Here is a 57,218-nt window from a genome sequence, read left to right as displayed (position 1 = left end):
TCTGACGGAGGCGCGACCATGAAAGCACTGGCAAAGCTCGAACGCGGCCCCGGCCTCACGCTCACGCGCGTGAAGCGCCCCGAAGTCGGCCACAACGACGTGCTGATCAAGATCCGCCGCACGGCGATCTGCGGCACCGACATCCATATCTGGAAGTGGGACGACTGGGCGCAGAAGACGATTCCGGTGCCGATGCACGTCGGCCACGAATATGTCGGCGAGATCGTCGAGATGGGGCAGGAAGTGCGCGGCTTCGCGATCGGCGATCGCGTGTCCGGCGAAGGGCACATCACCTGCGGTTTCTGCCGCAACTGTCGCGCCGGGCGCCGGCATCTGTGCCGCAACACGGTGGGCGTCGGCGTGAACCGCGAAGGCGCGTTCGCCGAATACCTGGCGATTCCGGCGTTCAACGCGTTCAAGATTCCGCCGGAGATCTCCGACGATCTCGCGTCGATCTTCGATCCTTTCGGCAACGCGACGCATACGGCGCTGTCGTTCAACCTCGTCGGCGAAGACGTGCTGATCACCGGCGCGGGCCCGATCGGCATCATGGCCGTCGCGATCGCGAAGCACGTCGGCGCGCGCAACGTCGTCATTACCGACATCAACGACTATCGGCTGGAGCTCGCGCGCAAGATGGGTGCGACGCGCGCGGTCAACGTCGCACGCGAGTCGCTGCGCGACGTGATGGCCGACCTGCACATGACCGAAGGCTTCGACGTCGGTCTCGAGATGTCCGGCGTGCCGAGCGCGTTCACGAGCCTGCTCGAGGCGATGAACCACGGCGGCAAGGTTGCGCTGCTCGGCATCCCGCCCGCGCAGACGGCGATCGACTGGAACCAGGTGATCTTCAAGGGGCTCGAGATCAAGGGCATCTACGGCCGCGAGATGTTCGAGACCTGGTACAAGATGGTCGCGATGCTGCAGAGCGGCCTCGACCTGTCGCCGATCATCACGCATCGCTTTGCGGCCGACGATTACGAGCAAGGCTTCGCCGCGATGCTGTCCGGCGAAAGCGGCAAGGTGATTCTCGACTGGACCGTCTGAGTCGGGGGGCGACAGAGCCGGGGCGGCGCGGCACGTTGGCCGGCTGCCCCGTTTTCGTTTGCACACGCACGCACCGTCGTGCATCGAAACGCGTGATTCAACGCTTGAGGTGAGGTTATTCGGGAGCGGTGTTCGCGCGCCGAATCGTCGCACGATCCCGCATAGGTGACGTGCAATGCCAGATTCGCTTCACCTATCGGCAGCCGCTTCGCTTCTCGCCGTCACGCTATTCGGTGCTCGTTTTTCCTCTTCCATGCACTTCCCCGCTTCGTTTGGCGCGCGAGCGTTCGCCCGCAACCTTAGGCGGCATCGTACCGACCCGGAACATCAACCGTGAGCCGCATGCAGCGCTGCGACTCACTGAGACGAAGCGCGATCGGCCTCGACCGGCGTGCGACCCCCACTTGATCCGTTCACCCTCGAATCCGCGCGGATCGCGCTGAAGGCTCAGCGCGACGAGCCGGCGCTTCGCGCGAGATTCAGCCCTCCCACCGGCAGGGCTTTTTTCATCCGGGTATTGACGACGGAGAACGATCGTTCTACCGTAAACCGATGAACACACCTCTCGACTCCTCCGGCGAACCGGGCGTTCGCGACCGGCTGCTCGACGCGGCCGAAGCGCTGATCTATTCGGGCGGCATCCATGCGACCGGCGTCGATGCGATCGTCAAGCGATCCGGCGCGGCGCGAAAGAGCTTTTATTCGCATTTCGAATCGAAAGAGGCACTGGTCGTCGCCGCGCTCGAACGTCGCGACGCGCGCTGGATGCGCTGGTTCGTCGACGCCACGCTGGCGCGCGGCCACGCGCCGCGCGCGCAACTGCTCGGCATGTTCGACGTGCTGCGCGACTGGTTCGGGCAGCCCGACTTTCACGGCTGCGCGTTCCTGAATGCGTCGGGCGAGATATCCGACGCCGACGATCCGGTGCGCGTCGTCGCCCGCATGCACAAGGCACGCCTGCTGGCATTCGTGCGCGAGCGCTTCGACGCCTACGCCGACGAAACCGGCGTCGCGCGCCGCGGGCTCGCACGCCTCGCACGTCAGTGGCTCGTGCTGATCGACGGCGCGATCGGCGTGGCGCTCGTCAGTGGCGATGCAAACGCCGCGCGCGATGCGCGCGCGACGGCTGAACTGGTGCTCGATACCGTATCGCGGTAGCCGACGCAGCGAATCCGAACCGGCTGCGTGCGTTCGCAGCCAGAACCCTGAACAGGAGCAATCCATGTCCGCTTCCCCCGAAGTTCGTCCGCCCGTTCCGCCCTTCACGCTTGAAACGGCGCGCCAGAAAGTGCGCGCCGCCGAGGACGGGTGGAACACGCGCGATCCGCAACGCGTGTCGCTCGCCTATACGCCGCAAAGCCGCTGGCGCAACCGCGCGGAATTCGTGACGGGCCGCGACGAGATCGTCGCGCTGCTGCAGCGGAAGTGGGCGCGCGAACTCGACTACCGGCTGATCAAGGAGCTGTGGGCGTTCGACGGCAATCGCATTGCGGTGCGCTTTGCGTACGAGTGGCATGACGATGCCGGCAACTGGTTCCGTTCGTACGGTAACGAGAACTGGGAGTTCGACGAAAACGGCCTGATGGCGCATCGTCACGCGAGCATCAACGATCTGCCGATTCGCGAGGCGGACCGTCTTTATCACTGGCCGCTCGGCCGTCGTCCGGACGATCATCCGGGGCTGTCCGACCTCGGGCTGTGATGCTCGCGCCCGTTCGAAGGAGCGGCGAACGCATCAGCGGAGGTTCAATGGTGAGGAAATTCGGGAGCCTTCCGCTGAAGGTGAGATTTTTCGGGACGAGGTGAAATGTCGCGTCGAACTGTGTGCGTTGAACAGGTCGACGCGACATCGCACGGGTAAAGCGGTGCATACGTCGACGTGCAGCGGTGTGCGTCACCGTGCGATGCATTTCACCGATCGTGTCGAAGCGATCGTGCATTGACGATCGGTGTGCGCGAGCGACACGTGCAACTCACCGATCGGATCATCTTTCGGCTTGCGATGAAAAACCGCGCAAGCAGTGCGCGTTGCGATGCGTTGTTGCTCACCGCTCGACTTCACGCCGACGCATCGGCGGAGTCCGCACACGTGCGCGACCGCATCGTGCGTCGCTCGCCGCAGACCGATTCACGAAGCGCCGCCCGGCGCGCGCGCCGGGCACGACCCTCGACCCTCAGCCCGCGATCCGCGCGGCGATCGCCTCGCCCACTTCCTGCGTGCCCGCGTTGCCGCCGAGATCGCGCGTACGCGGCCCCGTGCGCAGCACGTCCTCGATCGCGGCGACGATCGCATCGTGCGCGTCGCGTTCGCGGCCCGTGCCGTTGCCGAGGAAATCGAGCATCATCGCCGCCGACCAGATCATCGCGACCGGATTCGCGATGTATTGCCCCGCGATGTCGGGCGCCGAACCGTGCACCGGTTCGAACAGCGACGGGAACGTGCGATCGGGGTTCAGGTTCGCCGACGGCGCGATGCCGATCGTGCCCGTACAGGCCGGCCCGAGATCCGACAGGATGTCGCCGAACAGGTTCGACGCGACGACGACGTCGAAGCGGTCCGGCTGCAGCACGAAGCGCGCGCACAGGATGTCGATGTGCTGCTTGTCGACCGCGATTTCCGGATAGCGTTCGGCCATCTCGGCCGCGCGCGCATCCCACCACGGCATGCTGATCGCGATGCCGTTGCTTTTGGTCGCGACGGTGACGCGCTTCGCGCGCCGCTGCGCGAGCTCGAACGCGAATTTCAGCACGCGCTCGGTGCCGTGCCGCGTGAAGATCGACTGCTGCATCACGACTTCGCGCTCGGTGCCTTCGAACATCGTGCCGCCGACCGACGAATATTCACCCTCGGTGTTCTCGCGCACGATCATGAAATCGATGTCGCCCGGGCGGCGGCCGGCGAGCGGCGACGGCACGCCGTCGAACAGGCGCGCGGGCCGCAGGTTGATGTACTGGTCGAATTCGCGGCGGAATTTCAGCAGCGAGCCCCACAGCGAAATGTGATCGGGCACCGTCGCCGGCCAGCCGACCGCGCCGAACAGGATCGCGTCCATGTCCGACAGCTGCGCTTTCCAGTCGTCCGGCATCATCGTGCCGTGCTGCGCGTAGTAGTCGCAGCTCGCCCAGTCGATCTCGACGAAGTCGAAGCGGATGCCGAAGCGCGCGGTCACGGCGGCGAGCGCGCGCAGGCCCTCGGGCATCACTTCGCGGCCGATGCCGTCGCCGGGGATCACGGCAATCCTGTAAGTCCTGTCGGTCATGCAAATCTCCTTGTCTGGTTGGCCGGCCGCCGGGAAGGCAACGGCCCGTCACGCCATTCTATTTATTTCCATCTGGATTAAAATCGCTCAAAAGTTAATCGACTTTCCACGAATCGTGAATAAATCGCCGAACCTCGACGACCTGCGCGTGTTCAGCCTGGTGGTCCGCCTCGCGAGCTTCAGCGCGGCCGCCGAGCAGCTCGCGGTGTCGCCCGCGTATGTCAGCAAGCGCGTCGCGATGCTCGAGGCGCAGCTCGGCACGCGCCTGCTGCATCGCTCGACGCGCCGCATGACGGTCACCGAAGCCGGCGAACGCGTGTTCGCGCGCGCCGAAAAGATCCTGGACGACGTCGATCATCTCGTCGAGGACGTGTCGACCACGCGCACGGTGCCGCGCGGCACGTTGCGCATGTCGAGCAGCTTCGGCTTCGGCCGGCACGTCGTCGCGCCGGCGCTGCTCGACTTCAGCGCGCGCTATCCGCAACTGAACGTGCGGCTCGATCTGTTCGACCGGCTCGTCGATGTGGCCGGCGAAGGCTACGACCTCGACGTGCGCATCGGCGACGACATCGCCGATCACCTGATCGCGCGCCGGCTTGCCGCGAACCATCGCGTGCTGTGCGCATCGCCCGACTATCTCGCCCGCCGCGGGACGCCGCGCTCGCTCGCGGATCTGGCGTCGCACGACTGTCTCGCGATCAAGGAGCGCGATCATCCGTTCGGCGTATGGCGGCTGACCGTGCGCGGCGAAACGGCGACGGTGAAGGTCGGCGGCGCGCTGTCGACGAACCACGGCGAGGTGGCCGTGCAATGGGCGCTGGCCGGGCGCGGGATCGTGCTGCGCTCGATCTGGGAAGCCGGGCCGCTGATCGAGCGCGGTGCGTTGTGCCGCGTGCTGCCGGACGCGGTCCAGCCCGCGAACATCTGGGCCGTGTATCCGGAGCGCGTCGCGGCGTCGGCGAAGGTGCGCGTATGCGTGGATTTTCTGGTGGAGACGCTGGCCGGCCTGAATGCCGCCGCGGGTGACGATACGGCCTGAAACCGGCTAAAGGTGAGCTTTTACGGGGGGCATGCGCAGGCACCGTCGACGATGCCTGCGGGCGCGTCACGCCGCGTGTCGCGCACCGAGCATCAAGTCGAGATTCTGCACGGCGGCGCCGGATGCCCCTTTGCCGAGATTGTCGAACACGGCGGACAGCAGCACCTGGCCGCCGTCTGCGTTGACGAACACGCCGAGCCGCAGGTCGTTGGTGCCGTTCAGCGTTTGCGGATCGAGATGCGTGGCCGCGCGTGTGTCCGCGAGTGGCATCACGTCGACGTGACGCGCGTCCGCGTAATGGTGCGCAAGACACGCATGCAGCCGCTCACCGGTCACCTCGGCCGGCAGCAGGCGCAGCTCGATCGGGATGGTGAGCACGATGCCTTGCCGATAGGCACCGTAGGCCGGCACGAAGAACGGACGGTGCGCGAGCCCCGCATGCTGCCGGATCTCGGGCACGTGCTTGTGCTCGAGCGCGAGGCCGTAGACCTGCAGCGGCAACGCGTGTGCGGCGGCGTCGCCCGATTCGAACGCGTCGACGGCGGCCCTTCCGCCGCCCGAGTAACCGGACACCGCGTGGATGCTCACCGGGTAGTCGCGCGGCAGCAGCCCGGCCTGCAGCAGCGGGCGCAGCAGGCCGATCGCGCCCGTCGGGTAGCAGCCCGGATTGGTCACGCGCTTCGCCTGCGCGATGTGTTGCGCTTGTCCGTCGGCCATCTCGGGAAAGCCGTAGACCCAGTCGGGCTGCGTGCGATGGGCCGAACTCGCGTCGATTACGCGTACCGCCGGGTTCCGAATGAAGCCGACCGCTTCGCGTGCGGCCGCATCGGGCAGGCACAGGATCGCGATATCGCACGCGTTGAGTGCGTCGGCGCGGCGGGCCGCGTCCTTGCGTTCGGCGGCGGGAAGCGTGAGCAGCCGCAGGTCGGTGCGCTCGCGCAGACGCGCGTGAATCTGCAACCCGGTCGTGCCCTGGTCGCCGTCGATGAAGACAGTGGGGAAGCTCATGATGGTCGTGTGCGTCGCGTTCGGTCGTCGGGGGAAACCGTATCGTCCACCGAACGCCTAGAATAGGAAAAGTTGAATTTGCTGACCGTCCGATTCAGCTTTTCTGAACGAGAGGTGTGTGATGCGCGAGATCAGTCTGGACCGCCTGCGTACGCTGGTCGCGATCGCTGACCACGGATCCTTCGTGGCGGCGGCGCAATGGCTTCATCTCGCGCCGCCGACCGTCAGCCTGCATGTCGCCGAGCTGGAAAGCCGCATCGGCGCGCCGCTGCTGTCCCGCACGCGCGGCAACGTGCGTCCTTCGGTGATCGGCGAAGTGCTGGTGGAGCGGGCGCGGCGTCTGCTGGCGGAAGTCGAATCCACGCTGGACGACGTGCAGCGACAGGTGCAGGGGTTGACCGGGCGCGTCCGCCTCGGCGCATCGACCGGCGCGATCGCGCACCTGTTGCCGCAGGCGGTGGCCGGATTGCGCGCGCAGCATCCGGATATCGACGTGCAGATCGCGGTGCTCACGTCGCAGGACACGCTGGCGCGCCTTGCGCAAGGCACGCTCGATGTCGGGCTGGTCGCGCTGCCGCAAGCGCCGGTCGCGGGGCTGTCGATCCACCCGTGGCGTCGCGATCCGGTGATGGCCTTCCTGCCCGCGGACTGGCCGCTTCCGGCGCGTGTGACGTCCGCGTATCTGGCCGAGCGGCCGCTGATTCTCAACGATGCGACGACGCGCCTGTCGCGGCTCACGACCGAATGGTTCGCGCTCGGCGGCCACCGGCCCGAGCCGCGGATCGAACTCAACTACAACGACGCGATCAAGAGCCTGGTCGCCGCAGGATACGGCGCGACGCTGCTGCCGCATGAGGCGGGCGCGCCGCTGCCGGATGCGCGCATCGTGATGCGGCCGCTACGCCCGGCGTTGTGGCGTGAATTGGGGATTGCGCATCGAGCCGGCCCGGTCGAACGGGCGACGCAGCACGTGCTCGATGCGCTGCGGGCGCTCCGCGCGCGATAGCGTCCGTCGTGCGGCTGACGCGCGCGAGCCGTGCGGCCCAACGCGCGTTCAGAGCCGGTTGTCCTTCGCGAGCGTGAGCACGCGCGCCCAGCGCTGCGCATCGCGCTTGTCCATCATCGGCAGCTTCCATTCGCCGCGCACGGCGTCGCGCACGCGCACGACGAGATGCCAGCGGCCGTCGATCGGCGCGGCCTCGCAGCCGTCGAGCTGCGACAGCGTATAGCGGCCGTCCGCGCCGTCATGCGACAGCCACAGCAGCCCTTGCGTCGCGGACACGCGCAACTCGCCCCACGCGCGATGCACGATATGCGTCCAGCCTTCTTCTTTCGTGTTCGGTGCGATGTCGCGACGGCGCTTCAGCCACCACGCAATCAGCGCGATCAGGAGCGCGGCGGCCAGCACGGCGGCCGCGATCGCGACCGGCGGGCCGAACTGCGCGGCGATGACGTGAAACAGGTGAACGGCGCCCCAGCCCAGGGCGATGAGCGCGAGCAGCGCAATGAAAATCGGCATGTCGAATCGGAAAGGAGGACGGGCCGGCGCAGGCGGCGCGCCGGCCCGTGGCACACGGCATTACCGGCGGCGGTGAATGTCGTGCGTGACGAAGCCCGCGTCGTTGACGGGCAGCGCGAGGCCGTCCTTCACCGCGAGCGTCTTGCGGATGTCGTCGAGACCCGCGGACCAGTGGTCGCGCATCGTCGACAGACCGAACTGATAGTCCTTGTAGTGATGCTCGTACGCTTTCTGCTGATAGATCAGGTGCTGGATGTTGTACTTCTTGCCGCTCGACATCGCTTCGGCCTCGATGCACCACGGATCGTTCTTGCGCTGTTCTTCCGGCACCTGTTCGAGCACGTGGCGCAGCACGTTGCGGTAGCGCTGTTCGCGCTGCAGCGTGTCGGTGACGAAACGCGTGCGGCTCGAATACTGCACGTCCTTCGTGCGCTCGGCGACGTCGGCCATCGTGCGCGGCAGCGGCCCGCGCGCGCTCCACAGATCGACCTGGAACGCGAGCGTGTCGCTGCGCGGGCGGGCGCGCAGCACTTCCATCAGAGGTGTGTTCGACACGACGCCGCCGTCCCAGTAGTACTCGCCGTCGATCTCGACGGGCGGGAACGCGGGCGGCAACGCACCGGACGCCATGAAATGCTCGGGCTCGAGACGGATGCGCGAATTGTCGAAGTACACGAAGTTGCCGGTACCGACGTTGACCGCGCCGACCGACACGCGCGTCTCGCCCGAATTGATCCGGTCGAAATCGCACAGTTTCAGCAGCGTCGTGCGCAGCGCCGACGTGTCGTACCAGCTGATTTTTTCCGGATGGTCGGACACGCCCGGCAGCGGCGGCGGAAAGCGCGGCACGAAAAAGCCCTGCTGACCCTGCATCATCGCGCTGGCGGCCTGCGACGCGGTGAAGAACGTGCGGATCTGATCGATGCTGTTGAACAGCGCGAATTCGAACGCGGCCGGAATCGTCGGGAAGAACGCCGGCTGGCAGATCGTTTCCCAGAATTCGCGCAGGCGCTCGACGCGATGCTCGGGCGCATTGCCGGCGATCAGCGCGGTGTTGAGCGCGCCGATCGAGATGCCCGCGATCCAGTCGAGCGGAATGCCTGCTTCATGCAGCCCTTCGAATACGCCGGCCTGATACGCGCCGAGCGCGCCGCCGCCCTGCAGGACGAGCGCGATCGTTTCGTACGGCAGCGACCGCGCAGCGGCCGGCGCGCCGGCTTCGTGGCGCAGGTCCGCCGCATCGACGGCCTGCTTTTCTGTACGCGCGTGCGGTTTCATCAGTTGCTCCGAGAAATCCCGCCGTGGACGGCGGTGATGGATGGCGTGACGTCGATCGACGGCACGCCATCTCGAGAAGGGCGGTGGCGCGGAAGTCGCCTACCGTCGGGGAAACGCCGGCGTTACTGCATGAACCAGCCGTGGCTGACGACGAACGACTGGCCGGTGAGCGCGGCGCTCGGGAACGCCGACAGGAACAGCACCGTCTGCGCGACGTCCTGCACCGTCGTGAACACGCCGTCGACCGTGTTGCCGAGCATCACCTTCTTGATCACGTCCTCTTCGCTGATCCCGAGCTCCTTCGCCTGCTCCGGAATCTGCTTGTCGACCAGCGGCGTGCGCACGAAGCCCGGACACACGACGTGCGAGCGCACGTTGTGCTTCGCGCCTTCCTTCGCCAGCACGCGGGCCAGGCCGAGCAGGCCATGCTTGGCCGTCACGTACGCCGACTTCAGCGGCGACGCCTCGTGCGAGTGCACCGAGCCCATGTAGATCACGACGCCGCCGCGATCGTCCTTGTACATGTGCTTGAGCGCGGCCTTCGTCGTCAGGAACGCGCCGTCCACGTGGATCGCCTGCATCTTCTTCCAGTCGGCGAACGAGTAGTTCTCGATCGGGTTGACGATCTGGATGCCGGCGTTCGACACGAGGATGTCGACCGAGCCGAACGCGTCGGCCACCTTGTCGATGCCGCTGTTCACGGCGTCCTCGTTGGTCACGTCCATCGCGACGCCGATCGCCTTGCCGCCTGCCTTGACGATCTCGTCGGCGACCGCGTTCGCGCCGTCCTGGTTCAGGTCGGCGATCGCGACGGCCGCGCCTGCCTTGGCCAGCTCCAGCGCGATTTCCTTGCCGATGCCGCTCGCGGCGCCCGTGACGACTGCGGTCTTGCCATTCAGGTTGCTCATGTTCGAATTCCCGTGGTGAAAGGATTGACAGGGAGAAAGGAGTGCGGACGTGTTACTGGGCCAGATAATCGTAGACGACTTCGCCGAGGCCCAATGTCAAATCTGCGACGATGTGCCGGGCTTCGACGATCTCGAGCACGGGCAGGTCGGCCACCGGCGCGAGCGCGTGCGGCGCCAGCTCGAGCGATGCCGGGCCCGTCCATGCGCCCTTCATCTTGATGTCCTGCATGTAATAGCGCACCAGTTCGCATACGCGCGCGGTGCCGTCGACGTGCGGGATGATCTTCAGCAGGAAATTGGGGCCGGCGAGCCGTTTCGTCTGCTCGTCGATGTCGAGTTCCTTGTGCTTGTAGCCCATCGTGCCGGTCGCGACGCGCACCTTGCCGTAGTCGAGCGTGCCGAGGAGGTGATCGGTGTTCACGTGCAGCGTGGGCGACGCGAGCTTCTTCGGGAAACCCCACAGCTCGCGGCCGCCGGCGATCGGCGGGTGATCGTCGAGATACATCGCGAGCGTATAGCCGCCCGGCTGGCCGTCGTATTCGACGGGGATCACCTGGCCGCTTTCGGTGTAATCGCCGAAGCCGGTCGAATCGGCCATGCGAATGAATTCGTAATGCACGAGCGGCTCGGTGATTTGCAGCGGCTCGGGGACGATTTCACGAAGGCGGTCCGGATCGGTGCGGTACGTGATGATCAGAAACTCACGATCGACGAAACGGTACGGGCCCATCGGGAACGCAGGGCTGGTCAACGGCATCGCAAACGCTTTCGATCGGACATCGCTGGGTTTCATGCGGACTCCTTGTTGTTGATCGCTTCGTGGATGAGTGGTCGTAATCGTATGCCTGTGCGTTGCCGTTGTGCGATGCCGCATATGGAATTAATTGTTGCCGATTTCGAATTATTTGCGGCGTAAATATTGAGATGAACGGTGTAAAACGGCGGTGTCGGCACCCGGCCGCGTCAGCGTCGCACGCGTCGATGACGCCATCATGTGAAAAAGGTGAGTCTTTACGGGAAGCAGGGTGAGCTTTTGCGGGAAGCCCGGCGCGGGAATATGACAATTGTGTGAACTTGTGTTGCAGTGCAGGTTCTAAGTGCGTTCGCCGCGCGGTCCTTGTCCGGGCGGCCGCCGCCTTAAGCACCGCCTAAGCGGTCACGTCCTAGCATCGTTCGTCTCTGGCCGGGCCACTGGCCGATCATTCATGCCTCACGCAACCGGATTCATGCAGAACCTCAATCTCGCCCTCTTTTCCGCCATCAACGCCGGGGGTGCGCCGCACCCGGGCGTTGCCCGCCTCGCGATCTTCGCCGCCGACTGGCTCGTCTATGCGCTGCCCGCGATGCTGCTGCTGACCTGGATCTTCGGTGCGCGCCCCGCGCGGCGCCAGGCGATCGAAGCCGGCGTCGGCGTCTGCGTGGCGCTCGTGCTCGCGCAGGCGCTCGGGCATGTCTGGTTCTCGCCGCGCCCGTTCATGGCCGGCGTCGGCACGCAGTTGATTCCGCATGCGCCGGACAGCTCGTTTCCGAGCGATCACATGACGTTCGCGTGGAGCATGGCGGTCGGCCTGCTGCTCGGCGGCACGACGCGGGTCACCGGTTTCGTGATGGCCGCGATGGCCGTGGCGATCGCATGGGGGCGCGTCTATGCGGGCGTGCACTGGCCGTTCGACATGGCGGGCGGCGTGCTGGTCGGCACGGTCGGCGCGCTGGCCGCACACCTGTACGGGCACCGCGTGACCGCGCTGCTCGAACGGCTCGGCGATTCGGTGCATGCGGTCGTGATGGGGCGCCGGCAGGCGCCGTAGGTGCAAGGAAGCGGCAGGACGCCGTCAGCCGGACGAGCCGGGCGTGCGCGCCGATTCGGCCGACGCGGACGGGCCGCCTCCTGCGTCGCGCAGCTCGGGTGTATCGGCCGGATGCCGCGCGGTATCGCGGTCGAGGGCGCTTTCCGTGAGGATCGCGCACATCGCGACGAACAGCGCGACGACGACCGCGGCGAGGCCGCAATAGCCGGCGATCTTCAGGTGGCGAAGGAAGGGCGAAGCGTGGCTTTCTTTTGTCATGACCGGGCGCTCCTGGGCGGGCTGCGGCGGCTGTCGCCCGACAGCGGCGCGCAGACATAGATATATACCAGCCGCGATGCCGGTGCCAAGCCCGCTGCTGCGCGGGCGCCACGATTGTTGCAACCGCCCGGCAACCGGGCGCCCCCGCTCAGTCTTCCAGCGTTTCGTGCACGGCCGCCGCGCCGCGCTTCCAGTAGGCCGCCGCGCGGATGCGCGACTTGTCGATGCCGCGTTCGCCGGTCAGGTGCTGGCGCACCGCGCGCATCGACAGTGCTTCGCCGGCTGCCCACACGTAGCCGTCGCCGGACGGCGGCAGCGGCAGATCGCGGACGGCGTTCAGCAGCGTGTCGCCGTTCGCCGTGTCGGCTTCGGCGCGGAAGCGCCAGATTTCATGCACGTCGGCGCGCGTCTCGAACGAGATCTGCGCGGTGCGATCCGCGACTTCCAGCACGACCGCCGCGCGCGCACCGGCCGGCAGTTCCTCAAGGCGTCGTGCGATGGCCGGCAGCGCCGTATCGTCGCCGATCAGCAAATGCCAGTCGAAATCGGTCGGGACCACGAACGAACCGCGCGGGCCGCCGATGCCGAGCCATTGGCCGACACGCGCTTGCGCGGCCCACTGCGATGCGGGGCCGGGATGGTTCAGCACGAATTCCAGATCGAGTTCTCCGGCGGCGCGATCGAAGCGGCGCGGCGTGAAGTCGCGCGCGACCGGCTTCGGTTCGCCTTCCGGAAACTCGGGGCCGTTCGCGCCGAGCGTCGGCAGCGCGGGCCGTTCCGCGCCGGGCGGCGGGAAAAAGACCTTCACGTGATCGTCGAACGACGCGGATTCGAAATCCGCGAGATCGGGGCCGCCGAGCGTGACGCGCAGCAGGTGCGGCGTCACGGTATGCACGCGCAGCACCTGCAGCAGGCGGAACTTGAGGGTGTGGCGCACGCGGGTGACGGTGCGTTCGGACGTGTTCTGCATCGATCCGTTCTCCTTGGGTGGTGACGGGGCGGCGCGGATCACGCGCCGGCGCCGCCTTCGATTTCAGCCGTCGCGCGGCGCATGATGGCCGCGATGCGGCGCTGTTCGTCGGCATCGGCGGCGCTCTTGTGCAGCAGCGCGCGCTTGAGCGCGAGACGCGCCTCGACGAATTCCGGCAGCCAGCCGGCCTGCGATTCGTCCTGCGCGTCGGCGCCCGCCGATTCCCCGGCGAACGCGCGGCGCATGAATTCCATCTTGCGAGCGAGGTGCGTGAGGCGCGCGAACAGCGTGTCGACTCTTTCGCGCTGAGCGTCGAGATGCACGCGGCCGGCGTCGGTCAGCGCATAGCGCTTGCGGTTGCCTTCCGCCTGCGACGCGACGAAGCCGACTTCGTCGAGATACGTGAGCGCCGGATACACCATGCCGGGGCTCGGGCTGTAGAAACCGTTCGAGCGCGTGTCGAGCGCCTTGATCAGTTCGTAGCCGTGGCTCGGTTGTTCGGCCACCAGCGCGAGCAGCAGCAGCTGGAGATCGTCGGAGCTGAACTGGCGGCCGCGCGGCATCGCGTCGTCGCCGAAATCGCCAAAGCCGCCGCGCCCGCCCCGGCCGCCGAACGGGTTGCCGCCGCCAAACGGATCGTGGCCGCGGCGATGGCGGCCGATCGCGTGCAAGACGCCGGCAAACCAGTCAGGGCCGGCATGCGCACCATGACCGTCGCATCGGGCATGGCCGCGGGAGGGGTTGTGTCGCATGATCGTGTCCTATATTTCGTAAAACATATCTAAAGATATATATCGAAAGATAGAGTGTCAAGGGCGATTAATTGGGGGCGGGATGGGGGGCCGAGCTGTGGTGGAGGGCTTGCGGGCAGCGGTCCTGCCTGATCGCTGGGGAGTGAGGCGGCGAACTCGAACGTAGCAGATTGGCACCTACATGCGCGTAATGTCGGTTCCGGTCCGCGTGCGGTGGGCTTTGAAAAATGCTCTGCGTCGAGAGACTTGGGGGATAGCCGGCATTCGAGCATTCCCGTCGCTTCAGATAGAGCGACGGAAAGTGTTTTTCGTCAAATAACATGAAAAATTGCTAATCGGCATACCGATTTGTTACCTGTGTGTCACATTTTGGTAAACTCGCGCGCAGCCGCCCGCTATTTAGAACAGCAACATCCGGCGGATCATAATGAATCAAACTGAGAGACGGTCGTGAATATCCGAGAGTCATTCCGCAATTTCGTATCGGGAATCGATGCGAATCGCCGGCCAGTCGTGCTGAATTGGGGTAAGGCGCAGCACGCGCTGGGGTCGAAGATCGCGTTGCAGCACGCGAGCATTCGTGAAAGCATGATGACAGGCATCAGCGGTCATTTGACCTGCATTTCTCAGCAGGGCGATCTGCCTCCGAAGCTTTTCATTGGAGCGCCGGTCTCAATCGGTATCGTCACGGACCGCGGCCAAGTGCATGCCATCAACGCAATTATTAGCGCCGTTCAGGTCGGACGGACCGACGGGGAGTTGACGGTTTACCAGTTCGCCGTGACTGACGCGTTGAACCTGCTGCACAAGCGCACCAACTCTCGCATCTTTCGTAACGTGAGCGTGGTCGATGTACTTGGCGTCGTCCTGAGCGAATGGCGACAGCGTAGTGTGGCCCTTGCGCAGGCGTTCGAGTTCGACCTGTCGCAACTCGATAGATCCCGCTATCCGGTTCGCTCTTTCGTACGTCAGGTCAACGAATCTGATGCCCGTTTCATCTCCCGGATTGCGCGTCGCGACGGCATCACGCTGTTCGTGCGCGCCGGACGGGTAAGCGGGGAGACGAAAGACGGCGATTCTCCCGTGCATGCGCTGGTGTTCTGCGATGACCCTCGGAAACTGGGCGAGTCCGCCGCGGGTATAGTGCGGGTTCATCCACGAGACGCTGGAACGGAACAGCGCGATACCATCACCGCTCTGACGATGCGTCAGCAACTGATTTCGGGGGAATCGGGGCGCCCTTCGTGGGACTATCGATATGCCCGCGTGGACCAGTCCAGTGCATCGACAAGGATCGATCAAGGCGAATCGGGTAACGATCTCGCGAAATTGCTGACGGACATCGTGATCGACGTCCCGCATATGGCGGACTCGTGGGCAGACCACGAACGGATGACGGAAGATCGCATTCTGGCTCATGAAGCGCAGGCGGTGCGATACGACGGCGTGAGCGGAATTCGCGACCTTGCAGTCGGCGCATGGATCACGATCGCCGGAGAGGACGAGTGGGGCGCGCTCCCGTCCGACAAGCAGCAATTCGTGATTACATCATTGCACCACGAGATCTGGAACAATCTGCCCAAAGGGTTGAGCGAGCGCGCGCAGGCACTGTTCGCCGCCAGCCACACGCTTCAGCAACCACAGTCGCTGAGCGATGGAGATCCGTCTGGTCAGGATACGCGCTACGAAAATACGTTCTCGTGCGTGCCGCGTGGCACGCCTCTCACGCCGCCTTACGATCCCAAGACTGACCTTCCGCCGACGCCGTTGATTACCGGGCGCGTGGTCGGGGCCGATGGCGAGGAAGTCAGTTGCGACGAGAATGGCTGCGTGTTCGTGCAGATTCTCGGGCAGGATTCCCGCGATCATGCGCACGCGCAGGGTGCCGGGACAAACAGCAACGAGAGCGACAGCGCACCGATTCGCGTGGCATCCAGTCTGGCCGGGCCGAATTTCGGCGAGACGTTCTTGCCGCGGGTGGGCACCGAAGTTCTGCTCGGGAGCCTCGGCGGAGATCCGGACAGGTTGGTCATCATCGGCGTACTGGCAAACGGCGCGAACATGCCGGCGAGTTTCACTCATACCGGCAGTTTGCCCGGCAATCGCTTTCTTTCCGGTATCAAGACGAAGGAAATCAAGGGGCAGCGCTACAACCAACTTCGTCTCGACGACACACCGCAACAAATCAGCGCGCAGCTTGCATCGGAGCACGCGCATAGTCAGTTGAATCTCGGCTATCTGACGCAACCGCGTGATAACGGACAGGGTGCTGACCGCGGCCAAGGTGCCGAATTGCGCACCGACGCGGCAGCCGCGTTGCGCGCGGCGCAAGGGATGCTTTTGACCACCTACGCGCGTACTCAGGCGAGCGGCGGACAGCTTGATCGCGATGAACTCGTCGAATTGCTCGGCGAGTGCGCGGAGCTGTTCAAGGCGTTGGGTGATTACGCCGGACAGCACGGTGGCACGGCGACCGATGCGACGGGGCAGCAAGCTGTCGTGACCGCCTTCAAGGGTTGGACGCCAGGCGGTCATGCGTCCGGCGGCGATCGTGCGCCGAACGCTGACGCAGGCGATTCTCAGGCGCTGATGGCATTTGGCGCAAAGGCCGGTGCGCTCAATATCACTCCCAAGACTTACGTGACCTACGCTGGCGAGAACATCGATCAGATCGCGCAGCAGAACCTGCAATTCGCCGGGGGGCAGCGCGTGATCACGACGGCTGGCAAGGGAATCCACCTGTTCGGGCGCGGGGAAGGCGTCCGCGCGATTGCCGGCGAAGGCCCCGTTGTCTTGCAGGCGCAACAGGACACGCTCGCGGCGACCGCGCAGAAGGGGATACAGATCATGTCGGTCGGCGACGAAGTGTTGATCTCGGGTAAGTCGATCCGGTTCGTCGCGGAAGACGGAAGCTACGTGAAGGTCGGTGGCGGCGTCGAGGTCGGTTCCGACGGTGCGTTCACCGCACACACGGCGGGACATGATTTCGTCGGTCCGAAGACGGACCACGTTGCGCCGCCGGCGTTCAATCGCGGAGGAGCCGATCAGAAGTTCCGCTTGCGGTACCCGGGCACCGACGGTGACGATGGTACGCATCCCGTGCCGAATCGTCCGTACAAGATCACGCTGCGCAATGGCCAGGTCATTAATGGTGTCTCGGATGCACACGGGTTGACGGAGCTTGCATCGAGCGACGCGATGCACATTGCACACATTCAGGTTTTCGACGCTTAAGGCAGGCGATCATGTCCGATACCACAACCTCTTCGCCCCGGATCGTCGGCGAGCATCAGGCGATTCTCAATTGCAACCGGCCACAGAATGCGTTCGTCAATACCGACGTACAAAATCGTTTCCCGTGCACGACGATCCTGATCCATGGCGTGAACGACCTGGGAACGGATTTCGGCACGGTCGAAGGCGGACTGTGCGAGGGATTGAACGACCGCCTCGGTCGCACCGATTTCAAGGGCGCGGAGTACTCGCACGGCCGCATGGCGAACGACCCGAGCCAAGTGAGCGTTGCCGACATGATGAAGAACATGGACGACGTCATCTATCGTCGGCAGGAAAGCGAAGAGACGAGGAGTCCGTTGATTCCGTTTTATTGGGGATTGCGCGTCGGGAAGGAGGATTTGCCCCGGGACCCCAATAAGGAAACCGTCAACGGCCAGTACGTCGACCGGTTCGGCAATCGCCTCGATGAGCACCGTGCGCGCAACGGCGGATTCTTCGCCAATGCGACCAACAACATTCCCGACATGTTCGACTCGAATTTCAAAGGGGGAATGGCGACGAAAATTCTCGACAGGATGCAGGGTGACCCGACGCATCCGCTTCGCGAGGCGGAAAATCGGCATTACATGGTGCTGGCAGCACGGCGGCTCGCGGCATTGGTGCGGCAAATCCGCCTTATCGACGCGGACGGGACGGTCAATATCATTGCGCACAGTCAGGGCACGCTGATATCGCTGCTCGCCCAGGCCTATCTCGTCGAGGGACTGATTCCGAACCAATGTGGCCCCGCTGACCGCCCTGCCGACACGTTGGTTCTGATCGACTCGCCCTACAGCTTGAGCGAGGAGTTCATGGATCGGCTGCTGCAACGTGGGGATCAGCAGCAGACGACTTATGCGCGTGCAAAGACCCTGGCAAACCTGGTCGGGCATGTGGCGAGCGGCAAATATCCGACGCCACCATTCGATCAATTGAAGTACGAGCCGGGCCGGGACAATTTTGGCGTCGTCGGGCCGACGTGGGATCCCGCGCAGGCGAGGCGCCTGAGCGGGCCGCAAGGCAATGAATGCGTCGTGTTCGCCGAGCGCGACAATCGCGGCAAAGTGTATATGTACTTCAGCCCGGAGGATGCGACCGTCGGGCTGAGCGGCGTCAACGGCATGGGTTGCTCGGGCCTGCCCGACTCAATCGACGTGCGTGCGGCGCAGCAGGGAGGCAAGCCGGAGACTATCAATTTGCTGTCGGCGGCTTTCCGGCAGCGCGTCTTTACCCGGCGTCTGCGACAGGGCAAGCCGGTTCAGGTTGGTACTCCGCCCGGAAACTTTACGATACGGGAAAAGGGCGAAACATCCCATGGCTTGCCCGGTGGCTTTACGACGTGGATCAAATCGGCGCAGATAAGCGTGGGTACCCAGCGCAATATCAATGGCGAAGCATTGACGCCACCATTCGATCCCGAAATGGAAGGCAATGTGCTGCCGGGAACCGCAGCGACGCCGCTCTCGAAAAATAATGACGGCGAGTTTGCGCCCGGCAAGCAAGCCATTGACCAGCTTGAAGCGGAAATTGCATTGAGCACGAACAGTGGCGAAGGTGCGTTGCAGGCATTGCCTGCACAAACCATCGACTGGCCAACGAGTGAGGATGGGACGCTGCCGACCTCTACCGAGGTCGAGGCGTCGCTGAACGCTGGCAAGGGTCCCGACGATCAGTGCAAGGTAAGCCGGGTCGTATCGACGGTACCGCCGTCGCCCGGGCACATCGTCGTCTATCGGCAGGAGACGCTCAATGAAGCCAAGGTTCGGCTGATGAATCAGCATAAGGGAGAAAGCTCATATCACTCGGCGGTCATGAGTGGTCGCAGAAATCACCGCTGTGCGACTGCGTTCGATGTGTCGGTAGGCCAGGCGCGTGCGCTGGACGATCCGGACTGGGCGACGCTGCTGCGTGCTGTCGCCGACTGGCGTACACCAATGAGCAGGATCGACAAATTGACGAAAGCCCATACGAACCTGGACGAGCAGACGCTGCACATCATCAGGGCGAACTGCGAATATTACGACCAAGGGAATTTCCCTGGGGAAGACGTCATTCCCAAGGCCTTTCCTGCAGGCGTAGTCAGCGAAACCATCGAGATGAGAACCGATGAAATCAACAAGCAGGTTCGAGCTCGTTCACCCCACCATATGCACGGTTGACGCTACATGACGACAACATCGGTCCCGCGTCTATCAGGATCGCGAGTATTTATTTTTTTGTTCGCGAGCCTCACTTTGATTTGGCTCGTGGCATTCGAGTTGACTGCGAGATATGGATTTTCGTTTCTGGAAAATATGACGATGATAAGGCGATTGCTATTGTTGATCCTGCCGCCACTGTTACTGGCTGCTGGCGTGAGCCTTACCTATGGCGCATCGCTGCGCAAGGACTCGTCACGTCCAGAGGGAGCCAGTACCGCACAGTCTGCTCTGAGTGTGGCATCGGCCGGAGCGGGATCGCAGGATTCTCAATTCACATTGGAGATTCGGCGTATCGGCGTGACGGTTGACCGCTTCCGGCAACGGGCACTATTGATGCGCCTGGATGAAACTGGGACGAGCGGAACGCTGCTGCTGCAAGATCCCAAGCAATATCCCTGGTCAAGTGATACGCGCGATTCGGAATACGCCAAGCGCCAGAACAACGTGTTCGGCTATGCATTGCGCAACTGGGTGGATTACTGGCCTATTCCCGTTGTCGTGCTGGGACCGCCCCGTAACGTCGCCGATCCGCATGCCGATCGCATGGCGACCCACATCAATAGCGCTGATAACGGCGCGGGCATTGGTAACACGCTATACATCAGACTCGACGAGATTCACGGCGAACATGGCGACACGGCGGTAGCGCGCCTGTTCGATTTCTTCGACCAGCATCCGGATTTGCCAGCTGTCGTGGTGCTTGCCGAAGATGGTCTTGTGACGCGAGGCTACATGCGCACGCCACACGGTGATTATCTGGACAAGTCGAACGCGAACGGCAATTTCGTTCCGCAATATCCGGATAGTTTGGTTGCGATGCTGGTGACGCGCAAGGATCGCGTCGATCGGACGATTCGACCATATGTTGTCGATGCGCCGGAGGCGATCGACAAGACCAAGACACAATTTGATGTCATCAAGCTGTGGAACTACTTCTGGGCACAGCAGAAATCCTATCCCAGGCCAGCGCCCGGTGTTTATGAAATGTCTTGGGACTATTGGCACGCGAAGCTCCCCGAGTTCTGGAAGACCGCAGCGCTGAAGATGCCGGACGGCTTCAAGCCGAACCCGTGGGTGCCGATTCCGTGGACGACGTGGCAATTGAAGGAGTACGACAAATGGCCGGTTCTGGCCAATCTGCATCGGCCGGTGCGAGTCGATCTGAGCAACGGCCACGGGGCGCCGTTGAAGAAGGGCCAGCGAATCGAAAAGATCCGCGCCGGCTGGCAGCAGGCAGTGGGCACGCTTGCGCCCGGCGAGCAGCCGGGACGGATGTTCTACGATACCGGCACCTCGACCGCCAATCTCGCGTTGCTGGTGCAGTCGCTGCACGACAATCCGCAGCATATCGATATTGACGACCCGAAAGACGCATTCGACATGCAGCGTCGTATAGGCGGCGACACCGGAACGAGTTCGATCTGGGTTCAGAGCGCACTGGCGCTGATGATGGGTTATGGTGACGGGAAGACGAGCGCACTGATCAACCTGAGGGACCCGCTGCATGCCACGATCGTCATGCTGACGCCGCCGGACGCCGCGTCGCGGCAGGCGCATCCGCAGACCTTCAACTGGGATTACTGACGGACCGGATCGACACGTCATGGGTCAAAAGCGATACATCATCGAAGGCGATGTGCACAGTCACGGCGGACGCGTTGTGTCCGGGGCACCGAACTCGCGAATCAACGGGCGCGCAATCGCACGCTTGCACGATCCCGCGATCTGCGAGATTCACGGCCTGACCTTCATTGCGACGGTGTCGGGCCACGCCCGATTCGACGGGCAAGTCGCCGCATGCGACGGCGACTTGCTGGCATGCGGAGCACGCCTGATCGCGAGCCAGCACCAGACAGGAGGCTAACGGAAATACGGTGCGCGTGAGCGGTGCGCCTCGAGCCGGCGGGCATCGGCTGATCACGCTGGTCACGCTCAGATCACGAATTCCATCGGCTTCGTGCCGCATTGCGCATCCGGCAACGGCTCGCCACGCTGCGTCGCGGCCAGCAACCGTCCGATCGCAATATGGACCACATCGGCGCGCACGCTCGACGGCGTGAAGCCTGCGGCGTTGTCGAGTCCCTCGCGGTGCGCACGCATGATTCGCACGTCTTGCTGGATCACGGAATGCGTGTAGAGGTGCAGCAGTGGTTTCAGCGCGCGCAGCAGCGCGGCCGGCAACGCAAAGCGATAGGCGATGTAGGTATAGACACGCGATCGACGAGTGTCGAGCGGTGTGATCTGGCTGATGATCAGAAAACTCGAGCGGCTCCCCCAGTGATAGTCGCATCGCGTGACGTTCGGTGCATAAAAATGATCGGTATGCCGAAGCGGTTCCCTGGATGGATTGGTCAGCCAATCCAGCATGCCGATCTTGTCGCCGTCATCGTGATACGTGACCTCGACGCTTTGCTGCTTCAGTTCGACGGTCGCCCGTAGTCGCCGCCCAGTGGATGAACGAAAAATCCGGTCGTGCACGAACACCGTATGCGGGACGTCCATGAAGTTCTCGACCAGTGCACCGAGATCGCCATCGAACGTATTGATCATATAGTACGACTGCCACGGCCGTTCGCCGTGGTGTGGCATGTCGAACGGTCGCTTCAGCGCTGGATCGCCTCGCCCGCGGTAGACCCAGACGAGACCGTGCCGAGTCAACACCGGCAATCTGCGCTGACGATATGGGTAGGTCGTACCGGTCGATTCGGCGCTTGCGCTGTCGATGCTGGGAATTCGGGTGACGCTGCCGTGCTGGTCGTAATGCCAGCCGTGATACGGACAGACGAGGCAGCCGTCGACGACTTTCCCGGCCGACAACCGGGTGCCGCGATGCACACATTGATCGACGAGCGCGACGATCTCGCCGTCGGCCGCCCGGAATAGCACGATGCCGAGGCCCAGTACGCGAGTACCGAACGGTTTGTCCCGCTTGACCTCGGCTTCGGTGCTCGCGACATACCATTGCTCGACGAGTGCGCCGAAGGCTTCGCCATCGGCATCCGGCGCGGATTCGTCGCACGGCGAACACGTTGATGCGATCGATATGTTCAACATGAGCACGCGTCCTCGATAAATGCGCGGAGTGCGTTCGCCACGGCGGGCTTGGCCACCAGAGCGCGGGGTTTGACATCCCCAGCCCGGATGCATGCACGCTCGTGGGCTCGCTGGACGAGATCCGCCAGCTGGGCGGCACCCCCACGTATGCGAACCGCGCGCAACGGGCCAAGCTGGCCGACCGTGCGTGCGTGCCGGTAGTGAAAAGCGCGGGCGAGAGCCTGTTCCAGCGCAACGCCCAAGGTGGCGACGTCCGGCGTATCGCTTGCAAGCAACAGCAGGTAATGGGGTGGATCCGCGTCCGCGCACGGAATCACGCAACCTTCGTCGCCTGGTTGCAGTAACTTGGAAAGCGACGCGGCCAGATAGGCTTCGTCCAGCTTTTCACCGACCAGATCGCTTTGCGTGTCCGCCCGCCCGACGAAGGTCACGCATGGCGTTCGTCCCGCATATCCGGTCACACGGACCCGATCGCCGAGCCGATAGCGGTACAGGCCGCCTCCGGTCGTCACGACGACCTCGACCGTGTCGCCCGGCTTCAGTTCTTCCACGCCTATCGCGGTTCCATCATCGAGCAGGAACTCGAGGAAGTGGCTGCAGACGGCGAGGGGACAGCCGGCCGTATCGCCGAACGGCAGGCTGACCACTGCCTCGGTGGAAAACAAGCCTTTCGGAAACCATGCGGCCTGGGGTAACAAGGTGCGGGCATGTGCGGCGTAGTGTTTGCTTGGACCGTCCATCCAACAACTCACTGCCGCGAGTTGAGGCCACAGCCGGCCGCAGTGACCATCGTCGAGTGCGCGCCGCAGCGCGGCCGTACGATTCGGCGGCAGCGAATCGAACAGGAAGGTGAGTGTGTCGCGGCGTTGCGGTTCGGCGTTGTCGAACAGCGGACGAAGCAGACTGGTCAGGAAGGTTGGGCTCCATACGCTGATGAAGGCCAGATCATGAGCGGCGATCAACGCGCGCAACGTTTCGGTGCGCCACGTGCGAGCATCACCCGATAGCGATGGTACGACGAGCGTCGGCAGCAGATCGACGAGCGGGCTGTCGGCCAGATAATCGAGATCGCTGTCCGACCCGATCATGATGCCGTTGGGAGCGCGGCCGCGCGCTTGCAGCGGAGGCGACATCGACCAGTACGCGCGGCCGGCTGCGACGCCGGGCACGGCGTGATGCAGATCGGAGAGCCAGACGACCAGTGCGAACTGCAATTCTTCGAGAAAGGCCGGCGTATAGGGAATGAGCTTTTGCTGCTCGCTGCCGCCGCTTGTGCGCTCGAAGAAACGTGGCGGTTGCGCGGTCAGGATCGGAGTGGACTCCTGGAGTGCACGATCGATCCATCGGGACACGCCAGCGTAGGGGGCAACCGGCACGCGTTCGCGAAATTGTGCCGGATCCGCGATATCGGCAAACCCGTGGGCGATGCCGAACGCCGTGTTCCGATTGGCGGCGAGCAAGCGTGACAGATAGGTCGCCTGGGCGTCACCCGGCGCGTCGAGCGCCGTGAGCCACACGCGGCGAAAGGGTTCTGCAGCAGCGCCGAACGCGGCCCACGCATCCTGTGCACGCACGTGCGTCCTCTCGTTAGAAATAGGTTTTTTCGAGTTGTGTCGGATCGCTCGGCAAACGCCGGGGCGCTTCGAACACATGCAGCCAACCGTACCACAGCGGCCGCGTCTCCGCCGCGTCGGAGCACGCATGAAGCTCCTGCCAGCGCAGGCTCGGACGCCGGTGATGCGTCAGGTTGTAGTTGAAGTTGAGGAATGCCCAGCGGATCAGTATGGGGGCACGCATATTGTATGTGCCCTCCACAACGTCGAGCGGCGTGTGCATGTGATAAACCCATTGGAGCGACGACCACGAAAACGCGAATGCGAGGTAGGCAAGCGAGATGTCGAGCACGCGCCAGTCCAGCAATGTCCCCAGTGCAATCCATACGGCCGCGCCTGCGAGGGTTTCGTATCGAATTCGTCGGAATTCCGCGTGGCCGAAGTCTCTGAACGCGGCCGCATAGGTGTTGTCGTGTCCGTACTTGGCCCAACCATACGGAATGCGACTCGGAAGCACGGCCAGGACGAAGCTGCCCGCGAAACTCGCGAACCAGATGCCGCCGACGATCGCCGCGTAGTATGCGACTCGCTTGCGCCACAGCGAAGCATCCGGCTCGACGAAGTCCACCCGCTCCGCAGGCGTTCGATTTCGCACGTGGTGACCGAGATGATTCACGTGAATCAGCGTTGCCGCGGCGCCGAACATCGTCGATGCCCACCACATCATCAAGTAGTTGATTTTCCCGCGCCGATGCCCGAAACCGTGGAATGTTTCGTGCATCATCGAAAACACGCCTTGCATGATCAGGCAGAACGGTACGAGCGCCCCCCAGCGCCACGGGCTCGTACCGTGCGACAGCCACGTCAGGATGCCCGCCCATATAACGCTCTGTAGCGCGAGCACGCAGAGATTCAGCCGATCGAACCGTCGCGAACGATTATCTATGGCGCTTGCATTGGCATCGAACATACAATTCGGACATGGATGGTGGCAGCGACGCAGAGCATACCTTCGATCGCCATCGTCGAACAATACGCCCGCCTGCGCTGACCCTGCGCGTTACGCCACGATCGGCCACGACCATGTACGCCAAACGAACCGACGATTCAATGCATGAACGCCGCAACGACGCGGCAGACATCCGTCGGCGCAATCCGCGGTTTCGTTTTGCCGACGACATTCCGCGCTATTGGTATCGTGACAACCGCAGGGTGACGCGCTTTTTCGACGCGTTCTCGATCATGTTTCCGCTTGGCGAGAAGTTCTTTGTCGATAGCGTGAGGCAGTACTGCGACGCGCTGCCGGCCGACGGCACGCTCGCCGCGCAAGTGGATGCATTCCTGTACCAGGAAGCCACTCATATCCGCGAGCACCGCGCGTACAACCGACGCCTGGCTCGCCAAGGCATGCCGGTCGACGCACTCGAGGCGCTGATGAGGAGACGGCAGGAACAATGCCGGCGTGTCGCGTCGCCGCTGCTTCAATTGACCTTCACCGCATGTCTTGAGCACTACACCGCCATTCTGGCCGATCTGCTGTTGCGCGACCCCGCCATTTTCGACGGTGCCGACCCATCGATGGCCGCGATCTGGCGGTGGCATGCGATAGAGGAAACCGAACACAAGTCTGTCGCGTTCGACGTATTTCGCGCTTGCGGCGGCGGCGCGATCAAGCGCTATGTCATTCGGGCGGCGGCGATGCTCGGTGTCACGGCATGCTTCATCGTCGATCTGGGGTATTTCATCGTCCGTCTCGCGCGTGCCGACCGCGACGCCGGCAATTGGCGAAGCTGGGCACAGCTTGGCTGGTGGCTGTTCGGCGCGCGGGGCATCGTTACCCGCGTGCTACCCGCGTGGCTGGCATGGTTCTCGCCGCGTTTTCACCCTGACCGAATCGGGAATCCAGCCACGCTGGCTGCTGCCCGCGCGGCGCTCGCTGCCGATGGCGTGACAACGGAGCCGGCATGAGTGCACGGTATCCGGCATGGTCGCCGTCCGGCTTCGACGAGTGGCGGCAACACTACCCATTGACGCCGTTCGAACCGGCGCCCACAGCACTCGACTGGACCGAGCGCTTCATCGAATGTTGGCACGCGCATGACGCCCATGCATCCTCGAACATCGTCATCGTGCTGATTGCGGGACTCTATTCCGAGTGGATACCCGCCTGCTTCCGGCATGCTGCGCAGGCGTTGCGTGCCGCGCGGTACTCAGTCCTGCGTGTGCCGGTCCGCTCGTCGCGCGCGGTTGCCGAGCAGGGCGCGCATATCGTTCGCAATCTGTATGCGCGCTTACCCGCTGATCGCCGCTTTATCGTCCTTGCCCACAGCAAAGGGGGACTCGATGCATTGGCGGCGCTGCATGCGGATTCAGGGCTTCGTGCTCGCTGCGACGGTATCGCACTCGTTCAGCCGCCCGTCGGTCCGAGTGCGATCATCGATGGCTTGCTCGAGCAACGGGGGGCGCGCATCGATCCCGCATGGTTGGGTCGAGCCGCCGGGAGATTGCTGCGCACACGCTGGTTGTATGCAGGCTCGCGCGATATCGGCAGCGGGCGCGACGCCGACATCGCGAATCTGTTGTCTGCGGTGCCCGGTGGCCTGCACTGTGTGCATGTCGTAAGCTGGTCGATAGAACGCACGTCCCGGTTCGATGCACATCACTCACGCCTCGACCGCTACCGTCCCGGCTGTGCGCATGACGGACAGTTCTACCTCGACCACCAGACGTTTCGCGGCATACCGCGAGTTTGCATGCCACATCTCGACCATGGCCAGCCTGTGCTCGGCGGCGCCGGCTTCGATGCGGGGCGTTTCTGGCTTGCACTCGTTGCGCTCCTGAACGACGCGCGGGCGGCAGCGGTCGCAAGCGGTCAGACGAGATAGATCTCGAACCCGGGGATTGCTTCGGTGGCGCCCGAATCGAGTGCGCTCGTGCCGGGCGCGGATAGCGTGTATAGATCCATCGGTAATGCGGTGTATCGATAACCCTGCAAGGCGGGCCATAGCGGATCGTGATCGTACAGGCAAAGCTGCAGCAAGGCATAGCGGCTCCGCTCTTGTTGCCAGACCGCATCGAGCAACGCCTGTGCAATGTCCGGGTCGCGTCCGCTCACATGCAGATGAGTCAGGTAGATATCCCGGAGCGGCTGGCCGGGAGCTGTGATGGGAGGGCGGCCGAGCAAGGGTGCGATGGCGTTGAAGCTGTGACGCAGCGCACCGAGCGAGCGCGGCAGACGTTCCAGCACGATGCGTTTGATACGCCCTGCATCCCACGGAGCAACGCAGCCCACGATACGCCGCTGCGCGTTACGTGCGACCAGAAAGCGCTCGATTCCGAAGTCGGGCCAGGTGTTCAGGCGGCGCGCGAATTCGTCCGCCGTAAAGACGCAACCGAAGGGTTGGGAACGAGACTCTTGGTCCAGGAATGCGCGGAGTGCGTCGGCATCGGCAGCCGACGCGTTCGTGATCTTGACCAAGCCGGCGCTCCGCGCAGCAATACGCCGCGCATAGATCGATACGTTACTGTAGCCGCGCCAATGTCGAAATCCGAGCCGGGGCCGCTTGCCTGTCCTGAATAGCGATTGCGTCGCGATCCGGTTGTCGCGAATGATGCAGCAGTACGTATGCTGTACGCCTTCGTGTCGGGCGAGATCGGCGAGGCGGTCGACGACATAGTCGACCCAAGTGTGCGCTAGTTCGCGATCGGGTGCGATGCGCAAGTCGCCGAGGTAAGCGATGCGCTGTTTCTCGCCGGCGAGGTAGCCGTCGCGAACGACCATGCTGGCTATTCCCTTGACGCGCCCTGCGCTGTCCTCCGCGAGCCACGTTCGACAGTCGTTCGAATGACACCGATGCAGTGCGAAGTAATCCGGTGAACGATCGAAGCGAAGTGGCATCCCGCTGAGCATCGCGTAACGTGTTTGAAACGCGAGGAGCCGTTCGTTGTCGACCGCTGTGGCTAGCCGGATCCGCGTCATTGGCTCATTCACCGGTGAAGATTCGTCTTGCCATCGGGCGTAGGTTTTCCGGCGTCAGTTCGCACAGGCATACGAGCTCGTTGCCGCACGCGTATTCTGGATTGCGCTTCAGAAAATAGGCGACATCCGGCAGCCGTCGATGCGCGTCCGGCACTTCGGCGAGGGCTGGGGCGAGGCGGCCTTGCGGTACCGGAAACTTGAGCACGCCGGACGCGGCGTCGTATGCGTACCCGAAGCGCTCAATTGCCAGATGATCCAGTAGCGCCTGATTTACGGGTTCAGTCGGTCGGTCGAATCGCGGGGTGAAATCATGTGCGAACGCTCGCAAGTAGCGGTACGTACGATGCCCCTTGCAGATTAGAAACCAGTATAGTGCGACGTCAGGCACGTTGCGTTTGAGTTCACCGGCGAGTCGAATCCAGCAAAACGCGAGTTGCTGACTGCCCCAACAGGCCGGATCCACAATCGTGTCACCGGAAAACAGGATGCGCAGTGTAGTGTCTTGCCACTGCTGTTCATATAGTTTCAACGTGGAGAAGCCGCGTAGCTTGCCGGTGTCGTCACGCATGATGACGCAATGTGTCTTGTCGTCGAGATCGTGTTCGAAGCGTGCCTGTTCCGTATCCCGGTAACAGGTCGAGTAGAGCGCGTACATATGTGCAACATCGACGTCGCGCAGCTGCGCACGTGTCATGGAACTGGCTCGAAGCGGCATAGCGTCGTTATTCATGCGAGCTGAAACGATTTATCATGATACGCGATTGAGCCGCTCCTTTTTTCACATGCGTGCCATACCTCCTGTTTCCGTCTCCTATATACCGTCGGCGTTCGACGCGTGGCGCTGGCTCGCGATCTATGTCGTCGTGTCGGGTGCACTGTACTTCTGGGTCACACACGCGCCGATGGCACCCGTGACGCTGTTGCGTCCGGGACCGTACGATGCGGTCATTCCGCGTGTGTCTGCCAGCGTACCGCTTTATTTGAGCTACGCGCTCGTGATGCCGTCGATTGTCTGGTTCGGCCGCAGCCGAAATTGGCTGCTGCCCGCATTTTTCGCCGGGGCACTTGCCGCAGGCCTGTGTATCGTCTGTCATCTGTTATGGCCGACTGCCGTGAGCCGGTCGCCGGCAGCGGCAGGATGGATCGCGTGGCTGTATCGGATCGACACGCCGCTCGCGGCGAGTCCCTGCGGGCATGTTGCGCTGCCTGTGGCTGTAACCGTGGTGCTGGCTGCGCTACGCGTCCGGGCAGCGCGCTATTACGCTGCGTGGAGCACGATGCTGGCGATCACCGTCTTAACGACCGGACAGCATTTGCTCGCGGACATGCTCGTGGGACTCGCACTCGGCATCGGCGTCGGCTGTGCGACGACCGTACTCATTCGTCTCGACGTCGACCTGCGTACGGCCGCCGCATTACTGCTTGAATGGCTATGTATCGTAGTTGCGCTTCGAGTTGCGTTATCGGTGGGGCATTGGGGGGGCTACCTTGTCGCCGCCGTTGTTGTCGCGACTCGGCAACACGCATTATTCATTCTGTATCACGACGCGACCCACTATCACTTAACCCGCCGCCGTTCCGCGAACGACTTTCTGATCAACTTGGCAATTGGCGTACCGGGGCTCGTGCCCATCGAATTTTATCGCCCGCTGCATCTTGCCCACCATCGACATGTCGGGACGGCGGAAGATCCTGAGCGGAATTATCTGTACCACGCGCAGCCATGGAAATTCGAGCCACTCGACACACTCCCCCTCGTCCGGCAACTGCTCGGTGATTTGCTCCTGGTCAACATGGTGAAAAACATGCGCGCATATCGGCGTGCGAACGGGCGTGGTGCATCCATGTCACTGCCGCTGCTTACGGCGATAGCGACGTGGGGTATCCTGCTTTTGTCGCTCGTGCATGCATGCACAGTACGCGAACTGTTGACGCTTGCGGCGCTTTGGTTCGTCCCTCTCGTGACAATCGGGGCGTTAGTGCAGAAGATCCGTAGTATTGCAGAGCACAGTGGTGGGCCTGGTGCCACGGCTGGCTGGAATGACTGGACTTATTCGTGGCGCGTCGGGTTACTTGGCCGCTTCTTTATCTGGCCGTACAACATTAACTATCACCAACAACATCATCGCGAACCCGGCGTGGCGTGGCATCGCCTGCCCGAATTGCGTGCGTCTGACGAGCCGGTTCTGTCTTCGCGGCAATTGCTTGCGTTGCTATGGTCGGGTGCCTCGCGCAGTGGTAACCCAAGATAGAAAAATCCCTTCGACGGCGCGATGAAGTTTCCCGTCGGTCCTGGTGCGAAAGATCGGCACGACCCGTCGTGCTCCGTCTGACGCGTGCCGCGCAGCCATTGGCCTCTGCGCATGGTCGTGCCGGCCCGTCTGCGTTTGCGATTAATCGCTGGCTATTCCGCCGGCACGTGATTCCTGAATAAGTTAAACAGCATCGTTTTTAAGAACGACGATGAAAATTATTTAAATAATAGAAATTGTTCGATTTTATTTTCGCTCGATCAAACAAAATGTCCGCAGCACCAAAACCCATTGGATCCACCCCGTCGTTCAATGTCGTGATGTTTGTGTGATTTATGACTGGCGCAGATTCTAGCGGAGGCAAGAGGCGTGACCCTTTATTCGCACCCCGAAAATTCATCGAAAATGTAAAGCATTGCAATATAAAACCATGATCCGAGAATTCCGATTGCGACGCGTGATTTTATTTGGCAGGATTTTCATCGAGGGGCACGATTTTAAAACAACAAAGCGGTCGACAATTCAATTTACCGAAATAACGCGCGACGCTTGGCACCCCGTGGCAGGGAAGCTGGCTAGAAAAACAGGTAACGAGACGGCGAACGGGCGGCACCGTTCGCGATCATTGAATCAATCGCTTGTCCGGCAGCGTCGATGCGTCACTCGAACGAGCCGGGCGAATCCGACACGGGGCGGCCATGGCGATACTCAAGAAAGACGCGTCCGGAGAAGCATGCCTGCTCCGCGCGTATCACGTGTTCGGTCGCGACGACGCACGCTGCGACACGGTCATCCGGGACGGCTCGGTGTCCCGCGTCCATGCCCATATCCGCTGGATCGGCGGGTGCTGGGAGCTCCACGATCACAGCAGCAACGGCACATCGGTATCAGGCGTATCGCTGCGCGACGGCGAGCATGCGGTGCTGCAGCGGGGCGACGTGATCCGCTTCGGCAGGGCCGGTGTCGCGCCGTGGCGCGTCGAGTCGCTCGACGATCCGGCCGATACACTGTGGCCGATACGCGGCGCCGCCGCGCCGATCGTGCTCGCGCCGCGCCAGATCCTGCCGCCCCCCGCCGCGCAGCCGGTCACGATCGTCCGTTCGCCGGCCGGCGAATGGCTATGCGACGACACATTGCCGCCGCGCGCGCTCCATGACGGTGACGAAGTGTCGACCGGCGACTTCGCATGGCGCCTCGCCCTCGCGCGCCACGGCTCGACGGTGATGCTCGCCGCCCGCGCCGATCCGGCCGTGCCGGCGCAATTGCTCGAATTCTTCGTCAGCCGGAACGAGGAGCACGTGCGCATGCTGCTGCATGTCCGCGGCGGCGTGGTCGACCTCGGCGAGCGCGCCCATCACTATGGTCTCGTCACGCTTGCCCGCGCCCGCTCGGCCGACATGCAGGCCGGGTACGACGCCGCCACGCAGGGATGGATCGAACTCGACCGGCTCGCGCGCATGCTCGGCATCGACGCGTCCCATGTCAACGTGCAGATTCATCGCGCCCGAAGCCAGTTCGCGGCGCTGCCCGGGCTGGGCGCGAGCCAGCTCGTCGAGCGTCGGCGCGGCAGCGTCCGCTTCGGCGATGTTCCGTTCCGGATCATGCGCGGCGAGCATCTCGAATGCGAGTCGGTGCCGGCCGTCGGGCCGCGTATCGGCCTGCCGCGCGCGGTGCCGGCCCCGGTCGTCCAGTGCTCGTGAACGCGGGAGAACCGGCCGTGCTGACGAGCGCACCCCGCGCCGCCGCGGGACCACTCGCGCGTGAACCGCAGCGGCACGCGGTGCCTTTCGCGACGCTTGCCGGTAAATGGCATTACCGGCTCGGCGCGCTGCTCGGCGAAGGCGGCAACGGTGTGGTGTTTCGCGCGACCTGCGACGAGACGGGGCAAGCCGTCGCGATCAAGCTGATGCGCGACGACGCCGCGCTGATCGCGCCGGAGCGCATGCGCCGGCGCGCGCGCTTCCGGCGCGAGACGAGCCTGTGCGAGGCGCTGCGGCATCCGAACATCGTGGCGCTGCTGGACCAGGGGGAAGCGCCGGACGGGCGGCTGTTCGCCGTATTCGAACTGGTCGAAGGCCGGACGGTGCGCGACCGGCTCGCGGTGGACGGGCCGCTGTCGGCCGTCGATACCGGGCGGCTGATGACGGAGGTGCTCGACGCGCTCGCGGCCGCCCATCGGCGCGGCATCGTGCATCGCGATCTGAAGCCGCAGAACATCGTGATCGCGATGGCCGACGACGGGCCGCACGCGAAGCTGCTCGATTTCGGCATCGGTGCATTGCTGCCCGGTGCCGAAGACATCGCGCGCGAGACGGCGACGCTCGCGACCGAGGTGCTCGGCTCGCCACCTTACTGCGCGCCGGAGCAATTGCGCAACGAGCCGCCGACGCCCGCCAGCGATCTGTATGCGTGGGGCCTGATCGTGATCGAATGCCTGACGGGCGAGGTGGTCATGCAGGGCGCCAGTGTGGCCGAGATCGTCTATCGACAACTGAGCCCGGTGGATGTCGCGCTTCCGCCGTCGATCGCGTCGCTTCCGCTCGGCGCGGTATTGCGGGATGCGCTGAACAAGAATCCGCGCCAGCGCGCCGCGTCGGCCGAGGCGCTCGCGGCGCGGTTTCGTGCGCTCAACTTCGCCGCGCTCGTCGGCCAGTTCGACACCGCTCGCGCCGGCCGGCAGACGCGCTCGCGCCCGCTCGCGCCGCGCGGCGAAACGATCGTCGAGGCGGGCGAGTATCGGCAGATCACCACGCTGTGCTGCTGCGTGACGATTGCCGGAGAGGGCCGCGAACGCCATGCCGGAACCGAGCACGGCATCGCGCTCGACGGCTACGAGGAGCAGTGGCTGACGAAGTGCGCCGATATCGCGGTCGGGTATGGCGCGCATGCGGGCGGACAGCTCGGCGACACGCTGCTGTTTCATTTCGGTCTGCAGGGCGACATTGACCGGCCCGCCCGCCGTGCGGCGCGGGCGGCGCTCGACATGGTGCGCGTGGCCGAGCGCGCGCGGTTGCCGGCGCTGACGGCTGCCGGCGGGCATGCGGCCGGCGCGGCAGAAGGTTGGCGGGTCGAAGTGGCGGCCGCGATCCATGTCGGGCGGGTGCTCGCGCATGCGTCGCACATGTCGGGCGTATCGACGGCCGCCGCGGCGTCGCGGCTGCTCCGGCTGGCAGGCCCCGGACAGATCCTGATCAGCGACGATGCGCGGCTCGTGCTCGAACGGCATGCCGATGCCCGGCCGACCGCGTTGCGGCTGGCGCGGGCGGGCCTCGTGTCGCAGCCGGTTCATGAATTGCTCGGCGAGCGGCATGCCGATACGCCGTTCGATTCGCTCGATGCCGACAAGCGGACGCCCATGGTCGGCCGCGCACGCGAGCTCGACGCACTGCTGCGCGCGTGGCAGGACACGCATGGGCGGCATCGCCGCGCGGCGCGTGGCGAGCCGGTACCGCTCGGTGTGCCGAGGCTCGTCGTCGGCGACGCGGGCTTCGGCAAGTCGCGGCTCGTGCACGAGCTGTGCGAGGCCGTGCGGACACGCGGCCACGCGTTCGCGCAGTGCGGGTGCCTGCCCGAACGCGAGAATCATGCGTTGTTCCCGATCCTGCGGTTCATTGCCGCGCACTGGCATGTCGATGCCGAGCGCGCGCCCGGCATGGCGCTCGCGGCGATCGACGCGATGATCGCGCCGCTCGATTGCGATCATGCGGCGGCGCGTGTCGCGCTCGCGACCTGGCTCGGGCTGCCCTGCGATGCGAATGGGCTGCTGTGGTCGAGCGCGCGCGAGCAGCACGCACTGTTCGACGTCCTCGAACAACTGATCGTGTCGCTCGGCAACGGCGCGCCGGTGCTGCTCGTGATCGAGGACGTTCAGTGGCTCGATCGCTCGACCGAGGATTTTCTCGCGTATCTGCACCGCTCGCCGCGCGCAGCGGCACTGTGCATCGTGCTCACGTCGCGCCCCGACAAGCTCGCGCGCTGGCGCGGCGCGACCGACCGCGTGGTGCTGCGCCGCCTGCCGCGCGACGACGCGCAGCGCCTGATGTCGGCGCATCTGGGCCCGGGCGCGGCCGATCCGGCGTGGCTCGACCGGCTCGCCGATCGCACGGCGGGCATCCCGCTGTTCATCGAGGCCGTCGCGCGCGAACTGGCGGTGAGCGGCGCGGATGGTCTGCTCATCGAGCCATCGGCAACGGACCCGTATCCGTTGCCGCTCAGTCTCGGCGGCATGCTCGGTCTGGCGTTCGACCGGCTCGACGATGCGCGCGGTACCGCGCAGCTCGCCGCGACCATCGGGCTCGAAGTGGATGCGCAACTGCTCGCCGATGCGTCGCCGCACGACCGGGCCACACTCGACGCCCATCTGCGGCTCCTGCTCGAAGAACGGATCGTGTATGCGCAACATCGGCGCGATCGCGTGTTCTATGCGTTTCGCCATGCGCTGATTCGCGACGCCGCATACGAATCGATGCCGCCTGCCGTGCGGCGCGGCAACCATGCGCGTGTCGGCCGCGCGCTGCTCGCGCACGCCGATCGCGGCGCCGGTGCGCATGCGTTCGGCATCGCCGGGCACTTCGCGCGGGCAGGCGCATGCGCGGACGCGATCGCGCACGGCATCGACGCGGCGCGTCGCGCGCTCGAACGGTCGCGATACGACGACGCGATCCGCTACGGGCAGGCCGTGTTCGACTGGCTCGCCACCGCCGACCACGCGCAGCGCGAGCACGACAGCGCGCGCATCCGCGCCACGTTGACGCACGCGACGATGGCGCGATTCGGCTGGGCCGATCCGCAGGTACGCGAGCATGCGGAGCAGTTGCTGCGGCAGACGCAGACGCTCGACGATCCCGAACTCGAGATCAGCGCGTTGTGGACGCTGTCGACGTGCTACCACGTCGCCGGTGACCGCCCGACCGTGCGCCGGATCGGCAAGCGGCTCGACACGCTCGCGACCGAGCGCGGCGATGCGGGCGTGCAGGTGGCGGCGGACGCGATGCGCGGCATGAGCCTCTGGGTCGATGGCGACTATGCGCGCGCCCGTGTCGCGTTCGACGCGGTGCTGGCCGGCTACGACGTGCGACGCGACGCGGGGCACCGGCGCATCCTCGGGCTCGATACGCGCGCGTGGACGATGGCGTCGCTCGCCAGCGTGCGCTGGTGCATGGACGACGATCCCCAGCCGTCGCTCGCGATGGCGCGCGAAGCCGTGTATTGCGCGACCTGCCTCGATCATCTGCCGACGCTGGGCGTCACGATGATGTACCTCGCACGCACGCATCAGCTCGCGGGCGACCGCGATGCGGCGCGATCCGTGTCGGAAGCGATTCTCCGGCTGGCGGACGCGCACCGGCTGCGCGCGGTCGGGCACTACGCCGCGATCATTCACGCGTGGACGCAACGCGATCGCGCGGGCGTCGTCGCGCATCTCGACGCGCAGCGGCAGTCGGGCGGCCTGCTCGGGCTGACCTACTACGCGTCGCTGCTTGCAGAGCTGGATGCCGAACGCGGCGACTACGACGCGGCGCTCGCGCAGATCGGGACGTGTCTCGCCTGGTGCGATTCGAGCGGGGAACGGTATTACGAAGCCCAGCTGTGGCTGAAGCGGAGCGAGTACTTGCGCCGTGCCGATCCGCGTTGCGGCGGGGTGGCCGCGCTGGACGCGTGCCGGCGCGCAGTCGAAATTGCAAGGACGGCGGGCATGGGCCGGATCGCCAGGCTCGCCGAAGCGATGTTGCAGTCGTTGCCGTAAGCAGTTCAAACCGTCATTCAGGAGAACAGACCGATGAGCAAGGATCTTCGATTGCCGACGTACGAACAGTTTCTCGAATACCGCGCGACCGTCATTCGGGCGATCGCCCTCGCCTGGCATTCACCGGCGTTTCTCGACAAGCTCGAGGCCGATCCGGTCCATGCGTTGCGCGAGCAGTTCGACTATCACTTTCCGTTCAAGCTCGACCTGAAGGTGCAGGTCAAATCGTCGGAATGGACGCCAACCGTCAACGGCGACTGGACGGCCGGCCAGAAAAACACGCTCACGCTGTATCTGCCGCCCGCGCCGGCGGACGACGCGCAGTTCGCGCAGGCGCTGGCCGCGTACAACGCGGACCACATCACCATCATGGAATGACTCCGGAGAAACCGACATGGCAAAGGACAACGCCAATCCGACGCTCGAATCGATGCTGGAGTTTCAGAAGATCTATCTGCGTGCGATCGCGCTTTCATGGCGAGATCCGGCGTTCAAGGCCGAATTGCTCGACCGGCCGCTGGATACGCTCGCGAAATACTTCGGCTATCAGTGTCCGTGGATCATCGACATCGACATCGAGAAGACGGGCGCCGATCATGGCTGGACGAGCGACGGGAAAGGCGGCGGGAGCTGGAACCTGCCACGCAACGTGATGACCGTCGGCATACCGGCGCAGCCGGCACGCCTGGACGAGGAGGCGGTGGCGCTCGCGGCCTACTGCGACGCGGGGCCGTGCTACCTGTTCACCTGCTGCTGACCGGGCGCGGCCGACCCGCGCACCGTCGCGCGGCCCGAGGGCGGTTGCCCAGGCCGCGCGACGTTTGTCCGACCCGTCGCACGGAACCCGACGATGCTCGATGATCTCTCGCGCGTATTGCGCTTCAAGCCGCATTTGCTCGTGCTCGATGCCGGGCCCGAGACCCTGTTCGTCGTCGACGAATTCAAGCGCGCGATGCTGTCCGGCGCAATCTTCGTGCGGATCGCCGCGTGCCTGCGGGCGCGCATGACGACTGCCGAGATCGTGACGTCGCTTGCCCGCACGTTCGGCGAATGGGAGGTGCTTGCGCGGCTCGACCATCTGGTGCGGCGCGGCTACGTGCGCGCCGATCCGCCGCACGGCGACGACGCGGCGCGCGGTTTCTTCGAGCGCGCCGGGCTCGACGGCGACGCCGCGTGCGCGCGCGTGGCGCAACTGCGTGTCGCGGTGGAGACGTTCGGCGCGGACGGCGCGGCGCTCCGGCGCGCACTCGACACGGCCGGCATCGGCGTCGTGAAGGATGCCGAACTGACCGTCGCGATCGTCGATACGCACGACCGTGACGATCTCGCCGCGTGCGCCGCCCGCGTGGCGGCGCGCGGCGGTGCGCTGCTCGTCGTGGCGACCGGCGGCGTGCAGACGCTGATCGGGCCGTTGCTGGCCGGCAGCGGTAACGGCAGTGGCGTCGGCGCGCTCGCCGATGCGCCGTGCATCGAATGCGTGCGCTACTGGATTCGCATCAACAGGCCGGTCGAGGCGCTGCTGGCGCGCCATCATGGCAGCGACGCGACGCATGTGCCGCCGGCCACCTCGCGTGCGGGGGCCGCGGCGGCCGCGGCGCTCCTGGCCGCGACGGTCGAGCAGATCGCCGTCAATCGCGCGATCGCGGAACGTGCGCAAACGCACATCGTCGCGCATCGCCTCGACACGCTGGCCGTCGAACCGCACCGCGTGATCCGGCGACCGCAATGCCCGTGCTGCGGGAATCCCGCGTGGATGCGCGAGCAGGCGGCGCGTGCGCCGCGGCTCGCCGGGTCGGTGCCGTTGGCGCGCGCCGACGGTGGCTACCGGGCCGCCGAGCCGCAGCAGGTGTTCGCGCGCCACGCGCATCTGATTTCGCCGGTCAGCGGCGCAATCGCGTATCTGCATCCGATGCCGAAGCGGCACGCGGGCCTGCGCAAGGTCTATGCATCGGGTTTTCTCGTGTGCCCGGCTGCCGTACCGGACGGCAACCGGTTCGACAGGCTCTGCTCCGGCAAGGGCCGCACCGACGAGCAGGCTCGCACGAGTGCGCTGTGCGAAGCGCTCGAACGGTTCAGCAGCGTGTACCAGGGCGACGAGGCGACGGTGACCGGCAGCATCGACAGTCTGCGTGCCGATCCGGCTTGCGACGCCGAGCCGATCCATGTGAACGATCTTCAGCAATTCAGCGAACGGCAATTCGACACGCGCGACGCGATCAACGCATTGACACGCGATGTCCGCAAGCAGGTGCCGCCGCGCTTCACGTCGTGCGACGCGATCGACTGGACGCCTGCGTGGTCGCTCGTGACCGGCCGGCGCCGTCTCGTGCCGCTGAGCTACTGCTATGCGGAAACGCCCGACAGTGCGCAGGCCGCGGCTGTGTGCGTGCACAACCCGAACGGCTGCGCGGCGGGCTCGAGCGTCGACGAGGCGATCCTGCAGGGCATGCTCGAATTGATCGAGCGCGATGCAGTCGCGATTTGGTGGTACAACCGGATCGAACGCCCCGGCATCGATCTCGCGAGTTTCGACGATCCGTATTTCGACGCGCTCGTGCACGAATACGCGACGTTCGGATGGCGGGTGTGGGCGCTCGACATCACCACCGATCTCGCGGTGCCGACCGTGGTCGCGCTCGCGGAAAATCTGCAGGACGGGCGTTTCTCGATTGGCTTCGGTTGCCATCCGGACGGCCGGATCGCGGTGCAGCGGGCGCTGACCGAGGTCAACCAGTTGCTCGATATCGCGGCGGATGCGCCCGATCCATGGGATCGCGACAAGCTTTCGTCGACCGGATTTCTGTATCCGGCGGCAGGCACGCCCGCCACGACGCATTCGACGTGGCAACTGGCCGATGCCGCGTCGTTGGCGGCGGCGATCGCGCATTGTGTCGGACGCATCGCGGCGGCCGGGATGGACGTGCTCGTCGTCGACAAGACGCGGCCCGACATCGGCTTGTCCGTGGTGCAGGTAATCGCGCCGGGGCTGTGCCATTTCTGGCCGCGTTTCGGCGCGCGACGGCTGTATTCGGTTCCGGTGGAGCGGGGTTGGCGCACGCAGCCGTGCGACGAAACGGCGCTGAATCCGGCGCTGCTGTTTCTGTGACCTGAGCGCGGAATCGTATTGTCGGCGAACAGCGCGGGCTGCCCAACGCCGACAACCCGCGCCGCATCAGAACCGCGTACTGAAGCCGATGCGCGCGATCGACTGCAACGCGCCGCTCGACGCGCCGTTCGCATCCATCACGCCGTTGATCTGCGCGTTGCTGCCGTGGCTCGCGCGTTGATGCACACCGGCCACATACACCATCGTGCGCTTCGACAGCCAGTACTGGACGGCGGCGAGCACCTGGTGCGCATGCGCGTTGTCGAGCGTGTCGTTGCCCTTCATGTACGTGTAGCTCGCACCGATCACCCATGCCGGCGACGGCCGCCACGCGGCACCGGCTTCCGCCGACCACGCGAGCGCGCCATTCCGCGCGTTGTGCACGGTCGTGAAGAGCGCCTTCCCGGTGACCGTGCTGACCGTGTAGTGCACGCCCGCGCCCCAGTTGCGCACGCTGGTGGGCGGCAGCCCGTCGGCCGCGCCGTATTTCTGGTTCGTATAGGCGGCGCCCGCGCCGAACGGGCCGTGGTCGTAGCTTGCGCCGACGCTGACCGTGTTGTTCGCGCCGATCGACCCCGCGACGTTGCCGAAGCCGTACAGCGCGCCGAAGCTCAGGCCCGACAGCGACGGGCTCGTGTACTTGATCGAATTCGCGACGCGATTGCTGCCCGCGACGCGGTCCCAGTCGAATGCGCCGGTCGGGTTGTTCGGCAGCGCGAGCCGGTCGAACGGCCCGTTGCGAAAACCGTACAGGCCGACGAGATCCTGCGCGATCTCGTTGCCGCTGGCAGCCAGCGAATCGACCATGAACTCGTACTGGTTGCCGAGCGTCAGCGTGCCGTACCGGTCGTTCTGCAACCCGACATAGGCCGTGCGCGCGAACAGCCCGCCGCCGATGATCGCGCCGTTGCCGAGCGAATACTGGTTGACGAGCCGAAAGATCGCCCGCGTGCCCGCGCCGAGATCCTCCTTGCCCTCGAAGCCGAGCAGGTTCGGAAAGAAGATGTTGTCGTCGAATTTCGCGGCGCCGTGGCCGCCTTGGTTGCTGACGTAGCTGATGCCGGTATCCATCAGCCCGAACATCGTCACGCTGCTCTGGGCGAACGCCGCCGCCGGAAGTGCGCAGGCCGCGACCGCCAGAAAGGTCTTTTTCGTCATCTCCAAAGTGCTCCTCACATGATCCGATCGAGCCGGAATATTTTTAGTCGGACTACTGATTGATATGAAGAAACATGAACCGGGCGAACCCGGTTCAGCGACAGTCAAAGCAAGCCGTGGCGCGCAACGGGCATCAGCAGGCCTCGTCGATCCTCCGATGCGCCGCGCGCCATGCGCTAGACCGTCGAATACCCGCCGTCCACCGGCACGACCGCGCCGGTGACGAACGACGCGCCGGACGAGCACAGGAACAGGATCACTTCCGCGACTTCGTCGGCCGTGCCCCAGCGCCCGAGCGGCGTGCGCTCGAGGATGCGACGCGACGCCAGCGTGTCGGCCATCAGCCCGCTGCTGAGCGGCGTGTCGATCCAGCCCGGTGCGACCGCGTTCACGCGGATCGCGTGATCGGCCCACGCCTGCGCGAGCGAACGCGTGAGCTGCGCGATGCCGCCCTTGCTCGCGCTGTACGCGGGCCGGTCCTTGCTGCCGAAGTACGTGTACATCGACGCGATATTGACGATGCTGCCGCCGTGCGCCGCCAGCGCGGGCCGCGCGGCGTCGGATGCCCCCATCACCGACGTCAGGTTCACGTTCAGCACGTGCTCGAACTGATCCATCCGGTATTCGTCCGCGTGGCGGCTGATGCCGACGCCGTTGACGAGCACGTCGAGCCGCGGCAGCGCGGCGATCGTGCGCGTCAGTGCATCGCCGTCGGCCACGTCGAGTTCCACGCAACGGATGCCGGCATGCACGGGCGCATGCGGGCCGGTTGCGTCGAGCCCGAATGCGACGACCGATGCGCCGGCCTGCGCGAACCGCAGCGCGGTGCGCGCGCCGATGCCCGACGTGCCGCCCGTCACGACGACGGACTGCCCTTCAAACGTCCACAGACGACTCATGCTCGACACTCCCGATGGTGGTGGCGCGGCGGGCCGGCCGCTGCGCGGGTGAAACGAGGATCTTGATCTGCGTGCGGTCGGCGAGCAGCGCGTCGAAGCCGTCGGCGACGGCATCTTCGAGCGCGACGGTGCGCGTGACGATCGACGTGAGATCGAGCGCGCCCGACGCGACGATGCGCAGCAGGTCTTCGTACGCATGCCGGTAGCCGACGCTCGCGGTGAAGGTCAGCTCGTCGTTGACCGCGCGGAACGCGTCGAAACCGGCGTGCGGCATCAGGCCGACCATCACGACGCGACCGCCCTTGCGCAATGCGCGCATCGCCGATTCGAACGTGGCCTGCAAGCCGGCCGCTTCGAAGCTCGTATCGACGCCGAGGCCGCCCGTGGCCGCGCGAATCGCGTCCTGCAACGCAGACGCTTCGAGCTCGCGCGCGTCGAACGCATGGGTCGCGCCGAAGCGCGTGGCGGCCGCGAGCCGTTCGGGCGACACGTCGACGGCGACGATCGTCGTCGCGCCCTGCAGCTTCGCGAGCATGATCAGCAGCAGGCCGATCGGCCCGAGCCCGAACACCGCGCAGGTGTCGCCGAGCCGCAGTTCGCCGCGCCGCAGCGCGTGCAGCGCCACGGCGGCCGGCTCCATCACCGCGGCCTGTTCGAGGCTCACGCCGTCCGGCAGGCGATGCAGCATGTAGGCCGGCACGACCGCGAAGTCGGCCATCCCGCCGTCGCCCATCAGCCCGGCGAAGCCCATCGACACGCACAGGTTGTACGACCCGGAGCGGCAGTACGCGCACTGGCTGCAGCGATACTCGGGCTCGACCGCGACGGGGTCGCCCGCGCGCAGCGTCGTCACGCGTTCGCCGACTTCGACGACGGTTCCACAGAACTCGTGGCCGAGCGTCAGCGGCGCGGTGCGGCGCGACAGCGGATGCGGCGCATCGACCGGAATCGCGTGCGGGCCGTCCGCGTATTCGTGCAGGTCGCTGCCGCAGATGCCGCAATACGCGACCGCGATGCGCACGTCGCCGGGGCCGACGCGCGGCGTGTCGATTTCCACGAGACGGACGTCGTGCGGGCCATGCCATTGAAGTGCGCGCATGTCAGCGTCCTCCGAGGTTCTGCGTGTCGAGACGGCCTGCGGCAGCGCCTGCGAGCGCGCGCTTGCGCAGCACGGCCGGTGCGGTTTCGACGAGGCCGAACGACAGCACGCACGCGAGGATCGCGCCGGCAGCCGACGTCCACATCGCGAACTGCAGGCCGTATCGGTCCGCCGCGAAGCCGGCGACGGTCGGCGCGACGAAGCCGCCGATCAGCTCGCCGGCGCCCATGATCAGCCCGAGCGCGCTCGCGATCGCGCGCGGCGGCACCGTTTCGGCCGGAATCGTCGCCATGAACAGCGTGAAGCAGCCGAGCCCCGTGTACGTGGCGAACACGAGTGCGCCGAGCGCCCACACCGAGCCGACGTGGATCAGCACGACCGGGCACGCGGCCGCGACCAGCGCGAACACGATCATCGTCGGCTTGCGGCCGATCCGGTCGGAGATCGCCGGCACCGCGAAGCCCCAGAACACCCACGCGGCGCCGAGGCAGGTCATCACGGCGCCCATGGCGGACGGCGACAGGTGGCGGCTTTCGACGAGGAACACCGGCGCGAACGAGATGATCACGACGAACCACGTGAGGAAGAAGCAGCTGATCAGCACGCACAGCAGGATGTTGCGCTCTTTCAGCAGCGCCCAGCGGCTGACCGCCGCGCCGCTTGCGGCCGGTATTGCAGTGGTATCCGCCTGCGTGTGGCGCACGCCGCCGGGCGGTACTTCGCGCACCCAGCGCCAGATGCAGAACGCGATCAGGAAGCCCGGGATGCATGACACGTAGAACGCCTCGCGCCAGCCGTACGCGGTGGCGATGCCGATCACGACCGGCGGGCCGATCATCGCGCCGAGCAGGCCGGCGGCCGAGCCTTGCAGCAGGCCCATGTTCAGCCCGCGGCGGCTCGGCGTCGAACTCTCGACCATCAGCGATTGCGACAGCGGCAGCACGGGGCCTTCGGCGATGCCCATCAGCGCGCGAAATGCGATCAGGCTCGCGAAGCCGCCGACGAGGCCCGACAGCGCCGAGCACACGGAAAAGCCGAGCACGGCCGCGACCAGCAGCGGCTTGCGGGTGCCGCGCGCGTCGGACCACGCGCCGGTGGCGGCGCCCGACAGCGCCCACGTGAGCGCGAGCGCGGACGACACCATGCCGAGCTGCGTGTTCGTCAGGTGCAACTCGGCCGACATGAACGGGAACAAAAACGACAGCGCGAGGCGGTCGAAGAACACGAAGCCGAACGTCATGAACAGGATCAGCAGCAGCCGGTTCTCGTACGTCCAGGCGGGTCTGCAAAAGGAAGGGGACGTCATCGTGAGCCTCGCCGCGCGTCAGCGGAACAGCTTCTCGATCGCTTGCGCGCCGAGGCCGACCTTCTCGTAATGCGCCTTGCACATCGCGATGTACGAATGCACGTCGAAGTAGCCGTCGGGATTGCCTTCGTCGTCGAGCCAGATCAGCGGGCCCGTGACGATGAAGAACGCGCGCATCGGCTCGGGGTGATCGAACGCGACGAGCGTGTGGCCTTCGCCCGGCGTCTCGTACACGAAATCGCCGCGCGTCGCGGTCCATTCGTGCTCCAGGTAGCCCCATTTCCCCGACAGCGTGTACGCGAACACCTCGTGCGGGTGATAGTGCCGGTTCACGAGCCCCGCTTCCTTTGCCATCAGGATGTCGCACCATTTGTTCTGCGACGGCGAGATCCACAGCGGCCGCGACGAAACCGTTTCGGTGAACGGAACGTAATAGCGCTCGTCGTCGGTGGCCGCGTTCGGGATGTAGGCCTCGGGCAGCGCATCGGGCTTGAACGGATTGGCAATCGCCGGGATGTTTTGCCAGAATTCGGATACGGCTTTGTCGACCACGGTTGTCTCCTTGTATGGGTTGTCGTGGGCTCGACTTTAGCCAGCCGGTGTGCGCCGCTCTTGACTGGGCTGGACGAATTGCTTGACCGCGCCGGACATTGCAGCGCACCAAAAATCCAGACGAACCATCCCCCAATCCGTGCCGCTCCGCACGACAGGCGCCCGCAGGAGGCGATGTGACGAATTCGACCGTTCTTTCATGCACGCGAGGCTCGACGGCCGACGTGCCGGCGCGCGACAGGATGGCGTACTGGGATGCATTCAACGCGGCGACGCTGGTCGGCCTGCGCTGCTCGTCGCTGTCGCCGGCCGGGCTCGAAGCCGAGAAGACCGACATCGCGCTGCCGGGCCTCGGCATCGCCGACATCAGCGGGCAGGACCACGTGATCGAACGCAGCCCCGCGCTGGTGCGCCAGTTGCCGAAGGAGTCGCTGTTCGCGTGCCAGATCGTGAGCGGGCGCGCCTATTTCATCCAGCACGACCGGTGTCTGCTCGCGGAAGCCGGCGATGTGGTCGTCTACGACACGCGCGTGCCCTATCTGTTCGGATTCCTGACGCCGATGCGGCAGCTGCTGATCGATATCCCGATCACCACGTTCGACGATCGCCTCGATGCGGCGCTGGCCGCGCTGCCGCTGCGGATCGCGCCGAAGCCGGGCGCGGGCGCGATGCTCGGCGCGACGTTGCGCGCGAGCGTCGAGCGGTTCATGAAGGCGCCGGTCGAGCGCGACGCCGCGCGGTTCGCCGAGCACACGCGCACGCTGATCGCGGAACTCGTCGACACGGAAGTGAACGGCGCGGGCACATCGCGCGCGTCGCTGTCGTACCTGCTGACCGCGAAGCAGTACATCGCGACGCATCTCGGCGAGCCGGAGCTCGCGCCGCAAGCCGTCGCCGATGCGGTCGGGCTGTCGCTGCGGCATCTGGGCCGCCTGTTCGCGGCGGAAGGCGAATCGATCACGCAGCACATCTGGTCGGAACGGCTGTCGCACGCGCACCGCGAGCTGACCGACGCACGGCTGCGCAAGACGAGCATCGGCGAGATCGCGTTTCGCTGGGGATTTTCGAGCCAGGCACACTTCAGCCGCGCGATCCGCGAGCGCTATGGCGCGTCGCCGATGACGCTGCGCGATGCGGCGCGTGAGGCCGGCAGTTGACGCCGGTTTTCCGGTGGGTTCGGCGGCAGCGGCGCGCGCATGACGCGCCGCTTTCGTTTTCGGGGCGATGTAGCGCGCATCGCGTCACTCCGCCAGCATGAACGCCGCACAGCGCTCCGCGATCATGATCGTCGGCGCGTTCGTGTTGCCGGACACGATGCGCGGCATCACCGACGCATCGCAGATCCGCAATCCGTCGACGCCCTGCACCGCGAGACGCGGCGTGACGACCGCGTGCGCGTCGCTGCCCATGCGGCACGTGCCGGCCGGGTGATAGACGGTTTTCGCGCGACGCCGCACGTAGTCGGCGAGCGTGGCATCGGTCAGCGGCTCGGCTTCGCGGACGATGCGCGCGAGCGACGGTGCGCGCAGGATCCGCCGCGCGAGCGCGACGCCGCGCACGAGGCCGTCGACGTCGGCCGGATCGGACAGCGCGCCGCTGTCGAACCGGATCGGCGCGGCCGGATCGTTGCCGCGCAGTTGCACGCGGCCGCGCGAACGCGGCCGGAGCAGGCACGGATTGATCGACAGGCCGTGGCCGGGCAGCGGTTCGCGATCGACGTCGCCGACCAGCGTCGGCAGCACGTGGAACTGGATGTCCGGGCGGCCGCTGCCCGTCGTGTCGACGAATGCGCCCGATTCGACGACGTTCGACGTCAGCAGGCCCGAGCGGCACAGCATCCATTGCAGCCCGTGCCGCAGGGCCTTCCACCCGCGATCCTCGCCCAGCAGGCTGACGGGCGCATCGCTGCGGCCGTAGATCGACACTTCAAGATGGTCCTGGTAGTTCGCGCCGACTTCCGGGCTGTCGTGCAGCACGTCGATGCCATGTGCGTGCAGATGCGCGCCGGGCCCGATGCCCGACAGCATCAGCAGCTTCGGCGTGCTCAGTGCGCCGGCCGCGAACACGACGTCGGCGCGCGCGGCGGCCGACCCCGTCGCGCCGCTCGCGGTGCGCCATTCGACGCCGGTCGCGCGGCGGCCGTCGAACCGGATGCGCGTCACGCGGCAGCCGGTCAGCACGCGCAGGTTCGGATCGGCGATCACGTCGGCCAGATAGGTGGCCGCGGTGCTGCCGCGCTGCCCGTCGAAGATCGTCGTGTGATAGAAGCCGACGCCATGCTGCGCGGCGCCGTTGAAATCGTCGTTGTACGCGATGCCGGCTTCCTGCGCGGCCTTCACGAACGCGCGGCTCAGCGGATGCCGGAAGCGCGTGTCGCCGACCTTCAACGGCCCGTCGGTGCCGTGGTACGGCTCCGAGAGCCGCAGATGCGATTCGGCGCGCTTGAACACGGGCAGCACGTCGTCCCAACCCCAGCCGGTGCAGCCAAGCGCGGCCCAGTCGTCGTAGTCGTCGCGCGTGCCGCGCACGTACAGCATCGCGTTGACCGAGCTGCCGCCGCCGAGCGTGCGGCCTTGCGGCACGTAGGTCTTGCGTCCCGCCGCGCCCGGCTGCGGCTCGCTCTCGAACGTGACCGTGCGCTGCGTGCCGAGCACGCGGATGAACGTCGCCGGAATCCGGATGAACAGGCTGTCGTCCTTCGGGCCGTCCTCGAGCAGCAGCACGCGCCGGCCGGCCTTCACCAGCCGGTGCGCAACCGCGCAGCCGGCCGACCCGCCGCCGACGACGATGTGGTCGTACGTCTCCATCCCGCTTCTTCTCCTGGCTGTCGGGCGGCGGAACGGATGCCGCCGCGCACGAAGCCAGCTTAGCGAGCAGGTTGGGGCCCTATTTGACCGAGGCGGACGCCGTGCTTGCCTCGGCGGGACATCGCGGGGAGGGGCCGCGGCGTGCAGTCTAGCGCGCGTCGGCCGGCGCGCGCGTGTCGCTCGGCGTCTCGCCGAACCGCGCGCGATAGCTGCGGCTGAAGTGCGCGCTGTTGTTGAAGCCCCAGCGGAACGCGATCTCGCTGACCGTCAGGTGCTTCAGCGATCGGTCGCGCAGGTCGGCGCGGCAGCGTTCGAGCCGCCGCGCGAGAATGTAGCGCGTGAGCGGCATCCCCTCGATCTCGAAGATGCGCGCGAGCTGGCGCGGCGACAGGTTGATCGCACGGCTGACCAATCGGCTGTCGAGGTCGTCGTCGGCGAGATGGCTGTCGATGAAGGCCTTCGCGCGCGACAGCGTGTGGACCGTCGACTTCGTCGGTGACGTGTCACCGTCGTGCAGCCGCAGCATCGATTGCACGAGGTCGAGGATCGCGGCGGCGCGCCGTTCGCGCGCGTCGGGCGTCGGCTCGGGCGGCGCGGCGAGCAGCGCAACCACCTGCCGCACGGCCCACGACGCGACGCCGTCGCCGCGGTCGATCTTGACGAGGCTGCGGTAGCGCCACGGGCCGACGCGCGCCTCGAATACGTCGCGCGGCACGTCGAGCACGGTCATCGCCATGTCGGCGGGAAAGCCGTGACCGTACGGCATCGACGTGTCGTACAGCACGAGGTCGCCGGGCCCGTGCTGCATGCAGTCGACGTCCTGGAACGTATAGCCGTGCCCCTCGTGCATCACGCAGATGAACACGGCGTCGCGCTGGTCCGCGTGGATGTTGTGCGGCGTGCGCACGACCGCGTGCCGGTTCGCGACGATGTCGCACGCTCGGAACAACCCGAGATCGCGTTTGCGCAGCGACGCATCGATCCCTTCGGACGACCTTCCGCTGCATTCGATCCGCACGAGCGTGCGCGCGACATGGTCGACCCAGAAGTCGACGCGCTCGGCGCCGCGTACGGCGCGCGTCGAGATCGTGGCGATCTCCGTGCTGGTGTCCGGCATGACGTTCTCCCGATGACGGCCCGAGCGGGGCAGTCTCGGGCACGCCGAACGCCGCGGTCAATCCGTGAAAGACCCGGGGCACGCGCGTGACGCGCTTGCAGCGGGGCGCGGCGGGCGATTGCGCGGTCGATGTCCGTCCGGGTCAACGAAAGCGGCTGGGCGAGTCAAGACACGTATGCGGCTTTGGGGTAAGCGTGACCGGCCTACTTCGACTTCGATGAAGACGACGGCAGCCCGAGCGACACGTTCTGCTGGTAGCCCATCTTGCCGCCGCGGAACTCGACGCTCACGTGGCCGGCCGGCTGCGTGTCGGCGACATTCGCGTAGATCGACGTCATCACCATGCCCGCGTCGCAGTCGAGCGCGATCGTGCGATCGACGCGGCCCGTCGCAATGTTCACGGCCCGCAGCGACTGCATCGCGATGCCGCACTTGTCGGACAGCGCGTAGACGCCGACCAGCATGTGCGTCTTCGTGCGATACCACATCGGGATATCGACGCTGCCGTCGAGTTGCAGGTGCTGCGTATCGGTGTCGTTCAGCCGGCCGACTTCGTTCAGCGTGATCGGCAGCGTCTTGCGGCCGTCGTCCCACGTGCCGGTTGCCGTTTTCCCGACGACGACGAGCGCGATCGGGCAGGGCTTCGGCCGTGACGGCGCCGCGGCCGGCACGACCGGCGAGTCGGCATTCGATGCGGGCGATGACGCTTCGCACAGCGTCAGGCGGCCGTCGGGCTCGCGGTGGCCGCGCAACGGGATCGGTTTGCGATGCGCGTCGTAGTAGTAGCTGCCGTCGACGCGCCAGCGGCCCGCGTCGTTGTGGTTGATCGCGTCGTAGGTCTGCACGGACACGTGCACCGGCGCGTTGCCGATCGTGCCGATGTAGTTCGCGACTTCGTACCAGCCCGCGAAGGATACGGCCGGTGCGCAGGCGAGCAGCGCGGCGATCGTTGCGACGAGCGGACGGCCATGACGGACGTAACGGGAACGGCGGGCAAGGTGGTTCATCGGCGGTTTTTATGTGTGGTTTTGATTCGGCGCGAAGAAGCCCGGTCGAGCCCCGCGGCCATCGGATGCTCGCCATTGTATCCATCCGCCCTGCATGACTCGCAGGCAAGCCGCGGAACCGCCTGCCCGTGCGATTCCGTCGGCCTGCCGCCGGCGGCTTCAAGGCGCGCTGGCTTCGTCGATCCGGCGGATGTCGTCCCGATCGAGCGTGACGCGGATCGCTTCGCCGAGCAGCGCGAGCTGCTCGAGCGACGTCGCGCTCGCGATCGGCGCGGTGATCGTCGGCCGCGCGATCTGCCATGCGAGCGCGATCGCGGCCGGCTGCGTGCCGTGCTTCGCCGATACGGCGTCGAGCGCGGCGAGGATGCGCAGGCCGCGTTCGTTCAGATAGCCGGCGACGCGATCGCCGCGCACGCTCTTCTTCAGGTCGGCCTCGCTGCGGTACTTGCCCGACAGGAACCCGCTCGCGAGCGCGTAGTAGTTGACGACGCCGAGCTTCAGGTCGCGCACGACCGGCTCGAGATCGCGTTCGTAGTCGGCGCGGTTGAGCAGGTTGTATTCGGGCTGGATGACCTGGTACGCGGGCAATCCGTCGCGCGCGCTGATGGCGGCGGCTTCGCGCAGGCGCGCGCCGCTGTAGTTCGACGCGCCGATGATGCGCACCTTGCCCGCGTCGATCAGCGTTTGATACGCGCCGAGCGTTTCTTCGAGCGGGGCCGTGTCGGCCAGATCGCGGTGCGAGAAATACAGGTCGATGTAGTCGGTCTGCAGGCGGCGCAGCGAATCGTCGGCGGCCTTCAGGATGTTGTCTTTCGACAGCCCCGCGCGCGTGCCGAGCATGCCGACCTTGGTCGCGATCACGACCTGCTCGCGCTTGCCGGAGCGCTTCAGCCACTTGCCGATGATCGTTTCCGATTCGCCGCCTTGGTTGCCGGGCGCCCAGGCCGAATAGACGTCGGCCGTGTCGATGAAGTTGATGCCGGTGTCGGCGAGTGCGTCGAGCAATGCGAACGATGCGTTCTCGTCGACGGTCCAGCCGAAGACGTTGCCGCCGAACGCGAGCGGCGAAACCTGGATGCTGGATGTACCGAGGGTGCGATGTGCCATGTTCCTCTCCGATAACGGCAGGTAACGGGATTGAACTGCGGGATGGGTCGAGACGATCCCGGCGGGACGGCAGGATGCGCGGTGCGGTTCCGCCGTGGTCGCGGGACACCGGACATTCTCGCCGATCGTTTCGATTCGTGCAGGCGCAGTAACGCCGCGATGGTGGACGGCTTGCGGCAGATGGCGGAGACCGCGTCCGCTGCATGCGTATTCCGTGCGGTTGCGTTGGATCGGGAGCGAATTTTGCGGCGACGTGCGCGACGGGAATCACGCAGCTTGCGCTGGTGTGGTGCCCACGCGGAGGGAAAGCCGGGCGGCAGGCCGCCGCCCGTTTGCAGAAGGTTCGGTCAGCGCAACTGCACCGCCGCGAGAAACAGCACCATGCTGCCGATCGCGCCATCCAGCACGCGCCACGCGACCGCCTTGCGGAACCACGGCGCCAGCAATCGCGCGCCATAGCCGAGCCCGAGGAACCACACGACGCTGACCGTCATCGCGCCGATCGCGAACGCGAGCCGCGCGCCTTCCGGCTCGCGCGCGCCGGCCGTGCCGATCAGCAGGAACGTGTCGAGATACACATGCGGGTTGAGCCACGTGAACGCGAGCGTCATCAGCACGATCGCGAGCGCGCCCTGCGGCGGCGGCGCGACCGCGTCGCCGCGCACGTCGAGCGTGTCGTGGCCCGGCTTGAACGCACGGCGCAGCGCGTTGATGCCGAACCACGCGAGATACGCGAGGCCGACGTACAGCACCGCATGGACGAAGGTCGGATAGCGCTCGACGAGCGCCGAAGCGCCGCCGACGCCCGCGCCGATCAGGATCATGTCGGACACCGCGCACAGCAGCACGATCTTGCCGACGTGCGAGCGCATGATGCCCTGGCGCAGCACGAATGCGTTCTGCGCGCCGATGGTGACGATGAGCGACGCGCATAGTGCGACGCCGTGGGAAAAAGCGAGCCAGTTCATGAGGGGACAGCCGTGGAAGCAGTAGACGAATCAATCGGGTAGCGCTAGTCTGCGATCGGCACGAAAATAAGAGAAGCTAAATCACCTAATGTGGATTAAGGAAATCTAATGCTCGACTATGCGTTGCTCGATGCCCTCGCGGCCGTGATCCGGCACGGTTCGTTCGAGCGGGCGGCCAAGGAGCTGAACGTCACGCCGTCGGCCGTGTCGCAGCGCGTGAAGCTGCTGGAGGAGCGGGTCGGCAGCGTGCTCGTCAAGCGCGGGCAGCCGTGTGTCGCGACCACGTCGGGCGCGCTGCTGTGCCGGCATACTGAACGCGTGCAACTGCTGGAAGCCGAACTGGGCGGCCGGATGCCCGCATTGCCGGGCCAGATCGCGAGCGCGTGGCCGACGTTGCGCGTGGCCGTCAACGACGACAGCGTCGCGACGTGGTTCATCGACGCGGTCGGCCCGTTCTGCACCGAGCGCGAGACGCTGCTCGATCTCGTGATCGACGATCAGGATTACACGGCGTCGCGCATCCGCGACGGCAGCGTGCAGGGCGCGGTGACCGCGCAGGCCGAGCCGATCCAGGGGTGCCGGTCGGAGCGGCTCGGGCGGATCCGTTATCGTGCGGTGTGCTCGCCGGCGTTTTACGCGCGCTATTTCGACGCGGGGATCACGCGCGATGCGCTGCGCCGCGCGCCGTGCGTGATGTTCAATCCGAAGGACGGGTTGCAGGCGCGTTTCATCCGGCGCGTGACGCGGGCGGATCTCGATCCGCCGCAGCACTGGATACCGCACGTCGCGGGCTATCTGCGCGCATGCGAAACGGGATTGGGATGGGGGATGTGCCCGGACCGGATGGTCGACCGCCAGCTGGCGGCGGGTGAATTGATCGACATGTCGCGGGGGCGCACCATCGACATCGATCTGTACTGGCAGAGCTGGCGTCTGTCGATCGGCTGGCTCGACGATTTCAGCGCGGCGCTGAAGGCGCGCGCCGCGCTGTTTCTCGATTGACCCGCGACATGATGCAGGCGGCGCGCGCGAGATGCGCGCCGTGCGGCGTCAGACGTGTTGCAGGCCGTCGAAGTCGACGATCTGCACGTGGCGGCCCTGCATTTCGATCAGGCCGCGCTTCTGGAATTTCGACAGCGTGCGGCTGACCGTTTCGAGCGTCATGCCGAGATAGCTGCCGATGTCCTCGCGCGTCATCCGCAGGTTGAATTCCGACGGCGAGTAGCCGCGCTTCAGGTAGCGCGACGACACGTCGAGCAGGAAAGCGGCGACGCGCTCTTCGGCATTCAGCGAACCGAGCAGCATCGTTTGCGACGTTTCGCGCACGATCTGTTCGCTCATCAGCTTGTGCATGCGCAATTGCATCGAGCCGGCTTCCGAGCACAGCGCCTTGAGCGCGCTGTACGGGATCACGCAGACCGAGCTGTCTTCCAGCGCGACCGCGGTGCGCGGGTGCGTATCGTCGCAGATGCCGTCGAGGCCGAGCGCTTCGCCGGCGAGATGCAGGCCCGTGACCTGTTCGCGGCCGTCATGGCGTGTCGCGACGGTTTTCAGCGAACCCGAGCGCACCGCGTACAGGTTGTCGAATGCGTCGCCTTCGCGGAACAGCGCTTCGCCGCGCTTGACCGGGCGCGCCGCGCAGATGACCGACTCGAGGCGGCTGAGCGCTTCGGGCGCCAGGCCCTGCGGCATGCACAGGTGCCGCATCGCGCACGACGAGCAGTGTGCGGCCTGGCGGGGAGCCCAGCTACCGGTATGGGGCGCGGCGGCGGGGCGGGTGGCGACGGGCGTCAGCATGATCGTTTACTCCGGCATTGGATCGACGAAATCATTGTCCCACCGCAAGTTGCCGCTGTCGGGTGACAAAACGTCGCGACCGGCCGCGCGTGCCGAACGCCGCTCAGGCAGCCGGCTCGTCCGCGCTGGCGGCCGTCGGGATCAGCAGCACCGGCAGCGTCGCGTGGCGCACGCATTGTTCGGCGATGCTGCCGAGCACGAGGCGGCGGAAGCCGCGGCGGCCGTGCGTGCCGAGCACGAGCAGATCGGCGCCGAACGCTTTCGCGCCGTCGAGGATCAGCGACGACACGTCGTTGAGCGACGTCGCTTCGTTCAGCCGCGTTTCGCCTTTCACGCCGGCGGCCTGCATCAGCTTCGCGAAATCCTGCGCGAGCGCGTTGCCCTGCGCGACGAGCTGATCGCGCAGCACGGACGGATCGTAGCCGGGCACGTTGTAGTAGATCGCGGCGTTCTCGACGACGTAGAACGGCTGCAGCTCCGCGCCGTGCGATTTCGCGAGCGCCAGCGCGGCATCGAACGCATGGCGGGACGTGTCGCTGCCGTCGACGGCAACCAGAATTCGCTTGTACATAGTGTCTCCGAGTGGCGGGTTGAAACGAAGTCGGCCGGATGGCCGATCGGGGTGGGCAATACGCAACGCTGCGAGGCAGGGTAAACCAACGGTCGCGATCGTGCAGCGAGGCGCCTGCCGGGCCGTGCGACCGCGCTGTCGCTGTCTGTGCCGGCCCTGCGTGGCCATGCGCGCAACGCGTGCTGCATCGCGCGATGGGTGTCGTATGGTTCGGCTGCGTCGTCGGCGAAAACGCATGCGCGCGCATCGACCCGGCCCGGCAACCACGCCGATGCGCCGTACGTCTCGCCATTGAATCGCAATCGCGCCGTGACGCGATGACTTCGGTCAACGCATGCGCGTCGACACGATGCACGGCATGCATGATTGCGAATCCCGATGCCAATACGCGGCATCGTTCACCGCGGCATCGTGCGAGCGAGTAGCGGCCCGCGCTCCGGTCGCGCGCGGATGCACCGCCATCGATCACCGTCATCGACCGATCGCGATTCCCAATCGAACGATCGATTCAAACGCCGCGCCGGCTATCCTGGCACAACGGTCAACTCGATCACGCGCGCCGGCCGGCGGCCGTGGCCGGGCCAATACGCGCTGCCGTACATCCGGTGAACGGGACCGAACGGCGTGTCGCCTGCAGACGGCGCGTCGAAGCCTTTCTCGATCACCCTGTAGCCGGCGCGTAGCGCGAACGCCGGATGGTTGCCGTCGGGGCGACTGTCGAATCCGGCCAAACCGTCGCCGGCTTCCGGCATCGCATTGACGAGCGATGCGTTGCTGCGCGTGATCTGGTCGGGCGAGATCGGCCCGACGCCGGCGAGGCGCGACGCTTCGCGGTGCTTGCCGTCGGTGTCGACCGTGCTGTCGTGCGTGTCGTCGTTGTCGAGTTCGATGCTGCGCGGATGCGCACCCCGTGTTTGAGCGGACGATTCCATCGCGGCTCTCCTGGCGGCGACACGCTCCGGATCGAAGCAAATCCCGTTCCGGGCACGACGGGAAAAGGCGCGCGGGCGATCGCCGCGGTCGCGCGACGCGCACTGATTTGTCATGATTTATTTCAGCTAGAAGACGCGTTTTCTACAGAGTATGATTCTTTTCCTGCGAAGCGGCGACAGGGGATGAAGTCTCGCCGCCTCTGCCCGCGCCGGGGCGCCGCAGCACCCTTAAAGACGGGTAGCGAACAACAAAGCAAGGGACTAGAGGTGGCGGACTCATGCAAGCGACTACTGCCTTCACGCATCGCGGTTATCTGTTGAATTGCGCGCCCGCACGCGCCAGTGACGGTTCGTTCAAGCCCTACGTCGTGATCTCCCGATCGAGCGACGGGGAACTCGTGGCGAACCGGTTTTTTCCGATCGAGCTCCAGTTCAACGACGAAGGCGACGCGATCGCGCACGCGCGCGACTGGGCCGTGCGCTGGATCGACGCGAGCAGCATCGCGATGTGACGCCGTCGCCCGCGAGCAGCGTCGGCCGTCCGGCCGATCCCCGGGGGCGCCGCTCCCGGACAAAAAACGCGGTAATCTTGCGGAACCCGTCACTTTATTAGCGGCCGCGCAACCGCGCTCGGCTGTCTGCATTGGCCTATGTCGACATCACCCGCCCGTCAGTGGGGCCTCGAAGAAATCGTCGCCGGCTTGCGCGAGTCGCGCGAGGAACTCCATCGCACGCGCCATCCGCGCGGCATCCGCGAGCTGCCGTCGCGCGATGCAATCTGCAAGATTGTGACCGGCCTGCGCGCGTCGATGTTTCCGACGCACTACGGTGCGCCCGACCTGACCGACGAAAGCGTCGACTACTACGTCGGCCACACGCTCGAAAGCACGCTGCGCGTGTTGTCCGAGCAGATTCGCCGCGCGCTGCCGTTCCTGCCCGAGCATGTCGACACGCCGTTCGCCGAGCTCGACGAACGCGCGTTCGAGATCGCGCGCGAGTTCGGCCGGCAGTTGCCGGCGATCCGCGCGCTGCTCGTCAGCGATATCCAGGCCGCGTACGCGGGCGATCCGGCCGCGCAGCACATCACCGAGATCCTGCTGTGCTACCCCGGCGTGTTCGCGATGATGCACCATCGGCTCGCGCACGCGCTGCACCAGCTTGGCGTGCCGTTGCTCGCGCGGTTCATCAATGAAATCGCGCACTCGGCCACCGGCATCGACATTCATCCGGGCGCGCAGATCGGCCCGAGCTTCTTCATCGACCACGGCACCGGTGTCGTGATCGGCGAAACCGCGATCATCGGCGAACGCGTGCGCGTGTACCAGGCCGTCACGCTCGGCGCGAAGAGTTTCCCGGCGGATGGCGAAGGCGCGCTGGTGAAGGGCAATGCGCGGCACCCGATCGTCGAGGATGACGTGGTGATCTACGCGGGCGCGACGATTCTCGGCCGCGTGACGATCGGGCGCGGCTCGGTGATCGGCGGCAACGTGTGGCTCACGCACAGCGTGCCGCCCGGCACGAGCGTCGCGCAGGGCAAGGTTCGCGAGGGCGGGAGCGCGGAGAAGCCGTAACGTGGCGGCGGGCGAATGCGCGGGGGTGGTTCTGCACAACGCGGCGCATGACGCGTAATGGATCGGCGGCCGGCCCGCCGTCGGGCGTTATCGGGCGTGAGCGGCGCGAAGCTTGTTCGACCCGTCGCACGAAGGCGGCGCGCAGCCGCCTTCGTTCATCGAAGCGTCAGTGCTTGCCGTCCGGCGAGCGGTGCTTGTACAGCACGTCCTGATCGACGCGGATCAGGTTCTGGCCCGCATCGACGACGAAATCCACGCCGTTGTATGCATTGCCCGTCAGCAGCAGGATCGCGCTCGCGACGTCGTCGGGGCCCGCGATGCGCGCGAGCGGCGTCGACGCGCGGCTCGCGTGTTCGAAGTCGGCCTGCGTCTGGTCGTCGCTCGGCAGCATCAGCCCCGGGAACACCGCATTCACGCGCAACACCGGCGCGGACGACAGCGCGAGCATCTGCGTGAGGTTGCCGAGCGCGGCCTTCGCGACCGTGTAGCTGAAATGGTCGCGGTGAAAGTTTTCCTTGATCTTCTGGTCGACCACGTTCACGACGACGCCCTGCGTGCCGGCCGCGCGGGCCCGCTCGTAGAACGCGCGCGTGAGCAGGATCGGCGCGCGGCAGTTGACGGCCCACGCGTGGTCGAACGCCGCGAGATCGAAGCTCGGGAAATGGTCCTGCCAGAACACCGACGCGTTGTTGACCAGCACGTCGAGGCGCCCGAAGCGCGCATACACCTGGTCGATCAGCGCGGTGATCTGCGCGGCATCGGACAGGTCGGCCTGCAGCGCGACCGAATCGTGCCCGCGTTCGGCGATCGTTCGAGCAGCGGCCTGCGCGGCATCGGCCGAACGGTCGTAGTGCACCGCGGTGCGATAGCCGTGCGCGGCGAAATACTCGGCGAACGCGCGCCCGGCCCGGCGCGCGGCGCCGGTCACGAGCACGACCGGCGCGTGCGCCGTTTGCTTCGTCTGCTCCATCAGGTATTCGTCAGGTTGACCGAGGAAGGATTCGCGACGATCGACAGGAATTCGCGACGCGTCGACGGATCGGTGCGGAACGTACCGAGCATGCGCGACGTGACCATCTCGACGCCCGGCTTGTGCACGCCGCGCGTCGAGATGCACTGGTGCGCGGCTTCGAGGATCACGCCGACGCCCTTCGGCTGCAGCACGTCGAACAGCGTGTCGGCGATCTGCACGGTCATCTTTTCCTGGATCTGCAGGCGCTTCGCGAATGCGTCGACGAGGCGCGCGAGCTTCGAAATGCCGACGACGCGATGGTTCGGCAGATACGCGACGTGCGCGCGGCCGATGATCGGCA

At 65.8% G+C, this 57,218-nt stretch carries 52 protein-coding genes (2 of these 52 cut by a window edge); 23 read left to right on the top strand and 29 right to left on the bottom strand.

The window, feature by feature from the left end:
* The 4 genes from JYG37_RS25015 to JYG37_RS25000 all read left to right on the top strand — a co-directional run.
* Positions 1-5: the 3' end of a glycine C-acetyltransferase gene (locus tag JYG37_RS25015; RefSeq protein WP_050013482.1), read on the top strand. The gene continues 1,195 nt to the left of window position 1, outside the view; the window shows 5 of its 1,200 coding nt (coding positions 1,196-1,200); its start codon lies beyond the left edge, outside the window; it ends in the stop codon at positions 3-5.
* Between the two features lie 13 nt (positions 6-18).
* A complete protein-coding gene (tdh, locus tag JYG37_RS25010; protein WP_006480187.1) occupies positions 19-1,047 on the top strand; it encodes an L-threonine 3-dehydrogenase in 1,029 nt (342 codons plus the stop codon).
* Positions 1,048-1,599: 552 nt separating this feature from the next.
* Positions 1,600-2,205, top strand: a complete 606-nt coding sequence (locus tag JYG37_RS25005; protein WP_124631985.1) for a TetR/AcrR family transcriptional regulator — start codon at positions 1,600-1,602, stop codon at positions 2,203-2,205.
* 64 nt (positions 2,206-2,269) lie between these two features.
* Positions 2,270-2,749, top strand: a complete 480-nt coding sequence (locus JYG37_RS25000) for a nuclear transport factor 2 family protein (protein WP_050013484.1) — start codon at positions 2,270-2,272, stop codon at positions 2,747-2,749.
* A 472-nt stretch (positions 2,750-3,221) separates the two neighbouring features.
* Here the strand turns inward: JYG37_RS25000 and JYG37_RS24995 are convergent, their stop codons facing one another.
* Positions 3,222-4,307: a tartrate dehydrogenase gene (locus tag JYG37_RS24995; protein WP_050013485.1), complete on the bottom strand. Its 1,086-nt coding sequence runs from the start codon at positions 4,305-4,307 to the stop codon at positions 3,222-3,224.
* Between the two features lie 115 nt (positions 4,308-4,422).
* Between JYG37_RS24995 and JYG37_RS24990 the strand changes: the two genes are divergently transcribed.
* Positions 4,423-5,346, top strand: coding sequence for a LysR substrate-binding domain-containing protein (locus JYG37_RS24990; RefSeq protein ID WP_050013486.1), 924 nt, complete (start codon positions 4,423-4,425; stop codon positions 5,344-5,346).
* 66 nt (positions 5,347-5,412) lie between these two features.
* On the opposite strand, the gene argC is transcribed toward JYG37_RS24990, so the two are convergent.
* On the bottom strand, positions 5,413-6,354 hold the full coding sequence (argC, locus tag JYG37_RS24985; RefSeq protein WP_050013487.1) for an N-acetyl-gamma-glutamyl-phosphate reductase: 942 nt from the start codon (positions 6,352-6,354) through the stop codon (positions 5,413-5,415).
* A gap of 121 nt (positions 6,355-6,475) precedes the next feature.
* Between argC and JYG37_RS24980 the strand changes: the two genes are divergently transcribed.
* Positions 6,476-7,360 carry a LysR family transcriptional regulator gene (locus JYG37_RS24980; RefSeq protein WP_050013488.1) on the top strand — a complete coding sequence of 295 codons (885 nt, stop codon included), beginning with the start codon at positions 6,476-6,478 and terminating at the stop codon, positions 7,358-7,360.
* Between the two features lie 48 nt (positions 7,361-7,408).
* Here JYG37_RS24980 and JYG37_RS24975 read toward each other — a convergent pair whose 3' ends face one another.
* From JYG37_RS24975 to JYG37_RS24960, 4 genes are all read right to left on the bottom strand, one after another.
* Positions 7,409-7,873 carry a hypothetical protein gene (locus JYG37_RS24975; protein WP_050013489.1) on the bottom strand — a complete coding sequence of 155 codons (465 nt, stop codon included), beginning with the start codon at positions 7,871-7,873 and terminating at the stop codon, positions 7,409-7,411.
* A gap of 60 nt (positions 7,874-7,933) precedes the next feature.
* Entirely contained in the window at positions 7,934-9,151 is a 1,218-nt protein-coding gene (locus JYG37_RS24970) for a patatin-like phospholipase family protein (protein WP_050013490.1), read from the bottom strand.
* Between the two features lie 122 nt (positions 9,152-9,273).
* The gene (locus JYG37_RS24965) at positions 9,274-10,059 is read right to left on the bottom strand and encodes a 3-hydroxybutyrate dehydrogenase (protein ID WP_050017225.1); all 786 of its coding nucleotides are present in this window, start codon (positions 10,057-10,059) and stop codon (positions 9,274-9,276) included.
* 52 nt (positions 10,060-10,111) lie between these two features.
* Positions 10,112-10,852: an acetoacetate decarboxylase gene (locus JYG37_RS24960; protein ID WP_050017224.1), complete on the bottom strand. Its 741-nt coding sequence runs from the start codon at positions 10,850-10,852 to the stop codon at positions 10,112-10,114.
* 433 nt (positions 10,853-11,285) lie between these two features.
* Here JYG37_RS24960 and JYG37_RS24955 point away from each other — a divergent pair, with 433 nt between their 5' ends.
* Positions 11,286-11,867: a phosphatase PAP2 family protein gene (locus JYG37_RS24955; protein WP_209939699.1), complete on the top strand. Its 582-nt coding sequence runs from the start codon at positions 11,286-11,288 to the stop codon at positions 11,865-11,867.
* 24 nt (positions 11,868-11,891) lie between these two features.
* On the opposite strand, the gene JYG37_RS24950 is transcribed toward JYG37_RS24955, so the two are convergent.
* From JYG37_RS24950 to JYG37_RS24940, 3 genes are all read right to left on the bottom strand, one after another.
* Positions 11,892-12,125: a hypothetical protein gene (locus JYG37_RS24950; RefSeq protein WP_050017222.1), complete on the bottom strand. Its 234-nt coding sequence runs from the start codon at positions 12,123-12,125 to the stop codon at positions 11,892-11,894.
* Positions 12,126-12,273: 148 nt separating this feature from the next.
* The gene (locus JYG37_RS24945) at positions 12,274-13,095 is read right to left on the bottom strand and encodes a siderophore-interacting protein (RefSeq protein WP_124557156.1); all 822 of its coding nucleotides are present in this window, start codon (positions 13,093-13,095) and stop codon (positions 12,274-12,276) included.
* Between the two features lie 38 nt (positions 13,096-13,133).
* Entirely contained in the window at positions 13,134-13,847 is a 714-nt protein-coding gene (locus tag JYG37_RS24940; protein ID WP_089489940.1) for a PadR family transcriptional regulator, read from the bottom strand.
* 450 nt (positions 13,848-14,297) lie between these two features.
* On the opposite strand from JYG37_RS24940, the gene JYG37_RS24935 reads away from it, so the two are divergent.
* The 4 genes from JYG37_RS24935 to JYG37_RS24920 all read left to right on the top strand — a co-directional run bounded on the left by JYG37_RS24935 (position 14,298) and on the right by JYG37_RS24920 (position 21,188).
* Positions 14,298-17,081 (top strand): type VI secretion system Vgr family protein, encoded by a 2,784-nt coding sequence (locus JYG37_RS24935; RefSeq protein WP_124557157.1) that lies wholly within the window; start codon positions 14,298-14,300, stop codon positions 17,079-17,081.
* Positions 17,082-17,092: 11 nt separating this feature from the next.
* Complete coding sequence (locus tag JYG37_RS24930) at positions 17,093-19,282, top strand: T6SS effector phospholipase Tle3 domain-containing protein (protein WP_089489942.1); 2,190 nt, start codon at positions 17,093-17,095, stop codon at positions 19,280-19,282.
* Between the two features lie 87 nt (positions 19,283-19,369).
* A complete protein-coding gene (locus JYG37_RS24925) occupies positions 19,370-20,908 on the top strand; it encodes a type VI lipase adapter Tla3 domain-containing protein (RefSeq protein WP_244138034.1) in 1,539 nt (512 codons plus the stop codon).
* A 19-nt stretch (positions 20,909-20,927) separates the two neighbouring features.
* Positions 20,928-21,188 carry a PAAR domain-containing protein gene (locus JYG37_RS24920; RefSeq protein ID WP_012339060.1) on the top strand — a complete coding sequence of 87 codons (261 nt, stop codon included), beginning with the start codon at positions 20,928-20,930 and terminating at the stop codon, positions 21,186-21,188.
* A 68-nt stretch (positions 21,189-21,256) separates the two neighbouring features.
* Here the strand turns inward: JYG37_RS24920 and JYG37_RS24915 are convergent, their stop codons facing one another.
* Genes JYG37_RS24915 through JYG37_RS24905 form a run of 3 tightly spaced genes read right to left on the bottom strand, consistent with a single transcriptional unit; the run spans position 21,257 to position 24,901 of the window.
* Complete coding sequence (locus JYG37_RS24915; protein ID WP_089489944.1) at positions 21,257-22,378, bottom strand: Rieske 2Fe-2S domain-containing protein; 1,122 nt, start codon at positions 22,376-22,378, stop codon at positions 21,257-21,259.
* On the bottom strand, positions 22,372-23,952 hold the full coding sequence (locus JYG37_RS24910) for a GH3 family acyl-acid amido synthetase (RefSeq protein ID WP_050017215.1): 1,581 nt from the start codon (positions 23,950-23,952) through the stop codon (positions 22,372-22,374). Before JYG37_RS24910 ends, JYG37_RS24915 begins: the two co-directional genes overlap by 7 nt.
* 13 nt (positions 23,953-23,965) lie before the next feature.
* Positions 23,966-24,901, bottom strand: coding sequence for a fatty acid desaturase family protein (locus JYG37_RS24905; RefSeq protein WP_050017214.1), 936 nt, complete (start codon positions 24,899-24,901; stop codon positions 23,966-23,968).
* A 113-nt stretch (positions 24,902-25,014) separates the two neighbouring features.
* Between JYG37_RS24905 and JYG37_RS24900 the strand changes: the two genes are divergently transcribed.
* Both JYG37_RS24900 and JYG37_RS24895 read left to right on the top strand, forming a co-directional pair.
* The gene (locus tag JYG37_RS24900) at positions 25,015-25,899 is read left to right on the top strand and encodes a metal-dependent hydrolase (RefSeq protein WP_245170273.1); all 885 of its coding nucleotides are present in this window, start codon (positions 25,015-25,017) and stop codon (positions 25,897-25,899) included.
* A complete protein-coding gene (locus JYG37_RS24895) occupies positions 25,896-26,816 on the top strand; it encodes a lipase family protein (RefSeq protein WP_213346134.1) in 921 nt (306 codons plus the stop codon). The genes JYG37_RS24900 and JYG37_RS24895 overlap by 4 nt, the downstream gene beginning before the upstream one ends.
* Here the strand turns inward: JYG37_RS24895 and JYG37_RS24890 are convergent.
* Complete coding sequence (locus JYG37_RS24890) at positions 26,804-27,922, bottom strand: hypothetical protein (RefSeq protein WP_235356293.1); 1,119 nt, start codon at positions 27,920-27,922, stop codon at positions 26,804-26,806. The two genes, JYG37_RS24895 and JYG37_RS24890, sit on opposite strands and share 13 nt — an antisense overlap.
* The gene (locus JYG37_RS24885; RefSeq protein ID WP_235356292.1) at positions 27,915-28,604 is read right to left on the bottom strand and encodes a hypothetical protein; all 690 of its coding nucleotides are present in this window, start codon (positions 28,602-28,604) and stop codon (positions 27,915-27,917) included. The genes JYG37_RS24890 and JYG37_RS24885 overlap by 8 nt, the downstream gene beginning before the upstream one ends.
* Between JYG37_RS24885 and JYG37_RS24880 the strand changes: the two genes are divergently transcribed.
* From JYG37_RS24880 to JYG37_RS24855, 6 genes are all read left to right on the top strand, one after another.
* Positions 28,603-30,162, top strand: coding sequence for a fatty acid desaturase family protein (locus tag JYG37_RS24880; RefSeq protein WP_235356291.1), 1,560 nt, complete (start codon positions 28,603-28,605; stop codon positions 30,160-30,162). The genes JYG37_RS24885 and JYG37_RS24880 overlap by 2 nt on opposite strands.
* A gap of 698 nt (positions 30,163-30,860) precedes the next feature.
* Positions 30,861-31,862, top strand: coding sequence for an FHA domain-containing protein (locus JYG37_RS24875; protein WP_050017208.1), 1,002 nt, complete (start codon positions 30,861-30,863; stop codon positions 31,860-31,862).
* Complete coding sequence (locus JYG37_RS24870; RefSeq protein ID WP_213346133.1) at positions 31,859-35,908, top strand: TOMM system kinase/cyclase fusion protein; 4,050 nt, start codon at positions 31,859-31,861, stop codon at positions 35,906-35,908. The genes JYG37_RS24875 and JYG37_RS24870 overlap by 4 nt, the downstream gene beginning before the upstream one ends.
* A gap of 33 nt (positions 35,909-35,941) precedes the next feature.
* On the top strand, positions 35,942-36,286 hold the full coding sequence (locus tag JYG37_RS24865; RefSeq protein ID WP_213346132.1) for a BMA_0021/BMA_0022 family TOMM bacteriocin: 345 nt from the start codon (positions 35,942-35,944) through the stop codon (positions 36,284-36,286).
* A 16-nt stretch (positions 36,287-36,302) separates the two neighbouring features.
* Complete coding sequence (locus JYG37_RS24860) at positions 36,303-36,665, top strand: BMA_0021/BMA_0022 family TOMM bacteriocin (protein WP_050017206.1); 363 nt, start codon at positions 36,303-36,305, stop codon at positions 36,663-36,665.
* 93 nt (positions 36,666-36,758) lie between these two features.
* Positions 36,759-39,014 carry a TOMM precursor leader peptide-binding protein gene (locus JYG37_RS24855; RefSeq protein ID WP_213346131.1) on the top strand — a complete coding sequence of 752 codons (2,256 nt, stop codon included), beginning with the start codon at positions 36,759-36,761 and terminating at the stop codon, positions 39,012-39,014.
* 66 nt (positions 39,015-39,080) lie between these two features.
* Here the strand turns inward: JYG37_RS24855 and JYG37_RS24850 are convergent, their stop codons facing one another.
* The 5 genes from JYG37_RS24850 to JYG37_RS24830 form a co-directional block, all read right to left on the bottom strand.
* Complete coding sequence (locus JYG37_RS24850) at positions 39,081-40,172, bottom strand: porin (RefSeq protein WP_213346130.1); 1,092 nt, start codon at positions 40,170-40,172, stop codon at positions 39,081-39,083.
* Between the two features lie 176 nt (positions 40,173-40,348).
* Positions 40,349-41,071: an SDR family NAD(P)-dependent oxidoreductase gene (locus JYG37_RS24845; RefSeq protein WP_213346129.1), complete on the bottom strand. Its 723-nt coding sequence runs from the start codon at positions 41,069-41,071 to the stop codon at positions 40,349-40,351.
* Positions 41,049-42,170, bottom strand: coding sequence for a 2,3-butanediol dehydrogenase (locus JYG37_RS24840; RefSeq protein WP_213346128.1), 1,122 nt, complete (start codon positions 42,168-42,170; stop codon positions 41,049-41,051). The genes JYG37_RS24845 and JYG37_RS24840 overlap by 23 nt, the downstream gene beginning before the upstream one ends.
* A 1-nt stretch (position 42,171) precedes the next feature.
* Positions 42,172-43,476 carry an MFS transporter gene (locus tag JYG37_RS24835; RefSeq protein ID WP_213346127.1) on the bottom strand — a complete coding sequence of 435 codons (1,305 nt, stop codon included), beginning with the start codon at positions 43,474-43,476 and terminating at the stop codon, positions 42,172-42,174.
* A gap of 18 nt (positions 43,477-43,494) precedes the next feature.
* Positions 43,495-44,028 carry a 2,4'-dihydroxyacetophenone dioxygenase family protein gene (locus tag JYG37_RS24830; protein WP_050017200.1) on the bottom strand — a complete coding sequence of 178 codons (534 nt, stop codon included), beginning with the start codon at positions 44,026-44,028 and terminating at the stop codon, positions 43,495-43,497.
* Positions 44,029-44,204: 176 nt separating this feature from the next.
* Here JYG37_RS24830 and JYG37_RS24825 point away from each other — a divergent pair, with 176 nt between their 5' ends.
* A complete protein-coding gene (locus JYG37_RS24825; RefSeq protein WP_050017199.1) occupies positions 44,205-45,185 on the top strand; it encodes a helix-turn-helix domain-containing protein in 981 nt (326 codons plus the stop codon).
* Between the two features lie 84 nt (positions 45,186-45,269).
* On the opposite strand, the gene JYG37_RS24820 is transcribed toward JYG37_RS24825, so the two are convergent.
* The 5 genes from JYG37_RS24820 to JYG37_RS24800 form a co-directional block, all read right to left on the bottom strand.
* The gene (locus JYG37_RS24820) at positions 45,270-46,835 is read right to left on the bottom strand and encodes a GMC family oxidoreductase (protein WP_213346126.1); all 1,566 of its coding nucleotides are present in this window, start codon (positions 46,833-46,835) and stop codon (positions 45,270-45,272) included.
* 148 nt (positions 46,836-46,983) lie between these two features.
* Positions 46,984-47,952: a helix-turn-helix domain-containing protein gene (locus JYG37_RS24815; protein WP_124557173.1), complete on the bottom strand. Its 969-nt coding sequence runs from the start codon at positions 47,950-47,952 to the stop codon at positions 46,984-46,986.
* A 203-nt stretch (positions 47,953-48,155) separates the two neighbouring features.
* Positions 48,156-48,959: a hypothetical protein gene (locus tag JYG37_RS24810; protein WP_050017196.1), complete on the bottom strand. Its 804-nt coding sequence runs from the start codon at positions 48,957-48,959 to the stop codon at positions 48,156-48,158.
* 159 nt (positions 48,960-49,118) lie between these two features.
* Positions 49,119-50,066, bottom strand: a complete 948-nt coding sequence (locus tag JYG37_RS24805; RefSeq protein WP_124680670.1) for an aldo/keto reductase — start codon at positions 50,064-50,066, stop codon at positions 49,119-49,121.
* Positions 50,067-50,413: 347 nt separating this feature from the next.
* Entirely contained in the window at positions 50,414-51,034 is a 621-nt protein-coding gene (locus tag JYG37_RS24800) for a LysE/ArgO family amino acid transporter (protein WP_050017194.1), read from the bottom strand.
* A 108-nt stretch (positions 51,035-51,142) separates the two neighbouring features.
* Here JYG37_RS24800 and JYG37_RS24795 point away from each other — a divergent pair, with 108 nt between their 5' ends.
* A complete protein-coding gene (locus JYG37_RS24795; protein WP_006480142.1) occupies positions 51,143-52,036 on the top strand; it encodes a LysR family transcriptional regulator ArgP in 894 nt (297 codons plus the stop codon).
* A gap of 48 nt (positions 52,037-52,084) precedes the next feature.
* Here the strand turns inward: JYG37_RS24795 and fnr are convergent, their stop codons facing one another.
* The 3 genes from fnr to JYG37_RS24780 all read right to left on the bottom strand — a co-directional run bounded on the left by fnr (position 52,085) and on the right by JYG37_RS24780 (position 54,334).
* Entirely contained in the window at positions 52,085-52,831 is a 747-nt protein-coding gene (gene fnr / locus JYG37_RS24790) for a fumarate/nitrate reduction transcriptional regulator Fnr (protein ID WP_050017192.1), read from the bottom strand.
* Between the two features lie 103 nt (positions 52,832-52,934).
* A complete protein-coding gene (locus JYG37_RS24785; RefSeq protein WP_050017191.1) occupies positions 52,935-53,402 on the bottom strand; it encodes a universal stress protein in 468 nt (155 codons plus the stop codon).
* Positions 53,403-53,926: 524 nt separating this feature from the next.
* Complete coding sequence (locus JYG37_RS24780; protein ID WP_050017189.1) at positions 53,927-54,334, bottom strand: DUF3005 domain-containing protein; 408 nt, start codon at positions 54,332-54,334, stop codon at positions 53,927-53,929.
* 278 nt (positions 54,335-54,612) lie between these two features.
* Between JYG37_RS24780 and JYG37_RS24775 the strand changes: the two genes are divergently transcribed.
* A complete protein-coding gene (locus JYG37_RS24775; protein WP_050017188.1) occupies positions 54,613-54,846 on the top strand; it encodes a hypothetical protein in 234 nt (77 codons plus the stop codon).
* Positions 54,847-54,984: 138 nt separating this feature from the next.
* Positions 54,985-55,905: a serine O-acetyltransferase EpsC gene (gene epsC / locus JYG37_RS24770; protein WP_050017187.1), complete on the top strand. Its 921-nt coding sequence runs from the start codon at positions 54,985-54,987 to the stop codon at positions 55,903-55,905.
* A 166-nt stretch (positions 55,906-56,071) separates the two neighbouring features.
* On the opposite strand, the gene JYG37_RS24765 is transcribed toward epsC, so the two are convergent.
* Both JYG37_RS24765 and folE read right to left on the bottom strand, forming a co-directional pair.
* Positions 56,072-56,875: an SDR family oxidoreductase gene (locus JYG37_RS24765; RefSeq protein ID WP_050017186.1), complete on the bottom strand. Its 804-nt coding sequence runs from the start codon at positions 56,873-56,875 to the stop codon at positions 56,072-56,074.
* A protein-coding gene (gene folE, locus JYG37_RS24760; RefSeq protein WP_050017185.1) for a GTP cyclohydrolase I FolE crosses the window boundary here: on the bottom strand, positions 56,875-57,218 show its 3' portion. It continues 292 nt past the right edge of the window; 344 of the gene's 636 nt are visible here — the last part of the coding sequence; its start codon lies beyond the right edge, outside the window; it ends in the stop codon at positions 56,875-56,877. The genes JYG37_RS24765 and folE overlap by 1 nt, the downstream gene beginning before the upstream one ends.

The sequence above is a fragment of the Burkholderia sp. LAS2 genome (assembly GCF_018417615.1).
Classification (GTDB): domain Bacteria; phylum Pseudomonadota; class Gammaproteobacteria; order Burkholderiales; family Burkholderiaceae; genus Burkholderia; species Burkholderia sola.
The sequence above is the reverse complement of the archived record's forward strand: the minus strand, read 5'-3'. Positions and strand labels throughout refer to the sequence as shown.

Coding starts and splice junctions, on each gene's coding strand:
- JYG37_RS24955 (WP_209939699.1), top strand. CDS start 11,286: ATGCAGAACCTCAATCTCGCCCTCTTTTCCGCCATCAACGCCGGGGGT.
- JYG37_RS24840 (WP_213346128.1), bottom strand. CDS start 42,170: ATGCGCGCACTTCAATGGCATGGCCCGCACGACGTCCGTCTCGTGGAA.
- JYG37_RS24845 (WP_213346129.1), bottom strand. CDS start 41,071: ATGAGTCGTCTGTGGACGTTTGAAGGGCAGTCCGTCGTCGTGACGGGC.
- JYG37_RS24860 (WP_050017206.1), top strand. CDS start 36,303: ATGGCAAAGGACAACGCCAATCCGACGCTCGAATCGATGCTGGAGTTT.
- argC (WP_050013487.1), bottom strand. CDS start 6,354: ATGAGCTTCCCCACTGTCTTCATCGACGGCGACCAGGGCACGACCGGG.
- JYG37_RS24775 (WP_050017188.1), top strand. CDS start 54,613: ATGCAAGCGACTACTGCCTTCACGCATCGCGGTTATCTGTTGAATTGC.
- JYG37_RS24930 (WP_089489942.1), top strand. CDS start 17,093: ATGTCCGATACCACAACCTCTTCGCCCCGGATCGTCGGCGAGCATCAG.
- JYG37_RS24915 (WP_089489944.1), bottom strand. CDS start 22,378: ATGTTGAACATATCGATCGCATCAACGTGTTCGCCGTGCGACGAATCC.
- JYG37_RS24850 (WP_213346130.1), bottom strand. CDS start 40,172: ATGACGAAAAAGACCTTTCTGGCGGTCGCGGCCTGCGCACTTCCGGCG.
- JYG37_RS24895 (WP_213346134.1), top strand. CDS start 25,896: ATGAGTGCACGGTATCCGGCATGGTCGCCGTCCGGCTTCGACGAGTGG.
- JYG37_RS24970 (WP_050013490.1), bottom strand. CDS start 9,151: ATGAAACCGCACGCGCGTACAGAAAAGCAGGCCGTCGATGCGGCGGAC.
- JYG37_RS24795 (WP_006480142.1), top strand. CDS start 51,143: ATGCTCGACTATGCGTTGCTCGATGCCCTCGCGGCCGTGATCCGGCAC.
- JYG37_RS24820 (WP_213346126.1), bottom strand. CDS start 46,835: ATGGAGACGTACGACCACATCGTCGTCGGCGGCGGGTCGGCCGGCTGC.
- JYG37_RS24880 (WP_235356291.1), top strand. CDS start 28,603: ATGGAACTGGCTCGAAGCGGCATAGCGTCGTTATTCATGCGAGCTGAA.
- JYG37_RS24885 (WP_235356292.1), bottom strand. CDS start 28,604: ATGACACGTGCGCAGCTGCGCGACGTCGATGTTGCACATATGTACGCG.
- JYG37_RS24805 (WP_124680670.1), bottom strand. CDS start 50,066: ATGGCACATCGCACCCTCGGTACATCCAGCATCCAGGTTTCGCCGCTC.
- JYG37_RS24945 (WP_124557156.1), bottom strand. CDS start 13,095: ATGCAGAACACGTCCGAACGCACCGTCACCCGCGTGCGCCACACCCTC.
- JYG37_RS24810 (WP_050017196.1), bottom strand. CDS start 48,959: ATGAACCACCTTGCCCGCCGTTCCCGTTACGTCCGTCATGGCCGTCCG.
- JYG37_RS24835 (WP_213346127.1), bottom strand. CDS start 43,476: ATGACGTCCCCTTCCTTTTGCAGACCCGCCTGGACGTACGAGAACCGG.
- JYG37_RS24995 (WP_050013485.1), bottom strand. CDS start 4,307: ATGACCGACAGGACTTACAGGATTGCCGTGATCCCCGGCGACGGCATC.
- fnr (WP_050017192.1), bottom strand. CDS start 52,831: ATGCTGACGCCCGTCGCCACCCGCCCCGCCGCCGCGCCCCATACCGGT.
- JYG37_RS24785 (WP_050017191.1), bottom strand. CDS start 53,402: ATGTACAAGCGAATTCTGGTTGCCGTCGACGGCAGCGACACGTCCCGC.
- JYG37_RS24780 (WP_050017189.1), bottom strand. CDS start 54,334: ATGGAATCGTCCGCTCAAACACGGGGTGCGCATCCGCGCAGCATCGAA.
- JYG37_RS24980 (WP_050013488.1), top strand. CDS start 6,476: ATGCGCGAGATCAGTCTGGACCGCCTGCGTACGCTGGTCGCGATCGCT.
- JYG37_RS25000 (WP_050013484.1), top strand. CDS start 2,270: ATGTCCGCTTCCCCCGAAGTTCGTCCGCCCGTTCCGCCCTTCACGCTT.
- JYG37_RS24800 (WP_050017194.1), bottom strand. CDS start 51,034: ATGAACTGGCTCGCTTTTTCCCACGGCGTCGCACTATGCGCGTCGCTC.
- JYG37_RS24905 (WP_050017214.1), bottom strand. CDS start 24,901: ATGTTCGATGCCAATGCAAGCGCCATAGATAATCGTTCGCGACGGTTC.
- JYG37_RS24855 (WP_213346131.1), top strand. CDS start 36,759: ATGCTCGATGATCTCTCGCGCGTATTGCGCTTCAAGCCGCATTTGCTC.
- JYG37_RS24960 (WP_050017224.1), bottom strand. CDS start 10,852: ATGAAACCCAGCGATGTCCGATCGAAAGCGTTTGCGATGCCGTTGACC.
- epsC (WP_050017187.1), top strand. CDS start 54,985: ATGTCGACATCACCCGCCCGTCAGTGGGGCCTCGAAGAAATCGTCGCC.
- JYG37_RS24920 (WP_012339060.1), top strand. CDS start 20,928: ATGGGTCAAAAGCGATACATCATCGAAGGCGATGTGCACAGTCACGGC.
- JYG37_RS24815 (WP_124557173.1), bottom strand. CDS start 47,952: ATGCCGGACACCAGCACGGAGATCGCCACGATCTCGACGCGCGCCGTA.
- JYG37_RS24965 (WP_050017225.1), bottom strand. CDS start 10,059: ATGAGCAACCTGAATGGCAAGACCGCAGTCGTCACGGGCGCCGCGAGC.
- JYG37_RS24950 (WP_050017222.1), bottom strand. CDS start 12,125: ATGACAAAAGAAAGCCACGCTTCGCCCTTCCTTCGCCACCTGAAGATC.
- JYG37_RS25005 (WP_124631985.1), top strand. CDS start 1,600: ATGAACACACCTCTCGACTCCTCCGGCGAACCGGGCGTTCGCGACCGG.
- JYG37_RS24765 (WP_050017186.1), bottom strand. CDS start 56,875: ATGGAGCAGACGAAGCAAACGGCGCACGCGCCGGTCGTGCTCGTGACC.
- tdh (WP_006480187.1), top strand. CDS start 19: ATGAAAGCACTGGCAAAGCTCGAACGCGGCCCCGGCCTCACGCTCACG.
- JYG37_RS24865 (WP_213346132.1), top strand. CDS start 35,942: ATGAGCAAGGATCTTCGATTGCCGACGTACGAACAGTTTCTCGAATAC.
- JYG37_RS24975 (WP_050013489.1), bottom strand. CDS start 7,873: ATGCCGATTTTCATTGCGCTGCTCGCGCTCATCGCCCTGGGCTGGGGC.
- JYG37_RS24940 (WP_089489940.1), bottom strand. CDS start 13,847: ATGCGACACAACCCCTCCCGCGGCCATGCCCGATGCGACGGTCATGGT.
- JYG37_RS24875 (WP_050017208.1), top strand. CDS start 30,861: ATGGCGATACTCAAGAAAGACGCGTCCGGAGAAGCATGCCTGCTCCGC.
- JYG37_RS24900 (WP_245170273.1), top strand. CDS start 25,015: ATGTACGCCAAACGAACCGACGATTCAATGCATGAACGCCGCAACGAC.